The 56,469-nt window shown below is 65.1% G+C and carries 50 protein-coding genes, 1 pseudogene and 1 riboswitch (2 of these 52 running past the window's edge); of the genes and pseudogenes, 25 read left to right on the top strand and 26 right to left on the bottom strand.

The window, feature by feature from the left end; all coding sequences use genetic code 11:
- Nucleotides 1-288 carry the final stretch of a bifunctional diguanylate cyclase/phosphodiesterase gene (locus tag AC07OK_RS11025; RefSeq protein ID WP_494690350.1) on the top strand. The gene continues 2,985 nt to the left of window position 1, outside the view, so 288 of the gene's 3,273 nt are visible here — the last part of the coding sequence; its start codon lies off the left edge, out of view; it ends in the stop codon at nt 286-288.
- Here the strand turns inward: AC07OK_RS11025 and AC07OK_RS11020 are convergent.
- Both AC07OK_RS11020 and AC07OK_RS11015 read right to left on the bottom strand, forming a co-directional pair.
- A complete protein-coding gene (locus AC07OK_RS11020) occupies nt 275-1,804 on the bottom strand; it encodes an HDOD domain-containing protein (RefSeq protein WP_494690349.1) in 1,530 nt (509 codons plus the stop codon). The genes AC07OK_RS11025 and AC07OK_RS11020 overlap by 14 nt on opposite strands.
- Nucleotides 1,805-1,855: 51 nt before the next feature.
- A complete protein-coding gene (locus AC07OK_RS11015) occupies nt 1,856-3,439 on the bottom strand; it encodes a DUF3369 domain-containing protein (protein ID WP_494690348.1) in 1,584 nt (527 codons plus the stop codon).
- A gap of 239 nt (nt 3,440-3,678) precedes the next feature.
- On the opposite strand from AC07OK_RS11015, the gene AC07OK_RS11010 reads away from it, so the two are divergent.
- Nucleotides 3,679-4,158 (top strand): chemotaxis protein CheW, encoded by a 480-nt coding sequence (locus tag AC07OK_RS11010; RefSeq protein WP_494690347.1) that lies wholly within the window; start codon nt 3,679-3,681, stop codon nt 4,156-4,158.
- 22 nt (nt 4,159-4,180) lie between these two features.
- Complete coding sequence (locus AC07OK_RS11005) at nt 4,181-5,920, top strand: methyl-accepting chemotaxis protein (protein WP_494690346.1); 1,740 nt, start codon at nt 4,181-4,183, stop codon at nt 5,918-5,920.
- A gap of 6 nt (nt 5,921-5,926) precedes the next feature.
- Here the strand turns inward: AC07OK_RS11005 and AC07OK_RS11000 are convergent, their stop codons facing one another.
- Nucleotides 5,927-6,934 carry a J domain-containing protein gene (locus tag AC07OK_RS11000; protein ID WP_494690345.1) on the bottom strand — a complete coding sequence of 336 codons (1,008 nt, stop codon included), beginning with the start codon at nt 6,932-6,934 and terminating at the stop codon, nt 5,927-5,929.
- 123 nt (nt 6,935-7,057) lie between these two features.
- Nucleotides 7,058-8,209 carry a class I SAM-dependent methyltransferase gene (locus AC07OK_RS10995; RefSeq protein WP_494690344.1) on the bottom strand — a complete coding sequence of 384 codons (1,152 nt, stop codon included), beginning with the start codon at nt 8,207-8,209 and terminating at the stop codon, nt 7,058-7,060.
- 68 nt (nt 8,210-8,277) lie between these two features.
- Here AC07OK_RS10995 and AC07OK_RS10990 point away from each other — a divergent pair, with 68 nt between their 5' ends.
- The 3 genes from AC07OK_RS10990 to ttcA are packed head-to-tail and all read left to right on the top strand — an operon-like array spanning nt 8,278 to nt 10,403.
- Entirely contained in the window at nt 8,278-9,057 is a 780-nt protein-coding gene (locus AC07OK_RS10990; RefSeq protein WP_494690343.1) for an SDR family oxidoreductase, read from the top strand.
- 24 nt (nt 9,058-9,081) lie between these two features.
- Nucleotides 9,082-9,480 (top strand): dihydroneopterin aldolase, encoded by a 399-nt coding sequence (locus AC07OK_RS10985; protein WP_217943547.1) that lies wholly within the window; start codon nt 9,082-9,084, stop codon nt 9,478-9,480.
- Nucleotides 9,477-10,403 (top strand): tRNA 2-thiocytidine(32) synthetase TtcA, encoded by a 927-nt coding sequence (ttcA, locus tag AC07OK_RS10980; protein WP_494690342.1) that lies wholly within the window; start codon nt 9,477-9,479, stop codon nt 10,401-10,403. The genes AC07OK_RS10985 and ttcA overlap by 4 nt, the downstream gene beginning before the upstream one ends.
- 20 nt (nt 10,404-10,423) lie before the next feature.
- Here ttcA and AC07OK_RS10975 read toward each other — a convergent pair whose 3' ends face one another.
- The 3 genes from AC07OK_RS10975 to AC07OK_RS10965 all read right to left on the bottom strand — a co-directional run bounded on the left by AC07OK_RS10975 (nt 10,424) and on the right by AC07OK_RS10965 (nt 14,868).
- Nucleotides 10,424-12,193 carry a M14 family metallopeptidase gene (locus AC07OK_RS10975; protein WP_494690341.1) on the bottom strand — a complete coding sequence of 590 codons (1,770 nt, stop codon included), beginning with the start codon at nt 12,191-12,193 and terminating at the stop codon, nt 10,424-10,426.
- Nucleotides 12,194-12,286: 93 nt separating this feature from the next.
- Complete coding sequence (locus AC07OK_RS10970) at nt 12,287-13,897, bottom strand: S41 family peptidase (RefSeq protein ID WP_494690340.1); 1,611 nt, start codon at nt 13,895-13,897, stop codon at nt 12,287-12,289.
- 59 nt (nt 13,898-13,956) lie between these two features.
- The gene (locus tag AC07OK_RS10965) at nt 13,957-14,868 is read right to left on the bottom strand and encodes a LysR family transcriptional regulator (protein ID WP_494690339.1); all 912 of its coding nucleotides are present in this window, start codon (nt 14,866-14,868) and stop codon (nt 13,957-13,959) included.
- 103 nt (nt 14,869-14,971) lie between these two features.
- Here AC07OK_RS10965 and AC07OK_RS10960 point away from each other — a divergent pair, with 103 nt between their 5' ends.
- Together AC07OK_RS10960 and AC07OK_RS10955 are read left to right on the top strand one after the other, a co-directional pair.
- Nucleotides 14,972-16,195 carry an MFS transporter gene (locus tag AC07OK_RS10960; protein WP_494690338.1) on the top strand — a complete coding sequence of 408 codons (1,224 nt, stop codon included), beginning with the start codon at nt 14,972-14,974 and terminating at the stop codon, nt 16,193-16,195.
- 111 nt (nt 16,196-16,306) lie between these two features.
- Nucleotides 16,307-16,567 (top strand): hypothetical protein, encoded by a 261-nt coding sequence (locus AC07OK_RS10955; RefSeq protein ID WP_494690337.1) that lies wholly within the window; start codon nt 16,307-16,309, stop codon nt 16,565-16,567.
- Here AC07OK_RS10955 and AC07OK_RS10950 read toward each other — a convergent pair.
- The 3 genes from AC07OK_RS10950 to hppD form a co-directional block, all read right to left on the bottom strand.
- Nucleotides 16,564-19,266, bottom strand: a complete 2,703-nt coding sequence (locus AC07OK_RS10950) for a TonB-dependent receptor plug domain-containing protein (RefSeq protein WP_494690336.1) — start codon at nt 19,264-19,266, stop codon at nt 16,564-16,566. The two genes, AC07OK_RS10955 and AC07OK_RS10950, sit on opposite strands and share 4 nt — an antisense overlap.
- A gap of 144 nt (nt 19,267-19,410) precedes the next feature.
- Complete coding sequence (locus AC07OK_RS10945; RefSeq protein WP_494690335.1) at nt 19,411-22,980, bottom strand: indolepyruvate ferredoxin oxidoreductase family protein; 3,570 nt, start codon at nt 22,978-22,980, stop codon at nt 19,411-19,413.
- Between the two features lie 171 nt (nt 22,981-23,151).
- Nucleotides 23,152-24,264, bottom strand: coding sequence for a 4-hydroxyphenylpyruvate dioxygenase (gene hppD / locus AC07OK_RS10940; RefSeq protein ID WP_494690334.1), 1,113 nt, complete (start codon nt 24,262-24,264; stop codon nt 23,152-23,154).
- A 126-nt stretch (nt 24,265-24,390) separates the two neighbouring features.
- Here hppD and AC07OK_RS10935 point away from each other — a divergent pair, with 126 nt between their 5' ends.
- From AC07OK_RS10935 to AC07OK_RS10925, 3 genes and pseudogenes are all read left to right on the top strand, one after another.
- Complete coding sequence (locus AC07OK_RS10935; protein ID WP_020704271.1) at nt 24,391-24,912, top strand: Lrp/AsnC family transcriptional regulator; 522 nt, start codon at nt 24,391-24,393, stop codon at nt 24,910-24,912.
- A gap of 52 nt (nt 24,913-24,964) precedes the next feature.
- Nucleotides 24,965-25,420 (top strand): annotated as a pseudogene (locus tag AC07OK_RS10930) (DUF6932 family protein).
- Nucleotides 25,417-26,337, top strand: coding sequence for a hypothetical protein (locus tag AC07OK_RS10925; RefSeq protein WP_494690333.1), 921 nt, complete (start codon nt 25,417-25,419; stop codon nt 26,335-26,337). Before AC07OK_RS10930 ends, AC07OK_RS10925 begins: the two are co-directional and overlap by 4 nt.
- 44 nt (nt 26,338-26,381) lie before the next feature.
- Here AC07OK_RS10925 and dsbD read toward each other — a convergent pair whose 3' ends face one another.
- The 11 genes from dsbD to AC07OK_RS10870 form a co-directional block, all read right to left on the bottom strand.
- On the bottom strand, nt 26,382-28,163 hold the full coding sequence (dsbD, locus tag AC07OK_RS10920) for a protein-disulfide reductase DsbD (RefSeq protein WP_494690332.1): 1,782 nt from the start codon (nt 28,161-28,163) through the stop codon (nt 26,382-26,384).
- Between the two features lie 11 nt (nt 28,164-28,174).
- Nucleotides 28,175-29,071, bottom strand: a complete 897-nt coding sequence (locus AC07OK_RS10915; protein ID WP_494690331.1) for an FAD:protein FMN transferase — start codon at nt 29,069-29,071, stop codon at nt 28,175-28,177.
- Between the two features lie 7 nt (nt 29,072-29,078).
- On the bottom strand, nt 29,079-30,221 hold the full coding sequence (locus AC07OK_RS10910) for a DUF3570 domain-containing protein (protein ID WP_494690330.1): 1,143 nt from the start codon (nt 30,219-30,221) through the stop codon (nt 29,079-29,081).
- A gap of 8 nt (nt 30,222-30,229) precedes the next feature.
- Entirely contained in the window at nt 30,230-30,445 is a 216-nt protein-coding gene (locus AC07OK_RS10905; protein ID WP_494690329.1) for a DUF4266 domain-containing protein, read from the bottom strand.
- A complete protein-coding gene (locus AC07OK_RS10900) occupies nt 30,442-30,936 on the bottom strand; it encodes a TlpA family protein disulfide reductase (protein ID WP_494690328.1) in 495 nt (164 codons plus the stop codon). Before AC07OK_RS10900 ends, AC07OK_RS10905 begins: the two co-directional genes overlap by 4 nt.
- Before the next feature lies 1 nt (nt 30,937).
- A complete protein-coding gene (locus AC07OK_RS10895) occupies nt 30,938-33,079 on the bottom strand; it encodes a choice-of-anchor D domain-containing protein (protein WP_494690327.1) in 2,142 nt (713 codons plus the stop codon).
- A gap of 21 nt (nt 33,080-33,100) precedes the next feature.
- On the bottom strand, nt 33,101-33,466 hold the full coding sequence (mrtJ, locus tag AC07OK_RS10890) for a JDVT-CTERM system glutamic-type intramembrane protease MrtJ (protein WP_494690326.1): 366 nt from the start codon (nt 33,464-33,466) through the stop codon (nt 33,101-33,103).
- 87 nt (nt 33,467-33,553) lie between these two features.
- Nucleotides 33,554-34,231, bottom strand: a complete 678-nt coding sequence (locus tag AC07OK_RS10885) for a GNAT family N-acetyltransferase (RefSeq protein ID WP_494690325.1) — start codon at nt 34,229-34,231, stop codon at nt 33,554-33,556.
- Nucleotides 34,228-35,487, bottom strand: a complete 1,260-nt coding sequence (locus AC07OK_RS10880) for a multifunctional CCA addition/repair protein (RefSeq protein WP_494690324.1) — start codon at nt 35,485-35,487, stop codon at nt 34,228-34,230. The genes AC07OK_RS10885 and AC07OK_RS10880 overlap by 4 nt, the downstream gene beginning before the upstream one ends.
- A gap of 5 nt (nt 35,488-35,492) precedes the next feature.
- The gene (locus tag AC07OK_RS10875) at nt 35,493-36,209 is read right to left on the bottom strand and encodes a glutathione S-transferase family protein (protein ID WP_494690323.1); all 717 of its coding nucleotides are present in this window, start codon (nt 36,207-36,209) and stop codon (nt 35,493-35,495) included.
- Between the two features lie 26 nt (nt 36,210-36,235).
- Complete coding sequence (locus AC07OK_RS10870; protein ID WP_494690322.1) at nt 36,236-38,215, bottom strand: lytic transglycosylase domain-containing protein; 1,980 nt, start codon at nt 38,213-38,215, stop codon at nt 36,236-36,238.
- A 35-nt stretch (nt 38,216-38,250) separates the two neighbouring features.
- On the opposite strand from AC07OK_RS10870, the gene AC07OK_RS10865 reads away from it, so the two are divergent.
- Nucleotides 38,251-38,847: a 5-formyltetrahydrofolate cyclo-ligase gene (locus tag AC07OK_RS10865; RefSeq protein WP_494690321.1), complete on the top strand. Its 597-nt coding sequence runs from the start codon at nt 38,251-38,253 to the stop codon at nt 38,845-38,847.
- 5 nt (nt 38,848-38,852) lie between these two features.
- Here AC07OK_RS10865 and metF read toward each other — a convergent pair whose 3' ends face one another.
- From metF to ahcY, 3 genes are all read right to left on the bottom strand, one after another.
- On the bottom strand, nt 38,853-39,680 hold the full coding sequence (metF, locus tag AC07OK_RS10860) for a methylenetetrahydrofolate reductase [NAD(P)H] (protein ID WP_217943526.1): 828 nt from the start codon (nt 39,678-39,680) through the stop codon (nt 38,853-38,855).
- Nucleotides 39,673-40,023 carry a phage holin family protein gene (locus tag AC07OK_RS10855; protein ID WP_026334838.1) on the bottom strand — a complete coding sequence of 117 codons (351 nt, stop codon included), beginning with the start codon at nt 40,021-40,023 and terminating at the stop codon, nt 39,673-39,675. Before AC07OK_RS10855 ends, metF begins: the two co-directional genes overlap by 8 nt.
- A gap of 79 nt (nt 40,024-40,102) precedes the next feature.
- Entirely contained in the window at nt 40,103-41,530 is a 1,428-nt protein-coding gene (gene ahcY / locus AC07OK_RS10850; protein ID WP_494690320.1) for an adenosylhomocysteinase, read from the bottom strand.
- A 27-nt stretch (nt 41,531-41,557) separates the two neighbouring features.
- Nucleotides 41,558-41,624: riboswitch (S-adenosyl-L-homocysteine riboswitch) on the bottom strand.
- 110 nt (nt 41,625-41,734) lie between these two features.
- Between ahcY and AC07OK_RS10845 the strand changes: the two genes are divergently transcribed.
- A complete protein-coding gene (locus tag AC07OK_RS10845) occupies nt 41,735-42,247 on the top strand; it encodes a hypothetical protein (protein WP_494690319.1) in 513 nt (170 codons plus the stop codon).
- Nucleotides 42,248-42,398: 151 nt separating this feature from the next.
- Here the strand turns inward: AC07OK_RS10845 and metK are convergent, their stop codons facing one another.
- On the bottom strand, nt 42,399-43,565 hold the full coding sequence (metK, locus tag AC07OK_RS10840; protein WP_494690318.1) for a methionine adenosyltransferase: 1,167 nt from the start codon (nt 43,563-43,565) through the stop codon (nt 42,399-42,401).
- Nucleotides 43,566-43,760: 195 nt separating this feature from the next.
- Between metK and AC07OK_RS10835 the strand changes: the two genes are divergently transcribed.
- The 3 genes from AC07OK_RS10835 to dapF are packed head-to-tail and all read left to right on the top strand — an operon-like array spanning nt 43,761 to nt 46,366.
- Nucleotides 43,761-44,612 carry a lysophospholipid acyltransferase family protein gene (locus AC07OK_RS10835; protein ID WP_494690317.1) on the top strand — a complete coding sequence of 284 codons (852 nt, stop codon included), beginning with the start codon at nt 43,761-43,763 and terminating at the stop codon, nt 44,610-44,612.
- Nucleotides 44,609-45,487 (top strand): LpxL/LpxP family acyltransferase, encoded by an 879-nt coding sequence (locus tag AC07OK_RS10830; RefSeq protein WP_494690316.1) that lies wholly within the window; start codon nt 44,609-44,611, stop codon nt 45,485-45,487. The genes AC07OK_RS10835 and AC07OK_RS10830 overlap by 4 nt, the downstream gene beginning before the upstream one ends.
- 15 nt (nt 45,488-45,502) lie before the next feature.
- Nucleotides 45,503-46,366, top strand: coding sequence for a diaminopimelate epimerase (dapF, locus tag AC07OK_RS10825; RefSeq protein WP_494690315.1), 864 nt, complete (start codon nt 45,503-45,505; stop codon nt 46,364-46,366).
- A gap of 23 nt (nt 46,367-46,389) precedes the next feature.
- Here the strand turns inward: dapF and AC07OK_RS10820 are convergent, their stop codons facing one another.
- Nucleotides 46,390-47,955: a tetratricopeptide repeat protein gene (locus tag AC07OK_RS10820; protein ID WP_494690314.1), complete on the bottom strand. Its 1,566-nt coding sequence runs from the start codon at nt 47,953-47,955 to the stop codon at nt 46,390-46,392.
- 423 nt (nt 47,956-48,378) lie between these two features.
- Here AC07OK_RS10820 and AC07OK_RS10815 point away from each other — a divergent pair, with 423 nt between their 5' ends.
- The 9 genes from AC07OK_RS10815 to AC07OK_RS10775 form a co-directional block, all read left to right on the top strand.
- Nucleotides 48,379-49,434, top strand: a complete 1,056-nt coding sequence (locus AC07OK_RS10815) for a porin (RefSeq protein ID WP_494690313.1) — start codon at nt 48,379-48,381, stop codon at nt 49,432-49,434.
- Between the two features lie 122 nt (nt 49,435-49,556).
- Nucleotides 49,557-50,225, top strand: a complete 669-nt coding sequence (locus tag AC07OK_RS10810; protein WP_494690312.1) for a DUF484 family protein — start codon at nt 49,557-49,559, stop codon at nt 50,223-50,225.
- 8 nt (nt 50,226-50,233) lie between these two features.
- Complete coding sequence (gene xerC / locus AC07OK_RS10805) at nt 50,234-51,169, top strand: tyrosine recombinase XerC (RefSeq protein ID WP_494690311.1); 936 nt, start codon at nt 50,234-50,236, stop codon at nt 51,167-51,169.
- 132 nt (nt 51,170-51,301) lie between these two features.
- Nucleotides 51,302-52,378 (top strand): CobW family GTP-binding protein, encoded by a 1,077-nt coding sequence (locus AC07OK_RS10800; RefSeq protein WP_494690310.1) that lies wholly within the window; start codon nt 51,302-51,304, stop codon nt 52,376-52,378.
- An 89-nt stretch (nt 52,379-52,467) separates the two neighbouring features.
- Nucleotides 52,468-52,917 (top strand): RNA polymerase-binding protein DksA, encoded by a 450-nt coding sequence (gene dksA / locus AC07OK_RS10795; RefSeq protein WP_492922508.1) that lies wholly within the window; start codon nt 52,468-52,470, stop codon nt 52,915-52,917.
- A 66-nt stretch (nt 52,918-52,983) separates the two neighbouring features.
- Nucleotides 52,984-54,306, top strand: a complete 1,323-nt coding sequence (locus AC07OK_RS10790; RefSeq protein WP_494690309.1) for an STAS domain-containing protein — start codon at nt 52,984-52,986, stop codon at nt 54,304-54,306.
- 71 nt (nt 54,307-54,377) lie between these two features.
- On the top strand, nt 54,378-54,920 hold the full coding sequence (gene hslV / locus AC07OK_RS10785) for an ATP-dependent protease subunit HslV (RefSeq protein ID WP_217943513.1): 543 nt from the start codon (nt 54,378-54,380) through the stop codon (nt 54,918-54,920).
- Complete coding sequence (gene hslU / locus AC07OK_RS10780; RefSeq protein ID WP_494690308.1) at nt 54,917-56,266, top strand: ATP-dependent protease ATPase subunit HslU; 1,350 nt, start codon at nt 54,917-54,919, stop codon at nt 56,264-56,266. Before hslV ends, hslU begins: the two co-directional genes overlap by 4 nt.
- A gap of 12 nt (nt 56,267-56,278) precedes the next feature.
- Nucleotides 56,279-56,469, top strand: the 5' portion of a protein-coding gene (locus AC07OK_RS10775) for a hypothetical protein (RefSeq protein ID WP_116993728.1). The gene runs 16 nt beyond the window's last position; only the first 191 of its 207 coding nucleotides appear in the window; the start codon lies at nt 56,279-56,281; the stop codon falls past the right edge of the window.

The following is a 56,469-nucleotide window of genomic DNA, read 5'->3' as shown; positions in this document are numbered from 1 at the left end:
AAGCTGTTCGAGATCGACCGCATCAAGATCGACCGCGGCTTCGTCAAGGATATCGAGAGCGATCCGAACGACGCCGTGATCGTCGCCGCCACCATCGCGCTGGCCCACTCGCTGGGCCTGGGCGTGGTGGCCGAGGGCGTCGAGACCCAGGCCCAGCGCGACTTCCTCAGCGCCAAGCAGTGCGACGAGGCGCAGGGCTATCTGTTCGCGCGGCCGATGCCGGTGGCGCAGTTCGAGGCCATGGTGCGCAGTGTCAGCCTGGACGAGGTCGACCTCAGCCCGGCGTGAGCGCCACCAGCACCTGGCCCTTGAGGGCGCGGATCAGCGAGGTCTCGTCGGGCGGCACGCCCTCCGGCGCCGGCAGCGCGCGGTCGGCGTAGAACAGCCCCAGCTGGATGGAGTTGACCACCAGCGGCAGCACGATGAAGCTGCGGGCGTCGGGCAGCAGGCGGCGGTGCCATTCCGGCAGCAGCGCGCGGATCTTGGGCGCGCTGGCGTCGGCGATCATCAGGTCGGCGTTGTTCTGCATCGCCAGGTGGAACAGGTCGTCGCCGGCGGCGCTGGGGAAGACGAAGCCGGCCTGGCGCTCGGCATGCAGCTCGCCGAACGCCACCCGCGCCCGGTACTGGCCGCTGCGCACATCCTTCAGGCACACGGTGGCGAAGCGGAAGCCCATGCCGCGGTACAGCGTCTCGAGCACCGCCTGGATGATGTCGTTGACCTTGCCGTGGCCGCCGGCGCGCATCTGCGTCACCTCCTGCACCCCGGCCAGCAACTGCTCGCGGGCGTTGTGCGGCTTGCCGCTCAGGTGGTTGCCCTGCGGCGCCTCGCCCGCGCCCATGGTGGCCTGCGCCAGCACGCTGGGCAGACCGGGGGCGCCGTCGTCGGGATCGGCGTGCGCGCCCATTTGCAGACTCTCCAGCAGGCCGTCCATGTCGCGCGACACGGTGTTAAACAGCTGCGTCAAGCGCTCCCGGTCCAGATTGAGCGCGGCGCCGTAGCGCTGCTCCAGCGCCTTGCCCTCGGCGCTGTCGACGCCCAGGCGGCGCGACAGCAGGCGCGCCGTCTCCATGCTGAACGCCACCACCTGCCGCATCCACTCCTGGCGGCTGGCGGCCGGCTTGCAGGCGCCCGGCGGCAGCGGCGCCAGCGAACGTACGATCACGTCCGGGATCTTCCACTCGTTGAGGATGGCGGCCGACAGGCTGTCGTAGCTGCAGCCCAGCACCTGCAGCGCGGCCTGCGCCTGGGTCAGCTTGCCGGCCGCCGTCAGCAGGCCGATCTCGCGGAACAGCCCGTGCTCGTGCGAAGCCACCACCAGCGCGCCGATGTTCTTGAACAGCGCGCCGATGGCCGCCTCCTCGGCGCCCTGGTAGATGCTCAGGCGCGCCATCTCGCGCCCCACCAGGCTGGCGCACAGCGCCGCCTCCAGCTCGATGCGCACACTGTGCGCGTGGCGGCTGTTGGCCAGCGTGTCGACCAGCAGCATGGCCATCGCCGTGGTCTTGACGTTGTCGAAGCCGAGCAGGGAAATCGCGCGCGAGATGGTGGTGACGGCGGTGCCGCCGGCGGCGCGGTAGGTCGGCGTGTTGGCCAGCCGCAGCACCTTCTGCGTCAGCGCCACGTCCGACAGCACGTAGTAGGCCAGGTTTTGCGTGCCCTGGTCGTCGGAATCGGCCATCTGCACCACCCGCGCCACCGACGCGCCCAGCGCGAACATGCCCTCGTCGCCGCTGAGCTTTTTCAGCAGCGCACCGCGCACGGGGCGCAGTTCGCTGTCTGACGGGAGCGGGGTCGATGGCATGGCATGTCCTGGCGTGGTGCTGAGCGGCTGAGCGCCCGCGGCGGGCGCAGCCTAGTCCGGCGTGTGGCCGATGGTCGGATCGCGCTCGATCAGGTCCAGCAGCGCGGCCACCACCTCGGGATCGAACTGCAGGCCGGAACGGTCGGTGATATAGGTCATCACCTCGGTGTGCGGCCACGGATCCTTGTACGGACGCTCGTGCAGCAGCGAGTCGAACACGTCGACCACGGCGACGATGCGGGCGGAGATCGGGATATCCTTGCCGGCCAGCTGGTTCGGATAGCCGTTGCCGTCGTAGTGCTCGTGGTGGCCGCCGGCGATCTCGGCGCCGTAGGTCAGGTAGCTGACGCCGTCGACCATGCTGGCGGCGCGTTCCAGGATGCTGCGGCCGACCGCCGCGTGGGTCTGCATCTCGGCCCGCTCTTCCGCCGTGTGGATGCCCGGCTTGAGCAGGATGTGGTCCGGCGTGGCGACCTTGCCGACGTCGTGCAGGATGCTGGCCAGGCCTATCATGTCGAGCAGTTGCGGCGTCAGTTGGTCGGCATAGGTGCCGCGCGCGGCCAGCCGCTGGGCCAGCGACGTCGACAGCAGCTGCACCCGCCGCACATGGCCGCCGGTGCCGCTGTCGCGGAACTCGGCCAGGTCGGCCAGCGCCACCACGGTCGCCTCCTGCGCCTTGCGCAGCTGGCCGAACATGTACAGGTTGTCGAAGGCGGCGGCGATGCGCTGGCAGAACACCTCCAGCAGGTCGCGCTGGATCTGCGCCAGCGGCCACGGCGGCGTGACCGAGATCGCCACTTCGCGGTTTTCCTGCGTGTGGATGAACAACACATTGGCCGGATGGTCGAACTGGCTTTTCTTTTCGGCGAAGGCCTTGGCGATGGTCGGCCACAGCGGATGGGTGGTCGGCATCAGCTCCGATTCGCTCAGCGCGGCGTAGCCGCCGGTGGCCGCCACCACCGTGGTGACGCCGGTGTCGCCCTGCATCAGGCACAGCACGCCGTCGGCGCCGACGTCGAGGATGGCGCTGACCTGGTTCAGCACGCCGGAGGCGAATTCGCGCAGCGAGTGGATCTGGTACAGATTGGTGGCGCCGGCCAGGATCTTGCCCAGGCCGATGCGGCTGCGCTCGAGCATGTTCAGGCTTTCATACGCGCGCAGCGCCGAGATCACCGTGGTGAACAGCTTCTGCGTGGTCAGCTCGGTCTTGGCCTTGTAGTCGTTGATGTCGTATTCGATGATCACGCGCTGCTCGGGCGCCTGGCCCGGCTGGCCGGTGCGCAGCACCACCCGCACGATGGCGTTGTGCAGCTCCTCGCGGATGCGGCGCGCCAGCAGCAGGCCGGCGTCGTCGGTCTCCATCACCACGTCCAGCAGCACCAGCGCGATGTCCGGCGTGTCGCGCAGGAAGTCGTAGGCTTCGCGGCCGCTGTAGGCGGAGAACAGTTCCAGCTCGCGGCCCTTGAAGGAGACGTTGCGCAGCGCCAGCCGCGTGACCGCGTGGACATCGACGTCGTCGTCGACGATCAGCACCCGCCACAGGCGCTGGTCCGGCGATCCCGTGCCGTCAACCGGCGCTGGCTCCTCGTCTTCCTGGATCAGCCAGTTGTCGTCCGCGGCGTTCGAATCTGTCATCACATCTCCTGGGGCTGGGCCCGTGGCTGTCTTGGTCCTAGCATAATCAGATTCCCCCCCTGTGACAACCCCCTTCGAAATTGATAGCAACAGGCGTGCGTTTTTCGCCCATGCGGGGCTTTTCCGCGCTCGTCATCGCGCTCCGACTCTGATACGCTAGCGCCGTCATTGTAAGGATTGCGGCGCGCGCGCCGACCAAGGCGTAGCGCGGTCAGATCAATATTTCAAGGACCATAATCATGCAAGAAAACGCATCGGACATCGCCGGCAGGGAGTTCCTCGCCTTCACCCTGGGCGCCGAGGAATACGGCATCGACATCCTCAAGGTGCAGGAGATCCGCGGCTACGAGGTGGTCACCCGCATCGCCAACGCGCCGGAGTTCATCAAGGGCGTGATCAACCTGCGCGGCATCATCATCCCGGTGGTCGACATGCGCATCAAGTTCAAGCTGGGCGAGCCGGTCTACGACCAGTTCACGGTGGTCATCATCCTCAACATCGGCGGCCGGGTGGTCGGCATGGTGGTCGATTCGGTGTCGGACGTCACCACCCTCACGCCCGACCAGCTCAAGCCGGCGCCGGAGATGGGCACCGCCTTCAATTCCGACTACATCATCGGCCTGGGCACCCTCGACGAACGCATGCTGATCCTGGTCGATATCGACAAGCTGATGTCGAGCGCCGAGATGGGCCTGACCGACGTCGTCGCCGCCAACTGACCCTTTCAAGACGGAACCCCCAATGAACCTGACCGACTATAAAATCAAGACCCGCCTGGGCGCCGGCTTCGGCCTGGTGCTGCTGCTGATGCTGATCATGATCGTCACCGCCATCGGCCGCTTCGGCGCGGTCGGCCAGAGCGCCAAGGGCATCGTCGAACGCGACTGGCCGAGCGCCTCGGCCGCCGCCACCATCGACGCCGCCGCGCGCGAGGATGCGCGCCGCGTGCTGGCCCTGTTCGTCATCAGCGACAAGGCGCAGCGCGCCAAGAGCTACGAACGGATAGACCAGGACAAGAAAACCATCGACGCCGCGCTGGCCGCGCTGGGCCAGTTGACCGAAACGCCCGCCGAGAAGGCGCTGCTGGCCAAGATCCAGGCGGCGCGCGTGAGCTACAACACCTCCTTCCTGAAGGTGGCCGACCTGGTCGAGGCGGACGAGCGCGACAAGGCCGCCGAGCTGATGAACCGCGAAACCTTCCCGCTGCTCGACACGCTCGAAGAGCTGACCGGCGCCATGGTCAAGCAGCAGCGGGACGACATCGAGGACGGCGGCAAGGTCGCCACCGGCCACATCGATTTTTCCCGCACCATGATGATCGCGCTGGGGGTGGTGGCGCTGATCGTCTCGGGCGCGCTGGCGGTGTGGATCACGGCCTCGATCACCGGTCCGCTGGAGGCGGCGGTGGCGATCGCCAAATCGGTGGCGGCCGGCGACCTGAGCACCCGCATCGCGGTGCGCGCCAGCGACGAAACCGGCGAGCTGCTCGACGCGCTGCAGCACATGAACACCAGCCTGGCGCGCACCGTGCACGAGGTGCGGCGCAGCACCGCCACCATCAACCAGGCCTCGGGCGATATCGCCAGCGGCAATATGGACCTGTCGGGCCGCACCGAATCGCAGGCCAGCTCGCTGGAAGAAACCGCCAGCACCATGGAGGAGCTGACCTCCACCGTCAAGCAGAACGCCGACAACGCCCGCCAGGCCAACCAGCTGGTGATCTCGGCGTCGTCGGTGGCCACGCGCGGCGGCCAGCTGGTGGCCCAGGTGGTCGACACCATGGGCTCGATCAAGGCCAGCTCCAGCAAGATCGTCGACATCATCGGCGTGATCGACGGCATCGCCTTCCAGACCAATATCCTGGCCCTCAACGCCGCCGTCGAAGCGGCGCGCGCCGGCGAACAGGGCCGCGGTTTCGCGGTGGTGGCGTCGGAAGTGCGCAGCCTGGCGCAGCGCTCGGCCACGGCGGCCAAGGAAATCAAGGTGCTGATCGACGATTCGGTGGAAAAGGTCGACGGCGGCAGCGCCGTGGTCGACGAGGCCGGCCAGACCATGGGCCTGATCGTCACCTCGGTGCAGCAGGTGGCCGACATCATGGCCGAGATCACCTCGGCCAGCCAGGAGCAGAGCATGGGCATCGAGCAGGTCAACGAGGCCATTTCGCAGATGGACGAGATGACGCAGCAGAACGCCGGCCTGGTCGAGCAGGCCGCCGCCGCCGCGCAAAGCATGCAGAACGAGGCGGCCACGCTGTCGGCCTCGGTGAGCGTGTTCAAGCTCGACGACAGCTATGCGGCGGCGGCGCCGGCCGCGGCGTCCCGTCCGGCCGTGGCCCGTACGCCCGCCCCGGGCGGCGCGCCCCGGCTGGCGCCCAGCCAGACCGCCGCCGTCAAGCCGGCCGCCAAGCCCGCGGCCAAGCCGGCCGCGAAGCCAGCGGCCAAGCCCAAGGCGGACATGAATTCGGAGTGGGAAGAGTTTTAAGAACGCTTAATTGCTGACCGGCGGCGCGGTGCTGGCCGCCGCCGTGCGGCTGGCCGCCGTGCAGCCGCTCTGGTTGGCGCCCACATCCAGGTTCTGGTAGCGGATCTCGTACTTGCCGTTGGCGAGCTTGTCGACCACCAGCTTGTCGTGCGCCTGCACGTAGGCGTAGCGCACGTTCGAGCGGCGCTCGGTATCGTAGATCTTGATGAACACCGCCGAGGCGTTGCCCGCGTTGTCGAGCGTCAGCTGCATGTCGTCGCCGCGGTTGGCGACCGGGAAGCCGCTCATGTAGCCGGACTGCGTCGGCCAGGGCTCGCCGTTGGGCGCCACCAGGGTCTGGGTCTCGCTGTCGCAATCGGCGCTCGCATTCGGCAGTATCACCTGCGACAGCGCCTGCACCTTGATCGGCGCCGGCCGGCTGCTGTTCGCTTCCGGATAATAAGGCTGGGTGCTGGCCCAGGCCTCGCGCATCTCGGCCTTGGGATCGCGCGCAGCGGCGTGGGGTTGCCCGCGCCCGCCGCCGTTGTCGGCCTTGCCGCCCCAGGCCGCCGCCAGCGCGGACGACAGCAGCTGCGGTTCGGACATCATGGCCACCCCGCCCACCCAGCCCACCACCAGGCTGGCCGCCAGCCCGCCCCACCATTTCCAGGCGGCGGGGCGCCTTGCGCGCGGCGTGTCGTCCACCGCCTCCGGGCTCCAGGGCCGGTCCGGCGCGTCGTGGCGATGCTTGTCGCCCCGATGGCCATGACCGTCCTCGTGGCGGGTGCTCTCGAGCCACTCGATCTCCCACTCCTCGGCCGCGATCCATTCGTCGTGTTCCTTGCGGCGCTGGGCGTCGGACAAGGTGTCGTAGGCGCTATTGAGGATGGCCATGATGCGCGCAGCCTTCTCCTCGCCCGGATTTTTGTCCGGGTGGTATTTTTGACTGAGCGCCTTGTAGGCGGCACGTATGACTTCCTGAGGCGCCATGCGCGACACCTTCAGGTTGTCATAGTGAGTGTGTATCTTTGCCATCGTTCCAATAATTGTCCGGCGAGCCCGCGTCATTCATCATAGCCGATCTGGCGCGCCGCGACTCAGCGGCTCAGCGATCAAGCAAGCTTGGCCATTGCTGTTTTGACCACTATAACATTTAATCTACAGGCGGTGGCTGCGGTCCTGGGCGGCTATGGCGTCCGGCAAGGCGACGTTCTTGCCGATCACCAGCACCTTGAACAATTCCCCCATCTCGGCCGGCGACAACAGCTTTTGCAAGGCCTTGGCCTGCGGCAGATAGCGCAGCGCGTCGGCCGGATCGGTGCGCAGCAGCAGCTCGCCGGCGCCGGCGCCGATCAGGAAGCCGGCCTGGTTCAGGTAGGCCAGCACCTCGGCGCCGGCCTCCTGCGCCGCCAGCGCCATCGCCGTGAAGTCGACGTGGGCGGTGATGTCCTGCAGGCCCGGATAGTAGAACGGGTCCGGGTGCGCGTGGTGGCGGTAGTGGCACATCAGGGTGCCGGTGGCGCGCTGGCCAAGGTAGTACTCGTGCGCCGGGAAGCCGTAGTCGAACAGGAAGGCGGCGTTGGCGCGGCCGTTGCGCAGCATGCGCGCCAGCGTGGCCATGAAGCCGCAGGCCACGCCGTGCACCTCGGTCACGTAGCCGACCGGCAGGCTGTCGTGCTGCTGGATTTGCAGGTCGATCTGCGCCTGCAGCTCGGCGCCGGCCGGCGTTTCGAGATAATCGAAGCGGCCGTCGCGCACCGTCACCTGCAATTCCTGCCAGCCCTGCGGGTGCTTGGTGACCAGGTGGACCGGCATCGCATCGAGCACCTCGTTGCCGACCACCACGCCGTCGAAGGCGTCGGGGAATTCATCGAGCCACTGCACGTTGGGGAAGTCGCGCAGCTTTTCCTGCTGGCGCGCGCGCAGCTCGCCGGACAGCTCGACGATGAAATAACGCTCGATCGCCCCCCCGGCGACGGCCATCTCGGTCAGGATGTCGAAGGCCAGCTTGCCGGTGCCGGCGCCGAATTCGAGGATCTGCGGCGCGCTTTGGGCGATAATAGCGGCGGCGGCCTGCGCCACCGCCGCGCCGAACAGCGGCGTGAGTTCGGGCGCGGTTGTAAAATCGCCATCTTTGCCTAGTTTGGCGGAGCCGCCGCTGTAGTAGCCCAGATCGGGGGCGTACAGCGCCAGTTCCATATAGCGGGCGAAGGAGATGGCACCGTCGTTGCGCGCGATTTCGGCGGCGATCAGGTGCGACAGGGCGTGGGACGCGGCCAGCGCGTCACTGGAAGGTACGGGTAGGGACATAACCGGCATTGTAGCGAATCGGCGCGCCGGGCCGCCAGAAACGAATTCACACGTTGACGAAATTGACCATGACAGCAAAGCACAATCCATCCGCGGCGCCCGTGGCGCTCGTGACCGGCGCGGGCCGCCGCATCGGCCGCGCCATCGCGCTTGGCCTGGCGCGCGCCGGCTGGGACGTGGCGGTGCACTACCGCGCGTCGCAGGCCGAGGCGCAGGAGGTGGTGGCCGCGATCGAGGCGCTGGGCCGGCGCGCCGTCGCCCTGCCCTGCGACCTGGCCGACGAAGCGGCCGTGCGCGCGCTGCTGCCGCGGGCGGTGGCCGCGCTGGGCGCGCTGCGCTGCGTGGTCAACAACGCCTCGCTGTTCGAGTACGACAGCGCCGCCGACTTCAGCGCCGCCCGGCTGGAGGCCCACATGCGCGCCAACGTCGCCGCGCCGGTGATCCTGGCGCAGGCGCTGCGCGCGGCCCTCGCCGAGGGCGAACAGGGGGTGGTGATCAACCTGCTCGACCAAAAACTGTACAATCTCAATCCTGATTTTTTGTCGTACACCCTGTCCAAGGCGGCGCTGCATGCCGCCACCACGATGCTGGCGCAGCAGCTGGCGCCGGCGGTGCGGGTGGTCGGCATCGCGCCCGGCATCACGATGGTGTCCGGCGACCAGACCGAAGCCGGCTTCGCCCACGCGCACCGGCAAACCCCGCTGGGCCGCTCCAGCACCCCGGAAGATATCGCCGACAGCGTGGTCTACGCTGCCACGGCGCGCGCGCTGACCGGCACCACCCTGCTGGTCGACGGCGGCCAGCATTTGGTGCCGCTGCCGCGCGACGTGATGTTTTTGGCTAAATGAATACAATCGAAAAAAGGTAATCCTATGCTGTCCGCCCTGATCCACCCGCAACTGAACGACTGCCGCCGCCTGTTCCTGCGCAATTACGAAGTGCTGATCAACATCGGCGTCTATGAGTTCGAGAAAAAGGGCGAGCAGCGCTTGCTGATCAACGTCGACCTGTACATCCCGCTGGCCGTCTCGACCCCGGTCAAGGACCAGCTGGAGGAAGTGGTGGACTACGACTTCATGCGCGACTCCATCGCCAAGCTGATGGCGCGCGGCCACGTCCACCTGCAAGAGAGCCTGTGCGACGACATCGTCAGCGCCATGCTGGAACACCCGCGCGTGCGCGCGGCCCGCGTATCGACCATGAAGCCGGACGTCTATCCGGACTGCGAAGGCGTGGGCGTGGAAGTCTTCAAGATCAAGGAATCCGTATGAACGCAGTACTCGACAACGTAGCGGCCGCACCAAGCGGCAAATCGGCCGAGAAGATCGCGCTGGAAAACAACAAGCTGCACAAGCGCCTGTGCCGCCTGGTCGGCCAGGCCATCGGCGATTTCAACATGATCGAGGACGGCGACAAGGTCATGGTCTGCCTGTCCGGCGGCAAGGACAGCTACGCGCTGCTCGACATCCTGATGACGCTGCGCGAACGGGCGCCGATCAACTTCGAGCTCATCGCCGTCAACCTGGACCAGAAGCAGCCCAACTTCCCCGACCACATCCTGCCGGCCTACCTGAAGCAGCTGGGCATCCCCTTCCACATCGAGAACCAGGACACCTACAGCATCGTCAAGCGCCTGATCCCGGAAGGCAAGACCACCTGCTCGCTGTGCTCGCGCCTGCGCCGCGGCATCCTGTACCGCGTGGCCGATGAACTGGGCTGCAACAAGATCGCGCTGGGCCACCACCGCGACGACATCCTCGAGACCTTCTTCCTGAATATGTTCTTCGGCGGGAAGCTCAAGGGCATGCCGGCCAAGCTGGTGTCGGACGACGGCAAGCACATGGTGATCCGCCCGATGGCCTACGTGAAGGAAGAAGACAGCGAGCGCTATGCCGCCGTCAAAGGCTTCCCCATCATCCCGTGCGACCTGTGCGGCTCGCAGGAGAACCTGCAGCGCAAGCAGATCAAGGGCCTGATGCGCGAATGGGAAAAGAAATTCCCCGGCCGCGTCGAGAGCATCTTCTCGTCGCTGTCGACGGTGGTGCCGTCGCACCTGATGGACCGCGACCTGTTCGGCTTCAAGGACATCAAGGCCGACGGCCAGGCCAATCCGCTGGGCGACATCGCCTTCGACGAGGAACCGTGTTCGACGCCGACCACGGTGCCCGGCATCATCCCGCTGCAACAGGGCTGAACGACAGCCCCCCCCGCCGGCTAGTACTTCAGCGCCGTGCGCATCACCGGATACAGGTTGTAGCGCTCATCCCACGATGCGTGGCGGCGCGCGAAGAACTCCAGGCGCTTGGCCTGGCTCTTGTTGAACTCCGCGTCGCTGTCGAGTTTTTTCTGGAACTCGGCGCGCAGCGCCGGATCGGCTTCCAGCTGGCCGCGCGCCACGTCTTCCGCCACGTACTCCTCCATGTACTCCTTGCGCTCGAAGGCGTTGTTGAATTCGCCCCAGGCCAGCAGCGAATCGGCGCCGCGCGGCTCCAGCATCGTCATCACCAGGCGCGCCTTCGGCTGCGCGATCGGCACGAACAGCGCGCCCTTGGCCACGCTGCGGCGCTCGCGTCCCCAGTCGCCTTCCACCGCCAGCGATTGACGGCCCTCGAACGACTGCGCGCCGAACTTGGTCTTGGTGGCGCGGAAGGTCTCCACTTCGGCCGACATCAGGTCAGCCGTCACCACCTTGAAGGCGATGCCGTGCTGTTTCAGCTTGGCGCCGACGCGGGCCGCATCGGCCAGCGGCACCAGGTAGCCGCCCTTGGGCGCGGCGATCTTCAGGTCCGGCACCACTTCGTCGCGCAGCGGCAGGGTCCACATCTGCGGCTTGCTCTCGTCGTAGTGCGTCATCAGGCCGCCCGACACTTCCGAATAGCTGCGCGTGTACTCGTAGCCGGGGAACTCGATGGTCTTGGCGTTGAAGGTGGTGCGGTAGCTGATCGGGAAATCGGCGCCGGCCATGGCGGCGGCGCGCAGGTCGGCGTCCTGCGTCATCTTCTGCCATTGCTTGCCGTGGGCGGCGACCTGCGACAGCAGCGAGACGATGGTGTTGCGGGTGATGCGCACGCGGGTCGGGTAGTCCTTCCACGAATGGGTTTCGACCAGCATGGCGAAGCGGTTACGCATCGGGAAGTAGCCGGTCGAGAAGCGCGCCGTCGACATGCTGTCGACGAAGCCGGAGCTCGGATCGTCGTCGGCCGCGAACGAGATGTAGTAAGGCTTGGGATCGGAGCCCTGCGCCTTCAGGTCGGCCATCACCGCCGTTTGCAACGCCAGGCCGGCCCGCTTCAGCTCCTCGTCGCCGCCGTGCACCGGCTCGACCTGGATCGAGACGTCGGGCTGGAACTTGGCGCCGTCGGTGACGTGCAGGTCGACGTAGGCCAGCGGGTCCCAGGCGTTCACCAGCGCCAGCATGGCCTGCATTTCCGGCGCGTCGGCTTTGACGTAGTCGCGGTTCAGGTTGTAGTTCTGCGCCGTGGTGCGCCAGCCCATTTCCACCGGGCCGCGCTGGTTGGGACGGTTCCATTTGCCGAAGCGCTCGTGGCCGTCGACGTTGAACACCGGGACGAACAGCAGCACCTGCTGGTCCAGCGCGCCCGGCGCGGCCTTGTTCTCCAGCGCTTCGCGCAGCGCCAGGAAGCCGGCGTCCTTGCCGTCGATTTCGCCGGCGTGGATGCCGCCCTGCACCAGCAGCACCGGCACGCCGCGCTTCTTCGCCTGCTCGGCGCTCAGGGCGCCGGTGCGCGAGACGGCCAGCGCCAGCATCGCCCGGCCTTCCGGCGTGCGGCCGAATTCAAAGCAGCGCACCTGTTTCGGATACGCCTTCTGGAAGCGCGCGCACAGGTCGGCCACTTCGTCATAGCGGCCGGTGTTCTGGAAGCCGGAGCGTTCGGCGACGGTGCTCAGGGAGGTGGCGGCGGGTGCGGCGGCGGCCAGCGTGGAGGTGGCGGCAAAGGCAAGCAGAATGGCGGAACGTATCATGGACAAGCTTCCAGCAAAGGTTGAATGGCCGGTATCCGGCGGGAGCGGCCCGCCGGCACCGGATGCGCGGGAAATTATAGTCGGCTTTGCGTGTCAGCGATCGCGGATCGAGATTTCCTTCACCGGCGGCCGCACCAGCTGCATGGTGTCCGGCGCGGCGCCGGCCTGCATGCGGTTGGACCGCGACGCGGGCGGACAGGCGCCGTTGGCTTGGCGGCTGAGCGCCGCCGCCAGCATGCCCTCGGCCGGGTCGCCCAGCGCGTGCGTCAAATCGTCGCCGGCGCGGCAGGTCGGCGCGAAGCCGTCGGCGTAGTCGCCGAAGCCCTTGTTGTTCACGCCCTGGTACTCGATCGAGAAATAGGTGGTGCCGCAATTGGGCGCCGGGATGAACGCATACGGCTTGCCGCAGGTTTCGCCGCCCACCAGCGTGACCTCGACGTCGATCCCGCGCAGGCTGTTGATGACGGACTCGCTGGCGGAACAGGTGCCGGGCGTGGTCAGGATGGTGACGCGCTTCAGGCCCAGGTAAGGCAGCGGCGTGCCCGGCAGGATCTGGTCCGCCGACCGGAAGCCGCGCCCGCTGTCGATGAATTTCGACGGCGCGTCCTGCTTGGTCTTGTCGTTGGCGCGCAGCTGTTCGAACGTCTTGCCGGCGGTCTGCCCCGGCCCGGCAATCATGTAGGCCAGCTCGTTGGCGATGTCCAGCAAGCCGCCGCCGTTGTAGCGCATGTCCAGTATCAGGCCGGCCACGCCGGCGGTCTTGAAGGAGCCGAAGGCCTTCGCCAACTGGCCTTCCGCCACCGCGTTGTGCTCGTTGAACTGCAGGTAGCCGACCTTGCCGGCGGCGGTGTCGAGCAGCTTGACGTTTTGCACCGGCGGCGCGGCCACCTTCTGCGACGTCATGGTGACCGCGAGCTCGACGCCGTCGCGGCTCAGCACCATGCGGTGGGTTTCGCCAGCCTTGGCGGGGAACAGGCCGGCGTTGAGCGCGGCCAGGCCGGCCGTGCTGGTGTCGACGATGGCGACATCGTCGACCGAGACCAGCATGTCGCCGCGCCGCAGGCCGGCCAGGGCGGCCGGGGAATCCGGCGCCACCATCGTCAGTGTCCACACGCGCCGGGCGGAAGAACTGGTGTTGCGCAGCCAGGTCAGGCCGTAGCCCAACTCGACGCCGGCGTCCGACAAGGCCCGCCAGGCGTCGGTCGGATAGGTGAAGTGGAAGCGGTCCTTGGGCCGGCCGGACGCGGTGATCACCGGTGTTTTCAGGTCCGCGAAGTAATCGACCGCGCTCTTGTAGTTTTCCAATTTAAGGTTGGCCGGAATTTCCTTGTACCAGAGGTAGCTGGTGTCTTGGAAGGAGCGCAGCCATTTCAACTCGTCCATCCGCGTGCCCTGCACCTCGTACGAGGAGCCTGGGCGCGGCTTCTCGCAGTGCGAAGCCAGCACGAACCAGTCGCCCGTGTAGTCTATGCCCGGAGGCGTGACAGGTGGAGTGACGGGCGGAGTGACCGGTGGGGTCACTGGCGGGGTCACCGGCGGCGTAACGGGAGGGGTGACCGGCGGGATATCGGGCAGCGTCACCGGCGGTACGACCGGTACGACCGGAACATCCGGGGTGGCCGGCGTTGGTGGCGCGTCGCCGCCGCAGCCGCTCAACACGGGCAGCGCCAGCACAACCGCAAAGGCAAGAGGAGCGATTTTCATCGAGAAATTATAATCCGCAAAAAGCCAAACCATAGCTAGTTGGCAATATTTCTTACAATTTAAGCCTGCAGGTCGGGATCGGCCCGGAATACGCCGGCGATCCAGTCCGCGAACACCCTCAGGCGCGGCGACGCCATGCGGCCCTGCGGGTACAGCAGCGAGATCGGCATCGGCGTCGGCGGCGTCGCGGCCAGCACCTCGACCAGCGCGCCGCTGGCCAGGTGCTGGCGCACCTGGTAGCGCGCCGCCTGGATCACGCCCATGCCCTGCAAGGCACAGATGATGTAGGCGTCGGGATCGTTGACCGCGATCGCGCTGGGCACCTCCACCGTCACCACGCCGCCGTCGACCAGATAGTCCCAGTCGAAGGGACGGCCGGTGCGGCCGGAAAAATGCGTCACGCCGCGATGCGCGCGCAAATCGGCCGGCGCTCCCGGCACGCCATGCGCGGCCAGGTAGGACGGCGCGGCGCAGGTCAGGAAGGCCATGCTGCCCAGGCGCCGCCCCACCAGGGCCGAATCCTGCAGCTCGCCCACCCGCAGCGAGCAGTCCAGGCCTTCCTGCGTCAAGTCCGTCAGGCGCTCGTTCAGGCTGATGACCAGCTCAAGGTCCGGATACTCGCGGCAAAAAGCGGGAATGTGCGGCATCACCACATTGCGGCCGACGGCACCCGGCAGCTCCACCCGCAGCCGGCCCTGCGGCTTGCTGCGGCCGTGGCCGCGAAACGCGCCCTCCGCGTCCTCCACCGCCTGCAGGATCTCCAGGCACTTCTGGAAGTAGTCGGCGCCGTCGGGCGTGAGCGACAGGCGGCGCGTGGTCCGCTGCAGCAGCTGCACGCCGAGGAAGGCTTCCAGGTTTTTCAGCGTCGCCGTCAGCGCGGCGCGCGGCAGGTCCAGCGTTTCGGCGGCCTTGGTGAAGCTGTTGGCCTCGACGATCCGCACAAAGGTCTGCATGGCCTTCAGTCTGTCCATGATTGTTCACATAATATGAAAAGTATAGGTGCATTATGCCCTGATTATCTTTGCCCGGTTTTTGTCTAGACTCTGACCATCCCCACTTACCCACGGAGTCCGCATGAACCATCCCGCACAAGACGACATCAGCCCCGGCATGGTGCTGCTGCTGGCCGCCGCGACCGGCCTGATCGTCGCCAACCTGTACTACGCGCAAACCCTGGTCGGCCCGATCAGCGCCGCCACCGGGCTGTCGCCGCAGGCGGCCGGCCTGATCGTCACGCTGACGCAGATCGGCTACACCCTCGGCCTGCTGTTCGTGGTGCCGCTGGGCGACTTGCTGGAGAACCGCCGCCTGATCGTCACCGGCCTGCTGTTCACCGCCGCCATGCTGGTGCTGGCCGCGTTCAGCACCAGCGCCTGGATGTTCCTGAGCGCCGCGCTGGGCATCGGCCTGGGCTCGGTGGCGGCGCAGATCATCGTGCCGTTCGCCGCCCATCTGTCGAAAGAGGAAACGCGCGGCCACACGGTCGGCAAGGTGGTCAGCGGCCTGCTGCTGGGGATCATGCTGGCCCGTCCCGCCGCCAGCCTGATCGCCGACGCCAGCAACTGGCACGTGGTGTTCGGCGGCGCCGCCGTGGTGGTGCTGGCGGTGGCGCTGGTGCTGCGCGCCAAGCTGCCGCTGCGCGCGCCGGCCGCGAAGATCGCCTATCCGGCGCTGATGGCGTCACTGTGGCACCTGTTCCTGCGCACGCCGCTGCTGCGCCGCCGCGCCGCCTATCACGCCGGCCTGTTCGGTTCCTTCAGCCTGTTCTGGACCGTCACCCCGCTGATGCTGGCCGGCCCGCAGTTCCACCTGTCGCAGACCGGCATCGCGGTGTTCGCGCTGGTCGGCATGGCGGGCGCGCTGGCCTCGCCGATCGCCGGTCGCCTGGCCGACGCCGGCCACACGCTGATGGCCACCGCCGCCGCGCTGGCGCTGGGCGTGATCGGTTTTGCGTTGCCGCTGCTGGCGCCGCAGGTTCCGGCGTTGCGCAACCTGGCGCTGGCGATCCTGGTGATCGCGTCGATCGTGCTGGACATGGGCGTGGCGGCCAACCTGGTGCTGGGCCAGCGCGCCATCTTCACGCTGGGTGCGGAAGTGCGCAGCCGCCTGAACGGCGTGTACTTCGCGCTGTTCTTCGCCGGCGGCGCGCTCGGTTCGGCGCTGGGCGGCTGGATGTACGCCACCCACGGCTGGCACGCGGCGCTGTTGACCGGCATGGCCTTCCCCGGCCTGGCGCTGCTGTACTGGCTGACCGAGTATGCCGGCCACGCTTCGGCGCGCAGCAAGGCCGTGGCTTAGGACCTGAGCCGGGCCCTGGCCCGAATGCGACATATGATGGCTTCTCAGCGCAAGTCAGGCCACGCGGCGGCTGGCAAGATGGAGTCCTCATCAACCACAGGAGATTGCATCATGCGCGCACAGGACATACTGCCGGACCACGTCAACACCGGAGAATTCAACGGCGTCACCGTCAGGAAGGGCACCGTCGGCGCCTTCCTGGCCAATGCCCGTATCTTGCAGGCGGAGGACAGCACGGAACAGGCCCGCGCCGAGGCACGGGCCGACATCATCGACGCGGTGCCGGCGATGGCGGCACTAGGCGTCTTCGACGTCTTCGAGATCAGCGATGCGGTGCTGCGCGAGCTGGTCGCGCGGCACCGGCCTGCTTAGGATCCGAAGTGGTAATTCAGCTCGACCCAGCCCTGGCGGCCGGTCGGGCTGTAGTTACCCACTGTGTAGTACGGCCAGCCGCCGCTGGTGTCGGGCTTGACCTTGTTGAACAGGTTGTTGACCGCCACCGACACCGTGGTGCGCCGGTTCAGCTGATAGACGACGCTGGCGTTGGCCAGGGTGGTCGGCGACAGGAAGGCCGTGCCGGCAGCGTTGGGCACCTTGCCGTAGCGCTGCAGAAACAAGGTGTTCGACCAGTCGCCCAGGTTCCACGTCAGGCTGGCATTGAGCTTGTCGCGCCAGTCGGAGTTGCCCAGGTCTTCGCGGTCGTCCTTCAGTTCATCGCCGGAGAACTGGCGCGATTTGGCGCTCAGCGTCTTCGAGTAGTTGGCCTTGGAAATCCACACGCCGTACGCCTGCGTGCGCAACACGTGCTTGGCGCTGACGTCGATCCCGCTGACGCTGGTCGATGCGGCGTTGATCGGGTTGACGTGGATTTCCTTGATCTCGCCCGGCTTGTTCAGCGCCGTCAGCGGATTGCGGACGATGCGGGCGATGGCGTCGGCGCAGGTCGGCGAAGTCAGATCGCCGCCGATGCGGCAATCCGCTTCGTCGCGCAGCAGCTTGTCGGCGCTCAGGTTGGTGACCAGGTCCTCGATCTTGATGTTCCAGTAGTCCAGCGACACATCGAAGCTGGCGCTCGGCGACCACACCGCGCCCAGTCCCGACGAACGGCCTTTTTCCGAGCGCAGGTCCTTGCTGCCGGCCTGCACGTAGTTCGCGCCCGGCGAGATGTTGGCGAACTCGCAGGTGTCGAGCGGCTGGCCGGCCTTGGCGCAGCGGTAGTAGTCGGTGCTCGACGAATAGTAGCCGGTGCCGCGCGCCTTGTAGATGTAGTTCATGTCCGGCGCGCGGAAGCTGGTGGCGTGGTTCGCGCGCAGCAGCAGTTGCGCGGCGGGGCGCCATTCCAGGCCGGCGTTGTAGGCCAGCTTGCCGTCGCTGACGCCGGCGAAGCTGTAGCGGTCATAGCGGGCGGCCACGGTCGCATCGAGTGTCGCCAGCAGCGGCAAGTTCGCCTCCACGCCCATCGCATAGCGCTTGCGGGTGCCTGCCGTCACGTCGGACGGCGTCACCGAATTGAAGTAGCCCTGGTTGATGCGCGGGTCCGGCGTGTTCGAGAAGCCCTGCTTGCCCAGTTCCGCCACCGTCGCCAGCTTGACCGGACCGGCCGGCAGCTTGAACGCCTCGCCGTTGGCGCTGACGCTGACGGTGTTGGTCCATGACTTGTCGTTGCCGACCGAAGTGCCGGTGACGCTGTCGAATTCCGCCGGCGTCAGGCGCTTGCTCAGGCGCGCAGGGTCCGGCGCGTAGATCGGCACGCCGTCCGCGTCCACGCCCAGTTTGGGGCCGAGGAAGAAGCTGTCGATGTTGGCCAGCGCGCGCGGCGTGTGGCTCTCGCTCTTGTACAGCGAGGCCGTGTAGCCGGCCTCGTACTGCCAGCTGGTGCCGGGGATCGCGCCCTTGGCGCCGAACGACAGCGACGCGGCCTGGTCGTCCCAGCTGCGGTTGTAGCGCTGCACGCCGCCGATTTCCTCCGGCGAGATGTAGCGGTTCCAGGCTTCGTTGGCCTTGGTGTTCTGGTTCCAGAAATAGGTGTCGGCGGTCGCCACCGAGGTCCACGACGGGCCGCGCGTGTTGTTGGCGCTGCGGTTCTGGCCATACAGCGCCTCGGCGAACAAGGTGGTGGTCGGCGACAGCTCGTAGTTGGCGCTGCCGAACAGGTTCTGGCTGCTGTTCTTGGTCTGCGTGGTCCAATAGGTCGGTCCCACTTTCGGGCTGGCGCAGTAGCTGCCCGCCTTGGCCGTGTACTTGACGGTGCTGCCGCCAAACAGGTCGCCGAGCTGGGCGCAGGTGTCGCCCGGATCGATGTACTTGCCGGTGTCGACGTTCTTGCGCCACAGCAGAGGAGTCGGCGCCACGCCCACCTTGGCGCTCATGAAGTCGCGCTCGCGGCTCCACAGCGGATCGCGCTCCAGGAATTCCGCGCTGAACAGCGCATTGAGCTTGCCGTAGCTGTCTCCGCCGGTCAGCTGCAGGCGCTGGTCGCCGCCGCCGCCACGCGTGGTGCCGCCGGCCTTGAGGTTGACGTCCAGGCCGGTGGCCCGTTTCTTCAGGATGATGTTGACCACGCCCGCGATGGCGTCCGAGCCGTAGACGGCCGAGGCGCCGCCGCTGAGGATCTCGATGCGGTCCACCACGCTCGACGGGATGTTGGCCAGGTTGGTGAAGTTGACCGTGCCTTCGTAGGCGATCGGGAAGTCCGCCAGGCGGCGGCCGTTGAGCAGCACCAGCGTGTGATTGGGTCCGAGGCCGCGCAGGCTGATGGTGTTGGCCGACGGCGTGAAGGTGTTGCCGTAGTCGGCGCCTTGCGTGAAGCCGCTGTTCTGGGTCAGGTTGCTGAGCGCATCGAAGACGTTCTTGTAGCCTTGCTTGGTGATGTCCTCGCCGGTGATGACGGTGACGGCGGAAGGTCCTTCCAGGCTGGCGCGCGGAATGCGCGAGCCGGTGACGACGACGGCAGGCGGCGCGGCGGTGACCGCGCCCGCCTCCTGCGCTTGCGCCAGCGCAGGGCCGGCAGCGCCGCACAGCAGCGCGATAGCGCCCGCCGCCAGCGGCTTCAATTCAAATTTTGTCTTCATTGAGGTGATCCGGGGTGAGAAAGGGATGCCACCTTATCAAGCCACGCACCAAAGCTGAACGAATGATTTCCTGCTTGCTTATGCATTATTTTGGTGCAAAAAAAAACCGAGGACTCGCCTCGGCTTTTCAGATGCCCGTCAAACTCAGGCCGCGTGCGGCGCCGCGTCGGACGATGCCGGCTTGCCGAAGGCCGCCAGCAACGCCGCCTCCTTCTGCTTGGCCGCCTTGAAGTGACGCTCCTTCACGTGGCCGTAGCCGCGGATGTCTTCCGGGATGCTGGCGATGGCCACCGCCTGCGACAGGTTCTCGGCCGTCAGCTTCGGCAGCAGCGAGGTCACGGTGTCGCGGTACTCGCCGATCAGCGCGCGTTCCATCTTGCGCTCCGCCGTGTAGCCGAAGATGTCCAGCGCCGAACCGCGCAGGCCCTTGAACTTGGCCAGCAAGCCGAACGCCTTCATCATCCACGGACCGAATTCCTGCTTGATCAGGTGGCCTTCGGCATCGTGCTTGGCCAGCAGCGGCGGCGCCAGGTGGAACTTCAGCTTGATGTCGCCTTCGAACATGCCGGCGATCTTCTGCTGGAATGCACCGTCGGTGTACAGGCGCGCGACTTCATACTCGTCCTTGTACGCCATCAGCTTGTAGAAGTAGCGCGCCACAGCTTCGCTCAAGCGGGTGGTCTTGCCCAGCTTGGCCTCTTCCGCTCGCACCTGGTCGACAAACGATTTATACTGTTTAGCATAATCCGCGTCCTGGTAAGCGGTCAGCAGCTCCACGCGGCGGGCGACGACGTCGTCCAGCGTCTGGATGCGTTTGAACTCGATCACCTTCGCCGGCGTGGTCAGCTTGGTCACGGAAGCCAGGTCGTGGGCGGCGGTGCGGCCCCAGTTGAAGGCCGATTTGTTGAAGCCCACCGACACGCCATTCAGTTCGATCGCCTTGATCAGCGACGCTTCGCTCAGCGGCACGTGGCCCTTCTGGAACGCGTAACCGAGCATGAACATATTGGTGGCGATCGAGTCGCCCATCAGCGCGGTGGCGATCTGGCCGGCGTCGACGAAGTCCACCAGCTCGTTGCCGCAGGCCCGAACGATTTCACCGCGCGAGGAAGCATCCGGGAACTGCCAGTTCGGATTTTTCACAAACGCCGCCGTCGACGAGCCGGTCGAGTTGATCATCGCGTGCGTGCGGCCTTCGCCCATGCGCGACAAGGCGTCGCGCGAGGCGGTGACGATCAGGTCGCAGCCCACCACCAGGTCGGCGCTGCCGGTGCCGACGCGGGTCGAATGCAGGTCGGCCTGCTTGTCCGCCAGGCGCACGTGCGACATCACCGGGCCGCCCTTCTGGGCCAGTCCGCTCATGTCCAGCACGATGGCGCCCTTGCCTTCGACGTGCGCGGCGACGGCAAGGATCTGGCCGACGGTCACCACGCCGGTGCCGCCGATGCCGGTGATCAGGATGCCGTACGGCGTCGCCGTCGACGGCAGCACCGGCGTAGGCAGCACTGCTTGCGGGCCTTCACCAACCGCCGCCTTCTTCGGCTTCTTCAGCGCCCCGCCTTCCACCGTCACAAAGCTCGGGCAGAAACCGGTGGTGCAGGAGAAGTCCTTGTTGCAGGACGACTGGTTGATCTGGCGCTTGCGGCCCAGTTCCGTCTCCAGCGGCTCCACCGACAGGCAGTTGGACTGCACGGAGCAGTCGCCGCAGCCTTCGCAGACGGCTTCGTTGATGACGGCGCGCTTGGCCGGATCCGGGTATTCGTTACGCTTCCGGCGGCGACGCTTCTCGGAGGCGCAAGTCTGGTCGTAGATCATGGCCGAGACGCCCGGCTTGTCGCGCAGTTCGCGCTGCACGTCCATCAATTCGCTGCGATGGCGCACGGTGACGCCTTCCGCCCATTTGTAATCGGCCGGGTATTTTTCCGGTTCGTCGGTGACGACGATGATCGGCGTCACGCCTTCGGCGGCGATCTGGCGCGAGATCATGCCCGGATCGAGCGGACCGTCGAACTGCTGGCCGCCGGTCATGGCGACGGCGTCGTTGAACAGGATCTTGTAGGTGATGTTGACCTTGGCCGCCACCGCCGCGCGGATCGCCAGGATCCCGGAGTGGAAGTAGGTGCCGTCGCCCAGGTTGGTGAAGACGTGCTTCTCGTTGGTGAACGGCGCCTGGCCCACCCAGGTCACGCCCTCCGCGCCCATGTGGGTGAAGGTCGAGGTTTCGCGGTCCATCCACAGCACCATGTAGTGGCAGCCGATGCCGGCCAGCGCGCGCGAGCCTTCCGGCACCTTGGTCGAGGTGTTGTGCGGGCAGCCGGAGCAGAAGAACGGCGTGCGGTCGGTTTCCGGATTCGGCTTGGACGGCAGCGTTTTCAGCGCCAGTTCCTTCGCCTCCAGGAAGGCCACGCGCTCTTGCACGCGCTGCGCGACCGGATGGCCGGCGCAGTAGTGGGCGATGCGCGAGGCGATGGCGCGCGCGATCTGCGCCGGATTCAGCTCATAGGTGGCCGGCAGCAGCCAGTCGCCATGGCCTGTCTTGCCCTTGTTGCTCCACTCGCCGGTGTCGTCGAACTTGCCGACCACGCGCGGACGTTCGCCGTCCGGCAGGTTGTACAGCTCTTCCTTCAGCGCGTATTCGAGGATCTGGCGCTTTTCTTCCACCACCAGGATCTCGTCCAGGCCCTTGGCGAATTCGTGCACGCCGTCCGCTTCCAGCGGCCAGGTCATGCCGATCTTGTACAGGCGGATGCCGATGTCGGCGGCGGCCTGCTCGTCGATGCCCAGGTCGGACAGCGCCTGGCGCGTGTCCAGGTAGGATTTGCCGGCGGTGATGATGCCGATCTTCGGCTTCGGCGAATCCCAGATGATCTTGTTCAGTTTATTGGCGCGGCAGTAGGCCAGTGCGGCGTACCACTTGTAGCTGTTCATCCGCACTTCCATATCGAGCACGGTGTCCGGCCAGCGGATATTCAGGCCGCCGGCCGGCAGCTCGAAGTCGGTCGGCAGTTCGATCTTGACGCGGTCCGGGTCGAAGTCCACCACGGCGCCGGATTCGATGATGTCGGTGACGCACTTCATCGATACCCACAGGCCGGTATAGCGGCTCATGGCCCAGGCGTGCAGGCCGTAGTCGATGTACTCCTGCACCGACGACGGATACAGCACCGGAATGCCGCAGGCGTTGAGGATGTGGTCCGACTGGTGGGCGGTGGACGAGGACTTGGCCGCGTGGTCGTCGCCGGCCAGCACCAGCACGCCGCCGTGCTTGGCGGAGCCGGCGTTGTTGGCGTGCTTGAAGACGTCGCCGCAGCGGTCGACGCCGGGGCCTTTGCCGTACCACATGGAGAAGACGCCGTCGTATTTGGCGTCCTGGAAAAGATTGGTCTGCTGCGTGCCCCAGACCGCGGTGGCGGCCAGGTCTTCGTTCATCCCGGGATGGAACTTGACGTGATGCGCGTCCAGGTACTTCTTGGCCTTCATCGCCGTCATGTCGACGCTGGTGACCGGGGAACCGCGATAGCCGGTGATGTAGCCGGCGGTGTTCAGGCCCGTCTTCAGGTCCCGTTCGCGCTGCATCATCGGTAGACGGATCAGGGCCTGGGTGCCGGTCATGAAGGCCCGGCCGCGTTCCAGCGTCCACTTGTCGTCGAGTGAAATTTCGTTGTCCGAGTGCGTGCCCGGCTCCAGTTGCGAGCCCTTGTGAGGTGCGTTCATTGTGTCTCCATTTATTCTTTAAGCCATGCGCTACAGGGCCTCGTTGGCCCATTAACGCGCGATCCGCCGGCCCTTGTGGAGACGGCGGAACGGAAAAATGTGGTTTTTTATAGGGTACCACAGGCCTGCGCCCCGTTCTGTGCGGGACTACCGGCTTTCCACCCTTGTTACTCAGGCGGCGGTTGGGTCTTTCAGCACGCCGCGCTTGATCTGATCCAGTTCGATCGATTCGAACAGCGCGCGGAAGTTACCCTCGCCGAAGCCCTGGTCGCCCTTGCGCTGGATGATCTCGAAGAAGATCGGACCGATGACGTTCTGGCTGAAGATCTGCAGCAGCAGTTCGCGCTCGGTGTCGTTGCTATGGCCGTCGATCAGGATGCGCAGACGGCGCAGGTCTTCCAGCGACTCGCCGTGGTTAGGCAGGCGGCGGTTGACCAGCTCATAGTAGGTCTCGATCGTGTCCTGGAAGGCGATGCCGGTCTTCTTCATCGCCTCGACGGACGAGTAGATGTCGTCGGTGCCCAGCGCGATGTGCTGGATGCCTTCGCCGTGGTACTCGTCCAGGTATTCGGCGATCTGCGACTTGTCGTCCGACGATTCATTGATCGGGATGCGCACTTTGCCGCATGGCGAGGTCATGGCTTTCGACTTCAGGCCGGTCAGCTTGCCTTCGATGTCGAAGTAGCGCACTTCGCGGAAGTTGAACATCTTCTCGTAGAAGTCCGCCCATTCCTTCATGCGGCCGCGATGAACGTTGTTGGTCAGGTGGTCGATATAGGTCAGGCCGTGGCCGACCGGGTTGGCGACCGCGCCAGGGATGGCGACGAAGTCGACGTCGTAAATGCTGATGTCGCCGATCGAGCCTTGCTCGCCGCCGTTCTTGCCGCGCCAGCGGTCGACCAGGTAGATCAGCGAATCGCCCACGCCCTTGATGGCGGGGATGTTCAGCTCCATCGGGCCGGTCTTGTTATCGAAGCCCCAGGCGCCCTGCTCCAGCGCGCGCTTGTAGGCGAACGCGGAATCCTGCACGCGGATCGCGATGGCGCACACGGACGGGCCGTGGTGGCGGGCGAAGCGCTGGGCGAAGGAGTCCTGCTCGGCGTTGATCAGGAAGTTGATGTCGCCCTGGCGATACAGGGTCACGTCCTTGTGGCGGTGACGGGCGATAGCGGTAAAACCCATGCTTTCGAACAGTGCGCCCAGGGCTTTGGGATCGGGTGCGGCGTATTCGACAAACTCAAAACCATCGGTACCCATAGGGTTGTCCCAAGGCGTAAATTTCATGCGAGTCTCCTTCTTTGAATAGCGCACAGTATAGACCCGCTTCACCAGCATTAAATTGCAAACAATTCCCACGCATCGCGGTTCTGCGCAATAATATTGCCTGAACCATGAATTTTTGAGGTATTTATGACCAAAATTGCGCTGGACAAAACCGATCGTAAAATTTTGTCAATTTTGCAGGCCGACGGCCGGCTGTCGAACCAGGATGTGGCGGAGCTGGTGGCCTTATCGCCCTCGCCCTGCCTGCGCCGCATCAAGCGGCTGGAAGAGGCGGGCGTGATCCGCCAATACGTGGCGCTGCTGGACCCGGACAAGATCGGCCTGGGCCTGCTGGCCTATGTCAACGTGCGGCTGGAGAAGCACAGCGATGCGGCGGCGCACAGCAACGCCCGCGCGCTGGGCGCGCCCAACGCGCCGGTGTCGCCGCGCGCGGATTTCGCGGTGTCGGTGGAGCAGTGGCCGGAAGTGGTGGCCTGCTACGCGATGACGGGCGAGATGGATTACCTGCTGCGGGTGCACGTGGAAGACATGGACCACTTCTCGCGCTTCATGATGGCGACGCTGCTGCGCCACCCGGCGGTGCTGGACGTGAAATCCTCGTTCGCCCTGCAGCGCATCAAGGACACCACCGCGCTGCCGCTGGTATAACGTAACCTGTGCTTGCCTAACTAATGGAACTTCGACGGATGGATTCTGAACATTGAAAAAAGCAGACTTCCCTCCGCTCCTACCCGCTGGAATCCATGCGCTGACCATGGCTGAACTTCAGTCGCTCGCCGTGACCCCGTTCTCGGCGGATGCTCGGCGCGCCCTATTATTTGCGTCGTTCCAACAATGGGTTCAAAAACTTCAGGCTTTACATGTACAGGCTATACTTTGAATAGATGGGTCTTTTTTGACGTCAAAGTATGGCCCAGAGGACATTGATTGCATGATGTGGGATCCTGCTACGACCACGAATCTCACCACGGAACAGTGGGTGGAGGTTCGAGAGCTTACCGATCGGAATGCAGCAAAAATTAGATTCGGCCTGGACCTGTACATGGAGAAGCCAGACGAAAAGGAAAGATTGCATCGACAGGCATATTTTCGCGGTTTATTCGGCTTCCAGCACGACGAAAAAACGCCGAAGGGATTTGTGGAGCTAAAAATATGAGCATAGATTTTTTGAAGAGGCATGCTCAAACGCTCAGTGAATTCGCTGCGGCTACTGACGCACGCGTCAGCATGAATCCTGGGGATCAGTGGCTGACGATTGCTGCGAACAATCAGCGGCAGGCAGCCAGCGATGCGATGCAAACCCTCGCGGTTGCTTATGCTCAAGAAGCTGGCGAATTGATGGACTTGCGATTTATGGGTCCGCGAGCAAATGGATCGATTTCTCTCGACGCCTTCATCAAGATAGCAGATCCTTTATCTAAAGCTTGGAAGGCCGCTGCCTATCGTATTCGGCACGGCTTGTCTGAAGGACGCGTTGGCAAGGAAATAGCGGATATATTGAACCTTAAACTGGCAGGCATCGCAGGTGGTTCAACTCGTGTATTGGTAACCGGGAATACGTCCACAGACCTTTCCGGAGAAAGTCTTCTACAGTCCACCTTACAGCAGACTTTTCGGCTGCTCACAGCAAAAAACGACGAGTTTTATGATGCTGTTGATGCTGTTGGTGGTAAGGCCGCCCACTATTTTGGCGATGCGATGCGTGAAATTAGCAGTGCTGGCATGTCTGCAGAATTTACTTGGCACTCCTTGGCCGGCAAACATACCTGGCAAGGCAGTTCTGATGAGATTAAGCGAATCCGGACTCTACTTGCAGCTGTGGCGGACACGATAACGTACACAGAAAATATCTCAGGTAGAGTATCCGCGATAACCGACACGGGGAAACTAGAGCTTCGAACTTTTGAGGGCAAGATGATGGTGCGATTCCCTCTCGACCTGACTGAAAAAGTTCAGCATTTGTCGATCGCAAAGCTCACTAATCTTCACGTGAGCACCACTAAGTATAGGGATGCAATTGCTAAGAGAGATGTGTTCAGACGATTACTCATCGACATCTCAGATCCCTCTTAGACTATTGACCGGCAGCGCGTTACAGTCCTGATGTTTGATGCACTTCAGGAGATGACAAAACGCGCCAGGTGCTGCAGGAATGGATCGGCGGCCAGGAAGCCGATCACGCGGCTGTTGGGGATTTCCTTGCCGCCGTTGAACAGGATGATGCCCGGCGGGCCGAACAGGCCGAAACGCTTCATCAGGGCCTTGTCGTCGGCGCTGTTGGCGGTGACGTCCACCTGGATCAAACGCACCTGCTTCAACTTGCCGCTGACGGCCGGCTTGGAGAAGGTGAAGCGCTCCATCTCCTTGCAGGACACGCACCAGTCGGCGTAGAAGTCCAGCATCACCGGCGTGGTGCTCGACGCCAGCACCTGATCCAGTTCTGCCACGGTCTTGATGCGGCTGAAGCGGATCTCGTCGCCGGCCGGCGCCGCGCCCTCTGCGCGGGCGAGGCTCAGATGGCCCAACGGTTGCAGCACATCGCGGCCGGCGCTGGCGGCGCCCGCCAGTTCGAACAGGCCGCCGACCAGGAAAGCCAGCCCCAGCGTCTTGCCGACATAGGCGCCCAGGCCGGACTTGGCGCCGGCCGGCAGCGGCTCCAGCACATGCAGGAATACTGCGCACAGCAGCGCGAACATCCCCCACAACGCCATCATCACCGTCACCGGGAACACCGGCGTGATCATCCAGATCGCCACCGCGATCAGCAGCAGGCCGAAGATCTTCTTCACGCCATTCATCCAGGCGCCGGCGCGCGGCAGCAGGCTGCCGGCCGAGATCCCGGTCAACAACAGCGGCACGCTCATGCCGACCGCCATCGAGAACAAGGCCCAGCCGCCGGTCCAGACGTTGCGCGTCTGACTGATGTAGAGCAGCGCACCGGCCAGCGGCCCGGCCACGCACGGGCCGACGATCAGCGCCGACAAGGCGCCCATGACGAACACGCCGGCGAAGCGGCCGCCGCCCATGTTGCCGCTGGTCGCGCTCAAGCGGCTTTGCAGGGCGCTCGGCAACTGCAACTGGTAGACGTCGAACATCGACAAGGCCAGGCCGACCAGCAGCGCGCCGAACGTCAGCAGCACCCACGGCTTTTGCAGCGCGCCGGCCAGCCCTTCGCCCGCCAAGCCGGCCGCCACGCCGAGCGAGGTGTAGACCAGCGCCATGCCCAGGCAGTACGCCAGCGCCAGCGAGAAGCCGCGGCTGCGCGAGACCGCGCCTTCACCCACGATGATCGAGGACAGGATAGGCACCATCGGCAGCACACACGGCGTGAACGACAGCAGCAGGCCAAAGGCGAAGAAGGCCAGTCCGATGCGCCATGCGCTGCCGCTTTGCAGCGTGCGCTGGGCGAGCGAGCTATCGTCTTCATGGACCGGCGCGGCGGCTTGCGATACGTCACCCGCCACCAGCTTGCCCGGCGCCGACGGATCGACGCGGTAACTCTGCGTCGCAGGTGAGTAGCATAGGCCCGCGTCCGCACATCCCTGATAGCCTACGTGCAGTGTGAACGCTGCCGCCGCAGTCGCCGGCAGCGTGACCACCAGACTATCCTGGTAAGTTTCCATCTCCTTGTTGAAGTTGGTGTCGAACTTGCGCAACCCTGCCGGCAGCACCGGCGCTTCCAGCTGCGCGCCGTCCGCCTTGAAACTCAGGCGGTCCCGGTACAAATGATAGCCCGGCGCGATTGCCCACGACAGGCGAACCGTGTGCGCATCCATCAACTCACCCTTCAGCTGGAACGCCTGATCCGGCTCCAGAAAATCATCCGCTCGTGCGCCAGTGGCCAGGGCGATTACCGCCACCAGCAACGCCATCAAACGCGTCATCCAATTGTTCATCATTTCCACCTCATTCAAACATCCCTGAACAGCATCTGCCCCTGATCGTTCACGGCCAGATACCCCATGTCCGACGCATTCAAAAAATTCAAGCCATCCTGCTGTTTCAGCATCGCGATGGTCGAACAGCTGCCGGCGGCGATCGCCATCGGCGCCAGCACGCTGACCGAGCGCCAGTAGCGCACCGGCATGCCATCGCGCGGGTCGAGGATGTGGCAGTAGCGCTGCCCATCGAGCTCGAAGTAGCGCTCATAATCGCCGCTGGTGGCCAGCGCGCCCGTGCTGACCGGTATGCTCGCGATCACGCTGTCCGCATCGCGCGGGTCCTGGATGCCGATGCTCCACGGCCGCCCGTTCAGGCGCGGACCGATGAAGCGCATGTCGCCGCCCAAATTCACATAGCCATGCCTGACGCCCGCGTCGGCCAAAAGCGCCGCCGCGCGGTCCGCCGCATACTCCTTGCCGAAGCCGCCGAAATCGATCTCCATCCCGGACTGCCGCAGAGCCACGTCCTCCGCACCGCACTCCACCTTGTCCCAGCCGACCAGCGCCAGCAAGGGCTCCAGCACTTCCTTGCGCGGCACCTTGGGCTGGCGAAAATCCCAGGCCCGCCGCAGCACGCCGGAGGTGATGTCGAACAGCCCCTCGCTGGCGCCGTGCAGCGCCGCCGCGTAAGCCATCAGCGACATGGTCTCGCTGTCGCAGCGCACCGCCTCCTTGCCCGCCGCCGCATTGATGCGCGAGACGATGCTGTCCGGCCGGTAGCGCGAATACTTGGTTTCGATACGCAGCACCTCGTCCATGGCCTGCTGCGCCAGCAGCGCCGCCGACTGCGCGTCCGGCGCGGCGAACCGCAACTCGCAGCGGCTGGCCATGGCCTGGAACGTGGTGCGGTGAATCGCGTCTATCATTTTGCGTCTACCACTGCCGGTTGATTGCAATCTGTATCGTCTGCGCCCGCAATGCATCCAGGCCAGGACTGCCTTCGTGGAACAGGCGCCAGCTGCCGCGCTGCTGGTACACCGACGCCTTCACGTCGACGGACCACAGCTTGTCCAGCTGCTTGCTGACCTTCAGGCCCAACGTCACCGCACCAAAGCCGGACAGGCGCTGGTCGGCCGACATGTAGCCGCTGCCGTTGTACCCAGGCGGGAACGGCGCACCCAGCTTGGCGTCGTAGAACGGATCGTAGTAGAAGCTCGCCGCGCTCTGCGAATACAGCCGCACTTCCGGCGTCACCGTCCAGCCCTGCGACAGCGGCTGCACATATTCGGCGCCCAGCGTATGCCCGCGCACGCCGAAGCTGTCGCGGTAATAGCGGTAGGACAGCCGGCTGGTGCCGCCGGTCGACGCCAGGTGGTGATTCCAGCGCGCCAGCAGCGTGCTTTCGTTGCGGCTGCGCGGGCGGTTGTCCAGCGCCTTGTACGGATCGGAGAAATAGCCCTCGCCTTGGCTGTGCGTCAGCGTCAGTTGGGCGATGTCGTTGGCCGTCAGCACCTGCGTCACGCCCAGCAGCAGGCTGCTGGTGCGCTTCTTCTCGTTGCTGACGATCTTGTTGACCGGATCGATGCGATCGTCCGCGTGGCCGACGCCGACGGTCCAGGTGGTGTTCTTGCTCTCGCTCTCCAGGCTGGCTTGCAGCGACAGCGCGCGCGACACGTAATCGTGCTCGGTCGAATACGCCGCGCCGACGGTCACGCTGCCCCGTTCGAAATAGCGCGTGGCCGACGCATCGCCCGCAGTCCGGTGGTCCTGCATGTGCGAGGCGCCGGAGATCGCCGTGTGGTAGCGCGGCGAAGCGCCCGACACATCATCCGACACCAGCGAGGCGCCGATGCTCCACACACCGGCCACCGGCGCCATGATGGCCACCGACGGCGAATGCACGGTGATGCGGTCGAGGCCAGACTGGCTATCCTTGTAGTTCAGATAGCCCAGCGTGATGTTGCCGTTGGCCGGCGGCGTTTCGGCATGCGCCTGCACGCCGGGCAGCATCAGCGCCGCCGTCATGATGGAGGCGGCCAGGCCGCGCCCCGATGCTTTGTCTTCGTTACTCGTCATGGTGGTCCTCAATTGCAGCCGCAACCGCCGCCACCCACGCCGGCGCCGCCGGACGAAGCCTCGCGGCTGGTGTAGATATGGTCGTCGAAGCGTGTGAACAGATGGCCGTCACCGAAGGTCATCTCGGTGCGCGCCAGCGTGCCCTTCTCCCAGGGCTGCACATTGCCCAGCGTGGCGCAACCGGACAGGCCGGCCGCCAGCGCGATCAACAGTAGCGATTTCATTTGACGGCTCCCAATGCGTTCTGAATTTTGCTTTCCAACTCGGTGCGGTCGGTGTCGCGGAAGCCGGAATGCTCCAGCAGCACCTTGCCGTCCGGCCCAATCAGCACGCTGCTCGGCATGCCCTTGATGCCGTAGCTGCGCGGCGTGGCGCCCTGCGGATCGAAGCCGATGGCGAAGCGCGCCGGCGTCGTCGTCAGGAACTGGCGCGCGTCGGCGCTGTTGGCGTCGACGTTGACGCCGATGATCTGCAGGCCCCTGGCGCCATACTTGGCCTGCATCTCGTTCATCCACGGGAAGGACTGGCGGCACGGGCCGCACCAGGAGGCCCAGAAGTCCACATACACCACCTTGCCCTGCAGCTTGGCCAGCTTCACCGCGCCGTCCACCCCTTGCAGGTCGAACTGCGGCGCGGCCGCGCCCTTCTCCAGCGCCCAGGCCGGGGCTGCGCTCAATGCGGCAGCCAGCAGCATGGCGATCCATATCGGTTTCATGTCAGCCTCCGATGCGTTTCGATTGCCGACGGCGCCAGCCGATGGCGATGGCCGCCGCGATGATCAGGAACACCATCATCGGATCGTTGACGTCGTCCGAGGCCGAGCAACCGCCGCCGCCCTTGTTTGTCGGCGCGGCGTTGCTTGCCGCCGCCGTACCCTGGCCGCTCAGCGCGATGGTCCAGCTGCTGCCGGCGACGCTGGCCTGTATCGCCACGCTGCCGCTGTTGCTGCCGGCGTTGACCGGCGTATAGCCCACCACCAGGTCGCACGAGACGCCCGGCGCCAGCGTGAACGGGAAGGCCGCGCAGCCGGTGCTGTCCGCCACGGCGGCGAACGGGCCGGTGTAGGCGGCGCTGGCCAGCGTGACGGCGGCGGCGCCGCTATTGGTCAGCGTGAAGCGGCGCGTCGGCGCGGCGCTGCCGATGACGACGGCACCGAAGTCAAAGCTCTGCGGCGCGATCGTCAGCGACGGCGTGCTGATGGCGACGGCCACGCCGTTGCCCTGCAGCGCCAGATGGAACTGCGCGCCGCCGTCGGTCACCAGCAGCAAGTCGGCGCTGCGGGCGCCGGCGGCCACGGGTTTGAACGCGGTGGTCAAGGTGCAGCTGGCGCCCGGAGCGACCGTGGCGTTGGCGGCGCAGCTGCCGCCGAGGACGAAGTCGCCCGGCTGGTTGCCGCCCAGCGTCAACGTGGCAATGCTCAGCGATGCGTTGCCGCTGTTGGACAGCGTGGTCGCATGAACCGCCGCGCTGCTGCCGACTTGCGTATCGGCGAAGACTATCGGACCGGCTTCGGACAGCAACGGCGTCGCCGTGGCCTGCTTGGTGCCGCTGCCAGTGATGCCGACTTGCAGCGCAGCCGCGTTAGAGCTCACCGCCAGCGCCGCCGTCACCGCGCCTTCCGCCGTCGGTGCAAAGCGCACCGGCACGGCGCAGCTGGCGCCCACCGCCAGGCTGGCGCCGCAATCGCTGCCGCCCAGGCTGAAGCTGGCCGCGCCCGATCCAGTCAGGCCTATGTTGTTCAAACCGATGACGACATTGCCGGTGTTGGCCAGCGTGACCGTCCGCGCCACTGCGGCGGCGCCGATGGTCTGCGCGCCGAAGGCGATGGCCGACGGCGTGGCCGTCAATGCCGGCGCCGGCGTGGCGGCGCTGCCGGACAGGCCGACCGTGGCGCTGCCGTTGGACGCGTTGGAGGCCAGCGTCAGGCTGGCGGAGAAGGCGCCGGCTGCAACCGGCAGCGCTTGCAGCGTCACCGTGCAGTTGCCGCCCGCAGGCACCGGCGTGGCGACGGCGCAGCTGCCGCCCAGCGTGAAGATGCCGGCATTGGCGCCGCCCAGCGCGATGGAGCTGAAGGTCAGCGCGGCCTGTCCGCTATTACTGACGGTGATGGTCGATACGGCGGAAGGAGATCCCGTCAGCAGCGTGCCGAAATTGACGCTGGCCGCCGACAAGGCGATGGTCGCTTGCGGCGTGGCGTTGCCCGTTCCGCTGAGCGCGACGCTGCTGCTGCCGCCGGTGGCGTTGTGCGTGATGGTCAGCGAGGCGGCGCGCGCGCCGGCCGCTGTCGGCTTGAAGCTGGCCTGCACGGTGCAGCTGGCGCCCGCCGCGACGGCGCCGCCGTTGGTGCAACTGCCGCCGGCGGTACTGAAGTCGCCCGCCGCCGCGCCAGCGATGGAGATGGTGCCGATATTGAGCGTGGCGTTGCCGGTATTGCTCAGGGTGGCGGCCAGCGGGCCGGCCGTCTGGCCGATATTGGTGCCGCTGAAGGTCAGGCTGGCCGGCGCCAGCGAGGCTGCCGGTGCCGCCACCACGTTCGGATTGCCAATGAAGGCGGCCAGGTCATCCAACTCTGTCGCGCTGAATTTTCCGCTGTACAGGCTCCCCATGCCGCCCTTGTTGGTGGCGATGGCGTTCTGGATCACGGACGGTTGGTTGGCAGCCGCCAGGATGCCGTTGACGTTATTCGCCGGCGTGGCACTGTGGCAGGTAGCGCACGAAGCGCCGCCGGACACCGGTCCATTCAGATACAGGCTCTTGCCGTTCAAGGCATCAGCCGCATTGGCGCCCTGCCCCATCACACCGACCAGCAGGACCGCAGTCCACCGAAGCCGGAACACCTTTGCTAACAAGCCTGTCATGACACTCTCCTGTAGTTTGATCTATAAGCCGCAGACAGAGATCGCAAACGCATTCATGCCGCTGTGCGCCAGGGCGCACCAGCTCCAGCTTCGGCTGCGCTGGTAGAGCAGCGCCAGCGCCAGTCCCGGCGCCAGCACCGCCAGCGCGTGCTGCCACCCGGAGCCTATATGCAGCAAGCCGAAAACCGCCGTCGATACCAGCACGGGTCCGCCCTGCGTCAAAGGCAGGCCGCCGTTGCGGGCGGCCAGCTGACGCGTCATCCACTCCTGTAGCCCGGTCCTGACCACGCATTCCTCCAGCGCCGGCGAGAGCAGCAGCAAACGTAGGCAGACGGCGAAGTCCGGCGCCTGCAACTGCATGCTGCAAAATTGAGTAATCGACGACACGGAATATGGGTGGTTTTGCTGCCGGTTGCGTATCTTGTCCGACCGTTCATACCCGGCCGCGCAGCAAAGGTTCTAGCGGGGAGAGATTTATTTTCGGCCGAGCAGGCGGTCGAGCCATTTCGCGGCGATGCGCTTGTTGGCCTTGAGGGTGTAATCCAGCGTGGCGAATTGCTCGTCCAGCGCTTCTTGCAGCATGCTGGCCGGGTTGGCCGGCAGCAGTTTCAGGTAGGCGTCCGCTTCGCCGTAGTCGCGATGGATCTCCATGCCGGCTTTTTTCGCGATGTGCATCATGGTCTTATTGGACGACAGGCAGTGCATATACAACGTGTCGACGTCGTTGTTGCGGCAGTGGATGGCGGCGCGCTCGAACAATTTGGTGCCCATGCCCATGCCGCGCGCCGAGCGGCTGACCGATACGCCGAATTCCGCCACCCTTTCCTTGTCGGTGACGGCGCTCTTCGATTCGTCGCGCGGCGCAAACGCCAGGTGGCCCACCGCCACCAGCTTGAACACGCGGTTGTAGACGCCGAACACCATGTCGCGCGTGAAGTCGATGCGGTTGACGTAGTTCGCCACCTGCTCGTCCGGCAGCACGGTGCCGAAGCGCAGCAGGCGGTCGCTGTCCTCGAGGCCAAGGAAGTGCTTGACCATGCGCCGCCGATCGCGCTCGCGCAGCTCCTTGACCAGAACCGTGGGACGGTGTTTGCCGTCTTTGTGCTTGCCCCAGCGGCGCAGCGGGTTCTGGAAAAGGTCGATCGAGCTCATATTTCCGCCGCGTCCTCTTCATCATCGCCGGCATTCAGCGCCAGCTTCACCGCCGCCACGCGCGCGCGATGCACCAATTCCGGGATGCGTTGTGGAGTGGCGGCACAGCCTTGCGCGATTTCGCCGGCGTTGACGCCGCGCGCGGCGGCCAGCGCCGTCTCCAGGTGCGTCCGTTGCGGGAACGGCGCGTCGCGGAAGCTGGCGCTTGGGCCGATGCGGCCGCGCGAATCGCATTCGGTCGCCAGCAGCATCTGCGAGAAGCGCGCCGGCTTGCGGAAGGCGTCGCAGCGCTCCAGCAGGGTGACCACGGTATTGGGTCGCAGCTGCAGCGCGCGGCCGACGTTGCCGTGTTCGCGCGCCGTCATCACTGCCAGGTCGCGGCATTCGGTAGGCACCTTGAGGCGTTTGCATACCTGTTCCACCAGCTTGACGCCCAGGCCCTCGTGGCCGTGGTGCGCGGGCCAGTTGTCAGGCGGCGTGGCGCCCTTGCCCAGGTCGTGCATCAGGCAGGCGAAGCGCGTGGCCAGTTCGTGGCCGGCTTCCGCCGCGCAGTCGATCACTTGCAGCATGTGGATGCCGGTGTCGATCTCGGGATGCCACTTCTCTGGCTGCGGCACGCCCCACAATACGTCCAGCTCCGGCAGGATGCGCGCCAGTGCGCCGCAATCGCGCAGCACTTCCAGCATGCGCGACGGCTTGTCTTCCATCAGGCCGCGCGACAGTTCCTGCCAAACACGCTCCGGCACCAGCGCATCGACTTCGCCTTGCTCGACCATCTGCCGCATCAGCGCATTGGTTTCCGGCGCCACGCGGAAGTCGCTGAAACGGGCGGCGAAACGGGCCACGCGCAGGATGCGCACCGGGTCTTCGGCGAACGCCTCGGAAACGTGACGGAAGATGCGCTGTTCCAGATCACGCCGGCCGCCGTATGGATCGGTGAGCGTGCCGTCGTCCGCGCGGGCGATGGCGTTGATGGTCAGGTCGCGGCGTACCAGATCGTCTTCCAGCGTGACGTCGGGCGAGGTGTGGAACACAAAGCCCTTGTAGCCGGGCGCGGTCTTGCGTTCGGTGCGGGCCAGCGCATATTCTTCCTGCGTCTTCGGGTGCAGGAACACCGGGAAATCCTTGCCGACCGGGCGAAAGCCCTTGGCCAGCATGTCGTCCGGCGTGGCGCCAACGACCACGTGATCATGGTCCTTGACCGGCAGGCCAAGCAGTTCATCGCGCACGGCGCCGCCGACTACATAAATCCGCATAATCGTCAGTCCGGCATTTCGGCGTCGTGCTTGGGCGCCATTTCGGTTTCGGCCATCGCTTCCTCGACCCAGCGGGCCACGGCGGGATGGGCCAGCACGCGCTGGCAGTAGGCGTCCAGCGCCGGCGCCAGCGATACGCCATAGGTGCGGAAACGCATCACCACCGGCGCGTAATAGGCGTCGGCGATCGAAAATTCGCCGAACAGGAACTGGTGGTGGCCAAAGCGCGACAGGCACTCTTCCCAGATTTCGCTGATGCGGCCGATGTCGGCCTGGGTGCCGTTGGTGCGGCCCTTGCCCGGATAGCTGGCACGGATGTTCATCGACATCGAGGTGCGCAGGTCGCTGAAACCGGCGTGCATCTCGGCGCACACCGAACGCGCCATCGCGCGCGCGGCCACGTCCTGCGGCCACAGGTGCAGTTCCTGGAATTGCTCGGCGAGGTATTCGCAGATCGCCAGGCTGTCCCAGATCGTCATCTCGCCGGCCAGCAGCACCGGCACGCGGCCGCTGGCCGAGTAGCCGCAGATGCGGTTGGCGGTGTCGTCCTGGTCGAGCAGCACGCGCACCTCCTGGAACGGGATGCCGAAGGCGGTCATCGCCACCCACGGACGCATCGACCACGACGAATAGTTCTTGTTGCCGATGATGAGCGTCAGGCCCGGCTCGCGCGCGGTGGCCAGGGTTTGCGACAGGCTGGGATCAAGTTGAGTGGTCTGCATGGTGCGTCCAAAAGTGGTTGTAGATGTCAGCGCGAGCCGAAGCTCGATTCCTGCTGTTCCTGTTCGGTATAGCCTCTAGGCGCGACGTTGCCCAGGCGCGCCTTCAACGATTGCGGGCGGCCTTCAAACAGCGCCGCGTAATAGGTGGTGTTCGACATCACGTTCTTGACATAGGTGCGGGTTTCGACGAACGGGATCGACTCGATGAAGACCGCGCTGTCCATCGGCTTGGTCAAGGTCGAGCGCCACGAGCGCAGGCGGCCCGGCCCGGCGTTGTAGGCGGCGGTGGCCAGCACCTGCGAGCCGTCCATATTCCCCAGCACCATGTTCAGGTAGTTCGCGCCCAGCAGGATGTTGGTGCGCACGTCGCTCAGCATCTCCTGCGCGAAGTCGGCCAGGCCGATCTTCTTGGCGACCCAGCGGCCGGTGGACGGCATCACCTGCATCAGGCCGGAGGCGCCGACGTTCGATTGCGCGTCCATGATGAAGCGCGACTCTTGCCGTATCAGGCCGTAGACCCAGGCCTTGTCCAGGCCCAGCGTCTGCGTGGTCGGGTGCATGATGTCGATGTGCGGCGCCGGGAAGCGCTGCGTGTAGTCGACCTGGATGCGGGTACGGTCCGAGGTGTTGACCATGCGGTCGAGGATATTGTTCTGGCGCGCGAATTCGGCGGCGGCCAGGTGTTCGCGTTCGCTCAGGCCGCGCAGGCCCCAGTTCCATTCGCGCGTGCCTTCGAAGCGCAGGCGCATGCTGAAGAACTTGATGGCGCGCTGGAAGTTGGGATTGGCGGCGATCGGCACGATTTCGGACTGGCCGATCGGCAGGCCAGGCAGCGGAATGGTAATCAGCTTGCCGGTTTCCTCCAGCGCCAGCTGGCCATAGAAGTTGGACTGGTCCGAAATGCTGCGGAACAGCTGCATCGCCTCGCCGGTGGCCTGGATGGAGCCCGCCTGCAGCATCAGCGCGCGGCCCAGCCAATAGACCCAGGCCGGATCGGCGCGCAGCGCGGACGGCATGCTGCGGATGTTTTTCTCCACCTGCTTCCAGTCGCCGTTGCGCAGCGCGATGCGGGTCTTCCACTGGATCTGGTCGATCGACAGCGCGGCGCCGTTCGATTTCTGCCAGTACTCGGTGGTCTCCGGCGACAGCGAATACGACGATTGCAGCGCCACCGCGGCCCAGGCTTCCTGCTGTTCCTGCGGGCTCATTTTGGGTGCGGCCTTGTTCAGCGCCAGCACCGCCAGCTTGATGCTGGTCTTGGCCATGCGGCCGATGGCGACGATGTAGATCTCGTGTTCGACGCGGCCGTTACCCACGCCCTTGGCCAGCGCGATGGCAGGCAGGTCGACCGCCTGCACGGCCTTCTTCTCGTTCCCGTCCAACAGCGCGACGATGCGGCGCGCCTGGCCGGTGGCGTTGTACTCGCCGGACAGGCGCAGTTGCGCGTACAGGTCGTCGATGTTGAACTGGCCGGCCTGGTACAGCGTGGCGATCAGGCCCGCGCAGGCTTCGCCGTAGCCGTTCGGCGCGGTGAGCAGCTCGCGCGCGTCGCCGGCCACCTTCTGGCCCTTGAGCGCGCGCGATTGCAGCGCGTAGCATTTGACCTGGGTGTCGTCGTTCAACACGAACAGCGGCAGCTGCTCGTCGAAGGTGGCCCAGTCGCGCTTGCGGCCCAGGTCCAGCAGCCAGTCGTTGCGCAGGCGGTCGACGATGGCCTGGCCTTCGTAGCGTTTCATGAAATCGCGGATTTCCGCTTGCGAAGTATCCCTCAGGCGCGGTTTCAGCCGATAATAATCGACGTAGGACGGAATGGAATAATCGCCCAGGCGGGCGGCGTAGAAATCGGCCTTGGATGCGTCGTCCTGGCGCACGGCGTCGCGCAGCAGCAGGAAGGAATCGTCCGCCCTGCGGCCGTCATCGCCAAGGTCGTCGGCGTGGGCCAGGGAGCTCATGGCCACGGCGGCAAAGGCGGCGGCGCCGGCAATCCATTTTAAAGCGGAAATCAATGTGCAACTCTCTAAAGTCTTGAAAATCTGAACCTATGACCAGCGACCCTAGAATACCACGCGCCACGACCGCACCACCAGCCCCGCCAGCCCCGCAAAAGGCCGATTTACGCAAGCAATTGTTGACTGCGCGGCGCGCTTTGGACGCCACTACGCGCGCCGCGTGGGACCATGCGATCGGCGAGCAGGTGATCGCATGGTGGAAGGCCGCGCAGCCGGCGGCGCTGGGCGTGTACTGGCCGCTGCGCGACGAGCCGGATCTGCACGCGGCCTACGCGGAACTGGCGCGCCTGGGCGCGCGGCTGCTGCTGCCGGTGGTGGTGGAAAAACATGCGGCGCTGGAGTTCGCCGAATGGCGCATCGGCGAGGCGATGGTCAAGGATGCGATGGGGGTGGCGGTGCCGGCCGAGCTGCGCTTGCAGCAGGCGTATCCGCCGGCGCTGCTGGTGCCGTGCCTGGGATTCAATCCGCAGGGCTACCGGCTGGGATACGGCGGCGGCTTCTACGACCGCACGCTGGCGCGCTCACCGCGTCCACAGACACTGGGCATAGCCTACCAGTGCCTGCAGGTGCGGTTCGACAGCGATGGTCACGATGTGGCGCTGGACCGCATCATCACCGAATTACACTGATCGAATTACACCAGCCGTTGCCACAGCGCGGTGGTGGCCGCGGCCTGGTTCATGCTGTAGAAGTGCAGGCCGGGCGCGCCGCCCGCCAGCAGGCGTTCGCACAGCGCCGTCACCACGTCCAGGCCGAAGGCCTTGATCGAGGCGCTGTCGTCGCCGAAGCTGGCCAGCTTCAATCGCACCCAGCGCGGGATCTCGGCGCCGCACATGTCCGAGAAGCGCATCAGCTGCGTGTAGTTCGTGATCGGCATGATGCCGGCCACGATGGGCACGTCGATGCCGATCTTGCGGGTCTGCTCGACGAACTGGAAGTAGGCGTCGGCGTTGTAGAAGTACTGGGTGATGGCGGCGTTGGCGCCGGCCTTCACCTTGCGCTCGAACGCCAGCAGGTCGTCCTGCGGCGACTTGGCCTGCGGGTGCACTTCCGGATAGGCCGCCACTTCGATGTGGAACCATTCGCCGGTCTCCTGGCGGATGAACTCCACCAGCTCGTTCGCGTAGCGGAACTCGCCGGCCGCGCCGTAGCCGCTCGGCAGGTCGCCGCGCAGCGCGACGATGCGCTTGATGTTGTGGGCCTTGAATTCCGTGAGGATCTCGCGGATCGACTCGCGCGTGCCGCCGACGCAGGACAGGTGCGGCGCGGCGTCTTCACCGGCGGCGAGGATTTCCACCACGGTGTCGAGCGTGCCGCGCTGCGTGCTGCCGCCGGCGCCGAAGGTCACGGAAAAATATTTGGGTTTGAGCTCGGACAGCTTGGCGCGCGTGACGCGCAGCTTTTCCGCACCCTCCGCCGTCTTGGGCGGAAAGAACTCGATACTGAAATTATGATTAGCCATCTGACTTCTTCAAAAGTAAGGTAGACAGGGCCCAGGAAATCACGCTGTACAACAGTGCGCCACCGATCGCCGACGCAAAGCTATCGACGTGGAAGCCGTCCACCCATTGGGCGACCAGCCAGAACATGAAGCCGTTGATGATGAAGATGAACAGGCCCAGCGACACCACGGTCACGGGCAACGTCAGCAACAACAGCACGGGGCGTATCAGCGTATTGACCAGGCCCAGTACAAGAGCCGCGACGAGGGCTGCGCCTATGCTTGTGACATCGACGGAATGCATCAGGTAGGGAACTGCCAGCAAGGCAATTGCATTGATTAACCAGGTAAGGACCAAACGCATAAAATGAACTCGCTGCAAAAATAAGGACTGGATAAAAACAGGGCCGGCGATTCCGCCGGCCCCGCTTCACACCGGCAGATTAATAACGGTAGTGGTCTGGCTTGTACGGGCCGGCTTGCGACACGCCGATGTACGACGCTTGCTCTTCGGTCAACACGGTCAGCTGCGCGTTCAGTTTCTTCAACTGCAGGCGCGCGACTTTTTCGTCCAGGTGCTTAGGCAGCACGTAGACGCCGACCGGATACTTGTCGGTGTTGGCGAACAGCTCGATCTGGGCGATGGTCTGGTTGGCGAACGACGACGACATCACGTACGACGGATGGCCGGTGCCGCAACCCAGGTTGACCAGGCGGCCTTCGGCCAGCAGGATGATGCGTTTGCCCGATGGGAAGATCACGTGGTCGACTTGCGGCTTGATGTTGTCCCAGGTGTACTTCTTCAGCGCGGCGACATCGATCTCGTTGTCGAAGTGGCCGATGTTGCAGACGATGGCCTGGTCCTTCATGGCCAGCATGTGCTTCTCGGTCAGGATGTGATAGTTGCCGGTGCAGGTGACGAAGATGTCGCCGTGTTCGGCGGCGTAGTCCATGGTGACGACGCGGTAGCCTTCCATCGCGGCCTGCAGTGCGCAGATCGGATCGATTTCGGTGACCCAGACTTGCGCCGACAGCGCGCGCATCGCCTGCGCCGAGCCCTTGCCGACGTCACCGTAGCCGGCGATCACGGCGACCTTGCCGGCGATCATCACGTCGGTGGCGCGCTTGATGCCGTCGACCAGCGATTCGCGGCAACCGTACAGGTTGTCGAACTTGGACTTGGTGACGGAGTCGTTGACGTTGATCGCCGGGAAGGCCAGCTTGCCTTCCTTGTGCATCTGGTACAGGCGGTGCACGCCGGTGGTGGTTTCCTCGGTCACGCCCAGGATCTGCGGCAGGCGCTTGGAGTACCACAGCGGGTCGATCGCCAGGTGGGCCTTGATGGCGTTGAACAGGCAGATCTCTTCTTCCGAACCGGGAGCGGCCAGCACCGAGATGTCTTTCTCGGCGCGCGCGCCCAGGTGCAGCAGCAGCGTGGCGTCGCCGCCGTCGTCGAGGATCATGTTCGAGTAGACCGCGTTGCCGGCGGCGTCCGCCGGCCAGTCGAAGATGCGGTGGGTGTAGTCCCAGTATTCGTCCAGGGTCTCGCCCTTGATCGCGAACACCGGGGTGCCGGCGGCGGCGATGGCGGCGGCGGCGTGGTCCTGGGTCGAGTAGATGTTGCACGAGGCCCAGCGCACCTTGGCGCCCAGCGCTTCCAGCGTCTGGATCAGCACGGCGGTCTGGATGGTCATGTGCAGCGAACCGGTGATGCGCGCGCCCTTGAGCGGCTGCGATGCGGCGAATTCCTCACGGATGGCCATCAGGCCAGGCATTTCGGTTTCGGCGATCTTGATTTCTTTGTCGCCCCAGGCGGCCAGGGAGAGGTCGGCGACCAGGAAGTCTTGTGCGGATTTGAGTACGGCGTTCATCACGCCCTCCTTTCATTGTTGAAAAAAGTAACGTGAGCGCGGTTTGGGACTCCGAGCCTGGCGAATCGTGATTCGTCGCAACGCTCCTCGGAAGCCGCATTTTAGCACCGTTGGGCAGGACAGGCGCAAGAAATTCTGGTTTGAGCCTGCGCAAATAGACCATATACCGACGGCCTATAGTGATCTTTTTGCCCGGAGCGCGCCATGGCGATCGACCCACGCGATGCAATCTGGAACGAAGCCCATCAATTACTGTACAACACCAGCTACACCGAAGAACTAGAAGCGGCGCTGCTGGCGCGCTGGACCTGGCTGGACAGCGTGACCAAGATCGCCGTGGCGATCTCGTCCGGAGGCGCAGCGCTCACCGGCCTCGTATTCTGGAAGAACGCCGACTATACTTTTCTATGGCCGTTGTTTACATCCGGCAGCGCCCTGCTCGCCATCCTGTCCAAAGAACTCTCGGTTGCAAAACGGCTTAAAATCCATGCGACGGCGGTGACCGAACTGACGGCATTGACCAACGACATCGGGTCGCTGATTATCCGGATGAAAATCAACACCGAATTTCCCATCGCAGAGTATGAAAAAAAATTACTCGGGCTGCACGGCCGCTACCGCGTCGAGCTGGGTGATTTCCCCTACGATATGCTGCTGACGGAGCATTTGCGGGTCAAGACCCAGCGGAAATTGAATACCATGTTGCGCGCCGAATAGATGGGCGATCAGGAGAACCGCATGAGCACTGAAAACCAACGCGAAAAGTATTTGCCCCCCAATCCGCCGCCGCCGCCGCCGCAACGGCCCAAATAGCAAAACGCCCCGGCTGCAGGCGCAGGCCGGGGCGTTTTGACTCAGCGGATGGCGATTACTTCAGGCCGGCCGCTGCGCGCAGGATCGCGGCCTTGTCGGTGCGTTCCCACGTGAATTCCGGCTCTTCGCGGCCGAAGTGGCCGTAAGCGGCGGTCTTGGCGTAGATCGGACGCAGCAGGTCCAGCATCTGCACGATGCCTTTCGGACGCAGGTCGAAGTGCTCCATCACCAGCGCGGCGATCTTGTCGTCCGGGATCACGCCCGTGCCTTCGGTGTAGACCGTGATGTTGATCGGACGGGCGACGCCGATGGCGTAGCTGACCTGCACCTGGCACTGGCGCGCCAGGCCGGCGGCCACCACGTTCTTGGCCACGTAGCGGGCGGCGTAGGCGGCCGAACGGTCCACTTTGGTAGGATCCTTGCCGGAGAACGCGCCGCCGCCGTGCGGGCTGGCGCCGCCGTAGGTGTCGACGATGATCTTGCGGCCGGTCAGGCCGCAATCGCCCTGTGGACCGCCGATAACGAAGCGGCCGGTCGGGTTGACCAGGTATTTGGTGTCGACCAGCCATTCGCGCGGCAGCACCTGCTTGATGATCTCTTCGATCACCGCTTCTTCGATCTGCTTGTGCTGCATTTCCGGCGCGTGCTGGGTCGACAGCACGACGGTGTCGACCGCGACCGGGCGGCCGTTGACGTAGCGCAGCGTGACTTGCGATTTGGCATCCGGACGCAGCCATGGCAGGCGGCCGTCCTTGCGCAGCTGCGACTGGCGCTCGACCAGGCGGTGCGCGTAGTGGATCGCCGCCGGCATCAATTCCGCGGTTTCGTCGCAAGCGTAGCCGAACATCAGGCCCTGGTCGCCCGCGCCTTGATCCAGGTCTATCCCCGCGCCTTCGTCCACGCCCTGGGCGATGTCCGGCGACTGCTTGTCGTAGGCCACCAGCACGGCGCAACCCTTGTAGTCGATGCCGTATTCGGTATTGTCGTAGCCGATGCGTTTGATGGTTTCGCGCGCAACTTGAATATAATCAACGTTGGCGAAGGTGGTGATCTCGCCGGCCAGCACGACCAGGCCGGTGTTGCACAGGGTTTCCGCGGCAACGCGGGCTTTCGGGTCCTGGGCCAGGATGGCGTCCAGAATCGCGTCGGAAATTTGGTCGGCGACCTTGTCCGGGTGGCCTTCAGAGACTGATTCGGAAGTGAAAAGATAATCGTTAGACATCGCAAGCTCCTGATACTGGTTGAGAATGTTTTGTCGCTCACCAATACGGCTTGCGACGCTTTAGCGATATTTATATTCCGCTTCGCAAGTTGTCTGTTAACTCAGCGGATACTCCATACGTGTTATTTTACGCTTCTTAAAAAATTTTGGCAGAGCAACAGAAGCCAAAATACCCTTCTATTAGACGAATTACACATGCTTGTACCAATTTTTCGATTTCTCTCAATCTTCCCGTTGCCATTTCTACACGCGATGGGCGCCGCGTTGGGCTGGCTGGTCTACCTGAGCTCGCCCTCCTACCGCCGCCGCATGCGCGACAACCTGGCGCAGGCCGGCTATGCCCAGCACCTGTCGGCCGCCATCGCCGAGGCGGGCAAGAGCATCGTCGAGCTGCCCTTCATCTGGTGCGCCAGGCCGGAGCGCGTGTCGCGCCACGCCACCGACGAGAACTGGGCCATCGTCCAGGCCGAGCTGGACGCCGGCCGCGGCATCGTGTTCCTGACGCCCCACCTGGGCTGCTTTGAAATCGTCGCGCAGGAAATCGCACTGCGCACCGAGCTGATGGTGATGTACCGTCCGCCTAAAAAAGCAGCATTGAAACCGCTGATCGAAGGCGCCCGCGCGCGCGACAACCTGCTGCTGGCGCCGGCCACCATGTCCGGCGTGCGCATGCTGGCCAAGTGCCTCAAGAAAGGCAAGCCGATCGGCCTGCTGCCGGACCAGGTGCCGCAGGAGGGCGAAGGCGTGTGGGCCACCTTCTTCGGCCGCGCCGCCTACACCATGACCCTGCCGGCCAAGCTGGCCCAGCTGGGCGACGCCACCATCATCGTCACCTACGCCGAGCGCCTGCCGGGCGGCAAAGGCTATGTGATCCGCTTCGTGCCCTTCGACGGCACGCTCGACGGCAGCGCCGCCGAACAGGCGCAGGCCATCAACCACGCGATGGAACGCCTGATCGCGCGCAGCCCGAGCCAGTATTTCTGGAGCTACAACCGCTACAAGGTGCCGGCCGGCATCGATGCGCCCGCCTCGGGAGAACCGGCATGAAGCTGCTGTTAGGAATCATGTGGCTGCTGCACTGGCTGCCGCTGCCGGTGCTGGGCCGTTTCGGCGACGCCATCGGCAGCCTGCTGTTCGTGGTGATGCGCGCGCGCCGCCACATCACGCTGACCAATCTGCGCCTGTGCATGCCGGAGCTGAGCGAGGCCGAGCGCACCGACATCGCCCGCCGCCACTTCCAGGCCTATTCGCGCAGCGTGTGGGAACGCGGCATCCTGTGGTGGGCGTCGGAGGCCAGGCTGAAACGCCTGATCCAGGTCGAGCCGGGTCCGGTGCCGGTGGAGGAGATGACGGCCAGGCCGACCATCCTGCTGTGCCCGCACTTCGTCTGCCTGGACGTGGCCGGCGCCTCGATCGCCATGGTGACCAGCGCCTCGTCCATGTATGTGCAGCAAAAAAACGCCGCCTTCGACCAGGTGCTGCGCGCCGGCCGTGCCCGCTTCAAGCCGGTCAAGCTGTTCACCCGCCAGGACGGCATCAAGCCCATCCTGCGCGCGCTGCGCGACAAGCTGCCCTACTTCATGCTGCCGGACATGGACTTCGGCGAAAAGGATGCCGAGTTCGTACCCTTCTTCGGCATCGAGGCGGCCACCCTGACCGCCACCGCCCGCATCGCCGCCACCACCGGCGCCCAGGTGCTGCCGGTGATCGCCACCTTCCTGCCCGATTACCGGGGCTGGCGTGTGAAATTCTATCCAGTGTGGGACAATTACCCTGGTCCCGACATGGTTGCCGCCACCCGCCGCATGAACGAGTTCATCGAGGAGCGCGTGCGCGAAGCCCCGGCTGAATATTTCTGGACGCACAAACGGTTCAAGACGCGCCCGAACGGCGAAGCTTCGCTGTACCAGCGTTCCGAGTAACAACACAGGCAGCAGATGAAACTCAAATTCACCAAAATGCATGGCGCCGGCAATGACTTCGTGGTCATCGACGGCATCAACCAGGAGATCAACTTTTCGGCCGCGCAATGGCAGCTGCTGGGCGACCGCCGCTTCGGCGTGGGCGCCGACCAGATCCTGCTGGTGGAAAAACCGACCGAGCCGGGCTGCGATTTCCGCTACCGCATCTTCAACGCCGACGGCGGCGAGGTCGAGCAATGCGGCAACGGCTCGCGCGCCTTCGTCAAGTTCGTCGCGGAAAAAGGTTTGACGTCGCAGCGCAGCATCACGGTGCAGACCAAGGCCGGCGTGATCGCGCCGCGGCTGGAAGCGGACGGCAGCATCACGGTCGACATGGGCGCGCCGGTGCTCGAGCCGCAGCGCGTGCCGTTCGACGCCGACGGCCTGCACGGCGAACGCCAGGGCGACGACACCTTGTGGCCGCTGGTGCTGGAGCTGGGCGGCGCGCGCGAAAGCGTGCTGATTTCGGTGGTGTCGATGGGCAACCCGCACGCGGTGCAGATCGTCGACGATGTCGACGCCGCGCCGGTCGAGCTGACCGGCCCGCTGATCGAGCACCATGCGCGCTTCCCCAACCGGGTCAACGCCGGCTTCATGCAAATTATTGACCGCAACCATGTCAAGCTGCGCGTGTTCGAGCGCGGCGTCGGCGAAACCCTGGCTTGCGGCACCGGCTCGTGCGCGGCCGTGGTGGCCGGCATCCGCCGCGGCTTGCTGGACAGCCCGGTGCAGGTCGACGCGCGCGGCGGCCAGCTGTCGATCAGCTGGGCTGGCGAGGGCCAGCCGGTGTGGCTGACCGGCCCGGCGGTGACGGTGTTCGAAGGCGAAATAGAGATTTAAAGCGCGAGATTTAAGGCGGCAACTCAGGCGGCCAGGCGGTCGTCGTCGGCCGGCTGCCAGGTCTTGAGCCGGTACAGGCGCTGGCGGTAGTTGCCCTCCAGCCCGTCCGGGCCGTTGTCGAGATGCTCGAACAGGCGGCCGATGCGGTCCAGCGCCTGACGCTCGCGCGCGGTGCGCAGCAACACCAGGCGCCGCTTGCTGCGGCCGTAACTGGCGCGGATATCCACCACCAGGCAATGGCCCTGGTCGGCCGCCTTCACATCCAGCAACAGCGCTTCCGCCCGGCTCAGGCCGAACAGCTCGGCCAGCTCCAGCCGCGCCGCCAGCAAGGGCTGGCTTTCCAGCGCTTCGCGCGTCTTGCCGCACAGAATGACATCGGCCCAGTCCGACGCCTTGGACGCCGCCGCCACGCGCGCCAGCGCCGTTTCCGCTTCCTCGCAGCCCTGGGCCGCCGCCTTCTGCAACCAGTAGGCGGCGCGCACGTCGCTGTGTTCGTCGGTGCGGCGGTTGCGCCATGCATACATGCCGCACTCCAGCTGCGCGGCGCAATGGCCCATGTCGGCCGCCCGCTCCAGGTAGGCCTGGGCTTCCGCCACGCAGCGCTGGGAGAATTCCGGCTTCAGATAAATCCGCGACAGCGCATACCAGGCCTCGGCCAGGCCCTGGTCGCCGGCCTGGGTCAGCCAGCGGATCGCCCGCTTGAAGTTGACGGCGGCAATGCCGTTGACCTGCCGCTTGCCCTCGCCGTCCATCCGGGCGAACCACAGGCCCAACGCCAGCTGGGCGTGGCGGTCGCCGCCGTGGGCGGCCAGTTCGCGGCAGTGATGCAGCGCGTCCCGGTGTTCGGTGTTGCTGTCGAACAGCTCGGCGCAGCGCGCCAGCAAGGTCAGTTGCGCCGGTTCCAGCGGCCAGTCGGCGGCACGGGCCGCTTCGGCGTCGGCCGGGGCGTCGGCAAGCAGCTTGCGCGCCAGCGGCAAGGCGCGTTGCAGGAATGCCGCACGGTCGCCGTGCCAGGCTTGTTCCAGCACGGCGTACTGGGCGGCGGCCAGGCCGCTGTCGGCCGCCCGCGCCAGCCACTGTTGGCGGACGCTGGCGCGATGCGGGGACGGCCGGCCCAGGCCGCGCCGGGACGGCAACGGCGCCAGCGGCGCCGACGACGGCGGCTGCGCGCCGGACTGGTGCGCCAGCAGCCATTGCGCTTCGGCCGAGCCGCTGCGCGCGGCGGTCTCCAGCGCCTGCAAGGCCTTGTCGCGTAAATGCGACGTTTCTTGCCCCGCGGCCTGGTTCAACACCAGTTGCGCCAGCACCAGGCCGGCTTGCTCGACACCGGCGTCGTAGGCGCGGTCATACCAGGACAGCACCGCCGGCAGGCAGTGCTGAGCATGCTCGAAGGGAACGTAGCTGCCGATCAACATCCAGGCTTCATCCTGTTCCTGCAATGCTGCGCGGTTGAGCCAGTGCAGCGCGGTAGGCAGACTGAGCGGCAAACTGGCGCCGCCGAACAGATAGAGCTTGCCCAGCGCCAGCTGGCAGACTGCGTCCCCCGCGCGGGCTCCCCGGATGATCCCTAACTCTTCTCGATTAGCCATCGTCTCACTATTAGTCCGATTCATCGATGCGGCGGTGCATCCCTGCCGTTTGCGCAGGCTGGAACGACCGTTGGTACTTATGAGTGTAGCGTGCGATCCGCGCCACACACTAAACAATATACAAAGCGCTTTGATTTCGCACAAACGCCTTACCCCGCTTCGCCCTGTACGCTAGAGCTGTTTTGATGCCTGAATGAAAGGAAATAATAGCCAAACAGGCCCTTATGGCCTGCCAATCAAGCGTTTCAAAAATACAACAAGAAGCCCGGTTTCTTGGGCTTTCGACCAAAACTAGCCGTCACAATCAACCATTCCAGCGTTTTTGACCCGGCGGGATATTAAGGTTCCTACCAACCGAGGGTCGAAGTACGCGACCCGCTAGCTTTGGATGTATGCACGTTCACTCATAAAGGAATAACTCAAATGAAAAAATCTTTAGTGGCTCTGGCTCTCATGGGCGTATTTGCTGGCGCATACGCGCAATCGTCCGTGACCATCTATGGCACTGTGGATGCAGGGATTTCCAAGCGTACCGGCACCACCACCCAGGTGGGCAAGCGTGACAACAACAAACTCGGTTTCAAAGGCATCGAAGATCTGGGCAGCGGCCTGAAAGCCATCTTCCAACTGGAAATCCGCTACGAGCCGGACACCGGCACGATCGAAAACACCTCCGGCGCCAACAGCCGTCCGCTGTTCCAGGGCCAGAGCCGCGTCGGCCTGCAGGGCGACTTCGGTACCGTGCGCCTGGGCCGTGGCCTGACCGCCTTCCAGGAAACCAGCACCGCCTTCGAACCATGGAGCGGCATGCCTGCCGTGGCCGGCTACCAGACCGACCTGCAAGTGGCCGGCTACACCAGCGATCCGATGAGCCCAGTCGGCAACTCGAACAACCGCTTCTCGAACGCGGTGTTCTATAGCACCCCGATGATCGCCGACATGTTCCAGCTGAACGTCACCGTCGCCGCCAAGGAAGCCAACAACAATCCGGCCATCATCGGCAAGGGCACCGCCGCCGCGCCGCAATTCCCGGCCAATACCGCGCCGCTGACCACGCCTTACTCGCTGAGCGCCACCGCCGCCAACGGCCCGTTCGCCGCCTACGCCGCCTACGAGAAAAACGCCATCGAAACCAAACTGTGGTCGGTGGGCGCATCGTTCAAGCCGATCAACGACCTGAAACTGATGGGCTCCTACCAGAAGCAGAATCAGGAAAACAGCACGCTGATCAATCCAAACACCAAGGCATGGCTGCTGGGCGCCAACTACACCGTCGGCGCCGGCCTGGTCCGCGTTGGCTATGGCCAGAAGACCCCGGACAACAGCCTGAACAACCCAGCCCTGGCCAAGACCAAGCAAGCGTCGATCGGCTACGACTACAACCTGTCGGCCCGTACCTATCTGTACGTTGACGCCTCGAACAAGAAGGCAGCTACCACGCTGAATTTCTACAGCCTCGGTATCCACCACAACTTCTAAGCCGCGCAGTCGGCAAGAGCTGCCGGCGCTTGGGTTGGGGAATGACGGGCATGGGCAACCATGTCCGTTTTTTTTCGTTTAGAATGACTGTGCCTTTCCAACCTCCCCAATAAAGTACCTCAATGACTGTCCCACTGGATCACACCCTCGTTGCGCAATACCTGACCGAACACCCGAATTTCTTCGAAGAGCATGCTGAATTGCTCGGTGAAATCAAACTGGCCAGCCCGCTGACGGGACGCGCCGTGTCGCTGCAAGAGCGCCAGATGGAAGTAATGCGCGACAAATACAAGGCGCTGGAATTGCGCATGAGCAATCTCATGCGCCTGGCGTCGGAAAACGAAGCGATCGCCAACAAATTCCACCACTGGACCAAGGTGCTGCTGGAAGCCGAAGATGTGGGTTCCATGCCACACGCCGTGGTCAGCGGCCTGAAGTCCAGTTTTGACGTGCCGCAGGCCACGCTGCGCATCTGGGACACCGCGCCGGACTACCTCGGCGAATGGTTCGTCAACGGCGTGACGGAAGATGCGCGCATCTTCGCCAACAGCCTGATGGCGCCCTACTGCGGCACCAACAAGGATTTCGAGGCGGTGCGCTGGTTGCCTGATGCGACCGGTATCACCTCCACCGTCATCATTCCGCTGCGCAAGGCGGGCAACAAGAGCGCCTTCGGCCTGCTGATCCTGGGCTCGGCCGATCCGGCGCGCTTCACGTCGATGATGGCCACCGATTTCCTGGTCCACATCGGCGAAACCACCAGCACCGCGCTGGGCTGGTTGCTGGCCTGAGCGCTGCCATGAGCGCCGAACCGGACAGCAAGCTGGCCTGGATCGACGCTTACCTGGCCCAGCTGCGCGACCAGCGCCGGCTGTCGCCGCACACCGTCAGCGCCTACGCGCGCGATCTGCAGGAATTATCCGGGTTGTCCGCCGGCCAGGACTGGCAGCAGCTCGACCACTTCACCATCCGCCGCCTGACCGCCAAGCTGCACGCGCGCGCGCTCGACCCGCGTTCGATCGCCCGCAAGCTGTCGAGCTGGCGCGGCTTTTTCGACTGGCTGGGCGGCCAGACCGCGCTGGCGGCCAACCCGGTGCAGGGCGTGCGCGCGCCCAAGCGCGCCAAAACGCTGCCGCGCGCGCTGTCGGTGGACGACGCGGTGCAACTGGTGGCGCCGTCGCGGCCGCACGCCGGCGCCGCCCCGGAAGCGGCCCAGCTGTGCAACCGCGCCATGTTCGAACTGTTGTATTCCAGCGGCTTGCGGGTGTCCGAGCTGGCCGGGCTGGACCTGGCCGCCGGCAAGGATGCGCTGGGCTGGGTGGCGTTGGACAACCGCGAAGTCATCGTCACCGGCAAGGGCAACAAGCAGCGCGTGGTGCCGGTGGGCCGCGCCGCGCTGGAAGCGCTGGCGGCCTGGATCGCCGTGCGGCCGGCGCCCTCGGACGGCGGCAACGCCCTGTTCCTCAGCACGCGCGGCACGCGGGTGTCGCCGCGGGTGATACAGCAGCGCCTGCAGGCCCATGGCGTGGCCCAGGGCGCGCCGGTGCACGTGCACCCGCACATGCTGCGCCACTCGTTCGCCTCGCACCTGCTGCAATCGTCGGGCGACCTGCGGGCGGTACAGGAAATGCTGGGCCACTCCAGCATCAGCTCGACCCAGGTCTACACCGCGCTGGACTTCCAGCACCTGGCCGAGGTCTACGACCAGGCCCATCCGCGCGCCAAGGTGAAATAGCCGCAGGCCGTACTGACGTTGCTCAATCGGACGAATTGCTAGGCCAGGCTAAATTCCGGCATAATCGGCCGGTTGCATTTCCGCATTTGATCCCCATCTAGGGTTTCCTCCTAGACCAGACTGGTAAGCACCATGGCACTGATACCGACCACCATCCTCACCGGCTTTCTTGGCGCCGGCAAGACCACCCTGCTGAACCGCATCTTGCAGGAACAGCACGGCATGCGCATCGCCGTCATTGAAAACGAGTTTGGGCAGGAAAACATCGACAACGAAATCCTGGTGCAGGACAGCGGCGAACAGATCGTCGAAATGAACAATGGCTGCATCTGCTGCACCGTGCGCGGCGACCTGATCGTGGCGCTGAGCGGCCTGGCGCAAAAGCGCGAGGCCGGCGAGCTGCATTTCGACCGCGTCGTCATCGAGACCACCGGCCTGGCCAATCCCGGCCCGGTGGCGCAGACCTTCTTCGTCGACGAGGAAGTGGGCACTCACTACATGCTGGACGCCGTGGTCACCGTGGTGGACGCGCGGCACGCGATGGACCAGCTGGACCAGCACGAGGAAGCCCAGCGCCAGGTCGGTTTCGCCGACAAGCTGCTGCTGTCCAAGACCGACCTGGTCAGCGCCGAGGACGTGGCCACCCTGACCGCCCGCCTCAAGCGCATCAACCCGCGCGCGCCGATCAGCACGGCCGATTTCGGCCGCGCCCCGCTGTCCGAGGTGCTGGACCTGAAGGGTTTCAACCTGAACGACAAGCTGGAGCTGGACCCGGACTTCCTGGAAACCGACCAGGCCCACGACGACGACCATGTGCATGACGAGCACTGCGGCCACAATCACGACCACCAGCACGAGCACGGCCACCACCACGAGGAACACGGCCACAACCACCACCAGGCCCACCACAGCGACGATATCGCGGCGTTTGTGTTCAAAAGTACACGCCCGTTCGACACCGCCAAGCTCGACGAGTTCCTCGGCGGCCTGGTAAATGTCTACGGTCCTCGCATGCTGCGCTACAAAGGCGTATTGTTCATGAAAGACGCCGAGCGCAAGGTCGTGTTCCAGGGCGTACACCAGATCATGGGCAGCGACCTGGGCGCCAAATGGGGAGAAAACGACGTTCGAGGCAGCAAAATGGTATTTATCGGTAAAAATCTGCCGAAAGATATCTTTATTAGCGGTTTAGAACAATGTCTGGTATAAACTATCCGGGTTTTGTGGGGATGGCTAAATAGCCACAAACTCCGGGCTGATTAATTGAAAACTCTGTCGTATCGAAGGTAAGCGAAGTTATGACCACCAAAACTAATAAATCGACCCCCGCCGCCGCCGACCGCGTCCTGACCGAAGAAGAAATTCTGAAGATGGATGAAAAGGATTATATGAATCCGGCGCAATTGGCCTTCTTCAAAGCCAAGCTGCAAGCGCTTGAAAAAGAATTGTTGAAGAATGCCGGCGAAACCACCGAACACCTGCGCGAAACCGTGCTCGTGCCGGACCCGGCCGACCGCGCCACCATCGAAGAAGAACATGCGCTGGAACTGCGCACCCGCGACCGCGAGCGCAAGCTGCTGAAAAAGGTCCAGCAATCGATCGTGACCATCGACGGCGGCGATTACGGCTGGTGCGAAGAAACCGGCGAACCGATCGGCATTCCACGCCTGATCGCCCGTCCGACCGCCACGCTGTCGCTGGAAGCCCAGCAGCGCCGCGAACTGAAGCAGAAACTGTACGGCGATTAATTCGCTGGGACATTAAAAAAAGCACGCAGCCGCGTGCTTTTTTTTACGGCAAACACGAGGATCAGCGTGGGACTGTTCTCCATCTTCAAGAAGGCCGACGCCGCACCCGCCCCGCAGTCGAACAACGACGATGACGAGGCGGCGCGGCTGGCCGCCAACAGCGAAACCGAACGCCAGCAACAGCAGGCGCGCCAGCGCGAGATCGCCCGCGCCACCGCGATGAAGATCGACGCCATCGAATCGGCGATGACCTTCGACATCTTCAACCAGCCGGAACCGGCCTGGGGCAGCCAGCGCGCCGCCCGCCCGGCCAGGCCCAAGGCCGCCGCCCACGCCGACGGCGGCCCCGACACGCAAGCCTTGGCCGACATCCCCACCACCCTGCTGCTGCGCGACGACGACCTGCCGCAACTGGCCGTGGCCGCCGAGACCGCCCCGGTGGTGGAAGAGATCGCCATCCTGTACGCCAACGGCCAGGGCGCCGTGGCCGAACAGCTGCTCAGCGCCAGCCTGGCCGAGGCCGCCGGCGACCGCACCGTCTGGTGGATGCTGTTCGACCTGTACCAGGTCGGCGGCCAGCGCGACCGCTTCGACAACCTGTCGATCGACTACGCCAGCACCTTCGAGACCTCGCCGCCGCCATGGAACGCGCCGGCCGCGCTGGCCGCCTCCTCGCCCGAGTTTGCCGGCCTGACGCCGACCGAAGCCTTCGCCGGCGAGCTGGCCCCGCACATCGCCGACCAGCTGCAACGGCTGCAACAGTCGGCCGCCGCCAGCCCGGTGCTGCGGCTGGAGTTCAGCCGCGTGACGGCGGTCGAGGCGGCCGGCTGCGCGCTGCTGCTGGACACCTTGCGCAAGCTGCAAGCCCAGCAGCGCGAGCTGATCCTGGTGGGCGCCGACGGCCTGGCCGCGCTGATACGCTCCGGCATCGCCATCGGCCGCCGCGACGACACCGAGGCGCCGTGGCTGCTGCTGCTGGAACTGCTGCAACTGCTGAACCGCGAAAAGGAGTTCGAGGAAATCGGCATGGACTACTGCGTCACCTTCGAAGTGTCGCCGCCGTCGTTCACGGCGCCGCACAAGGTGGCCACCGCCACCGACCAGCACGTGTCCGCCTCGCCGGACCGCTTCATGCTGCCGCCGCTGCTCGACGGCCAGCTCGGCCCTTTACTCGGCCAGATCCAGCACTATGCTGATCAGTACCAGACCCTGGTGTTCGACTGCTCGCGCCTGACGCGCATCGACTACGCCTGCGCCAACCAGCTGCACGCCAGCCTGGCCCAGCTGGGCAAGAAGATCGAGTTCCGCGACGTCAACCACCTGGTGACGGCGCTGCTGCGCCTGCTGGGCTATGCCGACATCGCCAGGATCTACCCGCACAAATACTGAAACTTGTAATTTCCAGGTCCAGCCCCATTTTTCAGTCTTGCAGCAGTTTGCGTCTTTACTTTGAGGTCACTATGGAACAATTTCACGGCACCACCATCCTGTGCGTACGGCGCGGCAAGCAAGTCGCGCTGGGCGGCGACGGCCAGGTCACGCTGGGCAACATCGTCATGAAGGGCACGGCCCGCAAGGTGCGCAAGGTCTACCAGGGCAAGGTGCTGGTCGGCTTCGCCGGCGGCACCGCCGACGCCTTCACCCTGCTCGACCGCTTCGAGGGCAAGCTGGAAAAGCACCAGGGCAACCTGCTGCGCGCCTCGGTCGAGCTGGCCAAGGACTGGCGCACCGACCGCGTGCTGCGCCGCCTGGAAGCGATGCTGCTGGTGGCCGACAGCGAATCGACCTTGGTGATCACCGGCAACGGCGACGTGCTCGAGCCCGAGGACGGCATCGGCGCCATCGGCTCCGGCGGCACCTACGCGCAGTCGGCGGCCAAGGCGCTGGTGGAAAATACGGAACTGTCGCCGACGGAAGTCGTCAAAAAGTCACTGACCATCGCCGGCCAATTGTGCATCTACACCAATATGAACCACATCATCGAGACACTGGACCCAGCATGAACATGACACCGAAGGAAATCGTCGGCGAACTCGACAAACATGTGGTCGGCCAGGGCAACGCCAAGAAGGCCGTGGCCATCGCGCTGCGCAACCGCTGGCGGCGCCAGCAGGTGGAAGAGCCGCTGCGCCACGAGATCACGCCGAAAAACATCCTGATGATAGGCCCGACCGGCGTCGGCAAGACCGAGATCGCGCGCCGCCTGGCCAAGCTGGCCGACGCGCCCTTCATCAAGATCGAGGCCACCAAGTTCACCGAGGTCGGCTACGTCGGCCGCGACGTCGACACCATCATCCGCGACCTGATCGACATCGGCGTCAAGCAGACCCGCTCGGCCGAGATGGCCAAGGTGCGCACCCGCGCCGAGGACGCGGCCGAGGACCGCGTGCTCGACATCCTGCTGCCGCCGGCGCGCGACTTCGGCTTCCACCAGGCCGCGCCGTCGGACGCGCCGAAGGAAGTCAAGGAGGGAGAGAGCACCCGCCAGACCTTCCGCAAGCGTCTGCGCCAGGGCGAGCTGGACGACAAGGAAATCGAGATCGAGCTGGCCGAGGCCGGCCCGCAGATGGAGATCATGGCCCCGCCCGGCATGGAGGAAATGACCGAGCAGATCAAGTCCATGTTCTCCGGCATCGGCGGCAGCCGCAAGAAGTCGCGCAAGGTCAAGATCAAGGAAGCGATGAAGGTGCTGATCGACGAGGAGGCCGCCAAGCTGGTCAACGACGACGAGATGAAGCAGAAGGCCATCCAGAACGTCGAGCAGAACGGCATCGTCTTCCTCGACGAGATCGACAAGATCGCCTCGCGCTCGGAAGTGGGCGGCGCCGACGTCTCGCGCGCCGGCGTGCAGCGCGACCTGCTGCCGCTGGTGGAGGGCACGACCGTCAACACCAAGTACGGCATGATCAAGACCGACCACATCCTGTTCATCGCCTCGGGCGCCTTCCACCTGGCCAAGCCGTCGGACCTGATCCCGGAGTTGCAGGGCCGCTTCCCGATCCGGGTCGAGCTGGAGTCGCTGTCGATCGCCGATTTCGAACGCATCCTGACCAGCACCGACGCCTGCCTGACCAAGCAGTACGAGGCGCTGCTGGCCACCGAGAACGTCACCATCGAGTTCGCGCCGGAAGGCATCACGCGGCTGGCGGAAATCGCCTACTCGGTCAACGAACGCACCGAGAACATCGGCGCCCGCCGGCTGTACACGGTGATGGAAAAGCTGCTGGAAGAACTGTCCTTCACGGCCAGCGACGACAGCGGCAAGGTCGTCACCATCGACGCGGCCTACGTGAACGCGCGGCTCGATGCGCTGGCGGTCAACGAAGACCTGTCGCGCTACGTGCTGTAAGGAGTTGGGCTCATGGCCAACAAGGCACTGTCCACACGGCAGAAGATGACGATACGGGTCGAGCCGTCGCAGAAGCCGCCGCGCAATCCGGTGGCGCTGGCGGCCAAGGCGCGCGCCGGCGGCGCCGGTCCGCATGCCAAGCCGGTGGCCACCGACCGCCAGGCCGCCAAGCGCCTGCTGGCGAAGATCAGCCTGAAGCCGGA

It is taken from the genome of Duganella sp. GW821-FHT07G03 (assembly GCF_059418605.1).
This window is presented reverse-complemented; position numbering and strand designations above follow the sequence as displayed.

Bases quoted from the DNA above. Each gene is read 5' to 3' on its own strand.
- AC07OK_RS10835 (WP_494690317.1), top strand. From the start codon at position 43,761: ATGCTTGTACCAATTTTTCGATTTCTCTCAATCTTCCCGTTGCCATTT.
- AC07OK_RS10945 (WP_494690335.1), bottom strand. From the start codon at position 22,980: ATGAACGCACCTCACAAGGGCTCGCAACTGGAGCCGGGCACGCACTCG.
- xerC (WP_494690311.1), top strand. From the start codon at position 50,234: ATGAGCGCCGAACCGGACAGCAAGCTGGCCTGGATCGACGCTTACCTG.
- AC07OK_RS10935 (WP_020704271.1), top strand. From the start codon at position 24,391: ATGACCAAAATTGCGCTGGACAAAACCGATCGTAAAATTTTGTCAATT.
- metK (WP_494690318.1), bottom strand. From the start codon at position 43,565: ATGTCTAACGATTATCTTTTCACTTCCGAATCAGTCTCTGAAGGCCAC.
- AC07OK_RS10865 (WP_494690321.1), top strand. From the start codon at position 38,251: ATGACCAGCGACCCTAGAATACCACGCGCCACGACCGCACCACCAGCC.
- AC07OK_RS11010 (WP_494690347.1), top strand. From the start codon at position 3,679: ATGCAAGAAAACGCATCGGACATCGCCGGCAGGGAGTTCCTCGCCTTC.
- AC07OK_RS10905 (WP_494690329.1), bottom strand. From the start codon at position 30,445: ATGAAATCGCTACTGTTGATCGCGCTGGCGGCCGGCCTGTCCGGTTGC.
- AC07OK_RS10975 (WP_494690341.1), bottom strand. From the start codon at position 12,193: ATGATACGTTCCGCCATTCTGCTTGCCTTTGCCGCCACCTCCACGCTG.
- dksA (WP_492922508.1), top strand. From the start codon at position 52,468: ATGACCACCAAAACTAATAAATCGACCCCCGCCGCCGCCGACCGCGTC.
- metF (WP_217943526.1), bottom strand. From the start codon at position 39,680: ATGGCTAATCATAATTTCAGTATCGAGTTCTTTCCGCCCAAGACGGCG.
- AC07OK_RS10845 (WP_494690319.1), top strand. From the start codon at position 41,735: ATGGCGATCGACCCACGCGATGCAATCTGGAACGAAGCCCATCAATTA.
- ahcY (WP_494690320.1), bottom strand. From the start codon at position 41,530: ATGAACGCCGTACTCAAATCCGCACAAGACTTCCTGGTCGCCGACCTC.
- AC07OK_RS10815 (WP_494690313.1), top strand. From the start codon at position 48,379: ATGAAAAAATCTTTAGTGGCTCTGGCTCTCATGGGCGTATTTGCTGGC.
- AC07OK_RS11005 (WP_494690346.1), top strand. From the start codon at position 4,181: ATGAACCTGACCGACTATAAAATCAAGACCCGCCTGGGCGCCGGCTTC.
- AC07OK_RS10925 (WP_494690333.1), top strand. From the start codon at position 25,417: ATGAGCATAGATTTTTTGAAGAGGCATGCTCAAACGCTCAGTGAATTC.
- AC07OK_RS10800 (WP_494690310.1), top strand. From the start codon at position 51,302: ATGGCACTGATACCGACCACCATCCTCACCGGCTTTCTTGGCGCCGGC.
- AC07OK_RS11015 (WP_494690348.1), bottom strand. From the start codon at position 3,439: ATGACAGATTCGAACGCCGCGGACGACAACTGGCTGATCCAGGAAGAC.
- AC07OK_RS10970 (WP_494690340.1), bottom strand. From the start codon at position 13,897: ATGAAAATCGCTCCTCTTGCCTTTGCGGTTGTGCTGGCGCTGCCCGTG.
- AC07OK_RS11020 (WP_494690349.1), bottom strand. From the start codon at position 1,804: ATGCCATCGACCCCGCTCCCGTCAGACAGCGAACTGCGCCCCGTGCGC.
- AC07OK_RS10910 (WP_494690330.1), bottom strand. From the start codon at position 30,221: ATGACGAGTAACGAAGACAAAGCATCGGGGCGCGGCCTGGCCGCCTCC.
- AC07OK_RS10875 (WP_494690323.1), bottom strand. From the start codon at position 36,209: ATGCAGACCACTCAACTTGATCCCAGCCTGTCGCAAACCCTGGCCACC.
- hppD (WP_494690334.1), bottom strand. From the start codon at position 24,264: ATGAAATTTACGCCTTGGGACAACCCTATGGGTACCGATGGTTTTGAG.
- dsbD (WP_494690332.1), bottom strand. From the start codon at position 28,163: ATGATGAACAATTGGATGACGCGTTTGATGGCGTTGCTGGTGGCGGTA.
- AC07OK_RS10965 (WP_494690339.1), bottom strand. From the start codon at position 14,868: ATGGACAGACTGAAGGCCATGCAGACCTTTGTGCGGATCGTCGAGGCC.
- AC07OK_RS10985 (WP_217943547.1), top strand. From the start codon at position 9,082: ATGCTGTCCGCCCTGATCCACCCGCAACTGAACGACTGCCGCCGCCTG.
- AC07OK_RS10950 (WP_494690336.1), bottom strand. From the start codon at position 19,266: ATGAAGACAAAATTTGAATTGAAGCCGCTGGCGGCGGGCGCTATCGCG.
- AC07OK_RS11000 (WP_494690345.1), bottom strand. From the start codon at position 6,934: ATGGCAAAGATACACACTCACTATGACAACCTGAAGGTGTCGCGCATG.
- AC07OK_RS10830 (WP_494690316.1), top strand. From the start codon at position 44,609: ATGAAGCTGCTGTTAGGAATCATGTGGCTGCTGCACTGGCTGCCGCTG.
- ttcA (WP_494690342.1), top strand. From the start codon at position 9,477: ATGAACGCAGTACTCGACAACGTAGCGGCCGCACCAAGCGGCAAATCG.
- AC07OK_RS10820 (WP_494690314.1), bottom strand. From the start codon at position 47,955: ATGGCTAATCGAGAAGAGTTAGGGATCATCCGGGGAGCCCGCGCGGGG.
- AC07OK_RS10960 (WP_494690338.1), top strand. From the start codon at position 14,972: ATGAACCATCCCGCACAAGACGACATCAGCCCCGGCATGGTGCTGCTG.
- AC07OK_RS10810 (WP_494690312.1), top strand. From the start codon at position 49,557: ATGACTGTCCCACTGGATCACACCCTCGTTGCGCAATACCTGACCGAA.
- AC07OK_RS10885 (WP_494690325.1), bottom strand. From the start codon at position 34,231: ATGAGCTCGATCGACCTTTTCCAGAACCCGCTGCGCCGCTGGGGCAAG.
- hslV (WP_217943513.1), top strand. From the start codon at position 54,378: ATGGAACAATTTCACGGCACCACCATCCTGTGCGTACGGCGCGGCAAG.
- AC07OK_RS10990 (WP_494690343.1), top strand. From the start codon at position 8,278: ATGACAGCAAAGCACAATCCATCCGCGGCGCCCGTGGCGCTCGTGACC.
- hslU (WP_494690308.1), top strand. From the start codon at position 54,917: ATGAACATGACACCGAAGGAAATCGTCGGCGAACTCGACAAACATGTG.
- AC07OK_RS10880 (WP_494690324.1), bottom strand. From the start codon at position 35,487: ATGCGGATTTATGTAGTCGGCGGCGCCGTGCGCGATGAACTGCTTGGC.
- AC07OK_RS10900 (WP_494690328.1), bottom strand. From the start codon at position 30,936: ATGAAACCGATATGGATCGCCATGCTGCTGGCTGCCGCATTGAGCGCA.
- AC07OK_RS10955 (WP_494690337.1), top strand. From the start codon at position 16,307: ATGCGCGCACAGGACATACTGCCGGACCACGTCAACACCGGAGAATTC.
- AC07OK_RS10915 (WP_494690331.1), bottom strand. From the start codon at position 29,071: ATGATAGACGCGATTCACCGCACCACGTTCCAGGCCATGGCCAGCCGC.
- dapF (WP_494690315.1), top strand. From the start codon at position 45,503: ATGAAACTCAAATTCACCAAAATGCATGGCGCCGGCAATGACTTCGTG.
- AC07OK_RS10995 (WP_494690344.1), bottom strand. From the start codon at position 8,209: ATGTCCCTACCCGTACCTTCCAGTGACGCGCTGGCCGCGTCCCACGCC.
- AC07OK_RS10855 (WP_026334838.1), bottom strand. From the start codon at position 40,023: ATGCGTTTGGTCCTTACCTGGTTAATCAATGCAATTGCCTTGCTGGCA.
- AC07OK_RS10895 (WP_494690327.1), bottom strand. From the start codon at position 33,079: ATGACAGGCTTGTTAGCAAAGGTGTTCCGGCTTCGGTGGACTGCGGTC.